This window comes from Streptomyces luteolus (assembly GCF_029968015.1).
Lineage (GTDB): Bacteria > Actinomycetota > Actinomycetes > Streptomycetales > Streptomycetaceae > Streptomyces > Streptomyces luteolus.
Window position 1 is genome coordinate 1 of sequence record NZ_JASCIS010000046.1, and the last position, 57,671, is coordinate 57,671.

Annotated in this window: 43 protein-coding genes, 1 tRNA gene and 1 pseudogene (1 of these 45 running past the window's edge); 34 read left to right on the plus strand and 11 right to left on the minus strand. The window is 71.3% G+C overall.

Going from position 1 to position 57,671, the window contains the following annotated elements; translation table 11 throughout:
- Nucleotides 1-68 precede the first annotated feature (68 nt).
- Nucleotides 69-3,881: an ABC transporter ATP-binding protein gene (locus QIT00_RS31385; RefSeq protein WP_282538851.1), complete on the plus strand. Its 3,813-nt coding sequence runs from the start codon at nt 69-71 to the stop codon at nt 3,879-3,881.
- Here the strand turns inward: QIT00_RS31385 and QIT00_RS31390 are convergent.
- Entirely contained in the window at nt 3,865-4,389 is a 525-nt protein-coding gene (locus QIT00_RS31390; RefSeq protein WP_282538852.1) for a hypothetical protein, read from the minus strand. The two genes, QIT00_RS31385 and QIT00_RS31390, sit on opposite strands and share 17 nt — an antisense overlap.
- 133 nt (nt 4,390-4,522) lie before the next feature.
- Between QIT00_RS31390 and QIT00_RS31395 the strand changes: the two genes are divergently transcribed.
- Both QIT00_RS31395 and QIT00_RS31400 read left to right on the plus strand, forming a co-directional pair.
- Nucleotides 4,523-5,038 (plus strand): hypothetical protein, encoded by a 516-nt coding sequence (locus QIT00_RS31395; protein WP_282538853.1) that lies wholly within the window; start codon nt 4,523-4,525, stop codon nt 5,036-5,038.
- 154 nt (nt 5,039-5,192) lie between these two features.
- Nucleotides 5,193-6,650 (plus strand): S28 family serine protease, encoded by a 1,458-nt coding sequence (locus QIT00_RS31400; protein WP_282538854.1) that lies wholly within the window; start codon nt 5,193-5,195, stop codon nt 6,648-6,650.
- A 102-nt stretch (nt 6,651-6,752) separates the two neighbouring features.
- Here the strand turns inward: QIT00_RS31400 and QIT00_RS31405 are convergent, their stop codons facing one another.
- The 3 genes from QIT00_RS31405 to QIT00_RS31415 form a co-directional block, all read right to left on the minus strand.
- Nucleotides 6,753-8,423 carry a thiamine pyrophosphate-binding protein gene (locus tag QIT00_RS31405; RefSeq protein WP_282538855.1) on the minus strand — a complete coding sequence of 557 codons (1,671 nt, stop codon included), beginning with the start codon at nt 8,421-8,423 and terminating at the stop codon, nt 6,753-6,755.
- On the minus strand, nt 8,420-9,406 hold the full coding sequence (gene speB / locus QIT00_RS31410; protein ID WP_282513286.1) for an agmatinase: 987 nt from the start codon (nt 9,404-9,406) through the stop codon (nt 8,420-8,422). The genes QIT00_RS31405 and speB overlap by 4 nt, the downstream gene beginning before the upstream one ends.
- A 78-nt stretch (nt 9,407-9,484) precedes the next feature.
- Nucleotides 9,485-10,960, minus strand: coding sequence for a sodium:solute symporter (locus tag QIT00_RS31415; RefSeq protein WP_282538856.1), 1,476 nt, complete (start codon nt 10,958-10,960; stop codon nt 9,485-9,487).
- 186 nt (nt 10,961-11,146) lie between these two features.
- Between QIT00_RS31415 and QIT00_RS31420 the strand changes: the two genes are divergently transcribed.
- Nucleotides 11,147-12,649 carry a PucR family transcriptional regulator gene (locus tag QIT00_RS31420; RefSeq protein ID WP_282538857.1) on the plus strand — a complete coding sequence of 501 codons (1,503 nt, stop codon included), beginning with the start codon at nt 11,147-11,149 and terminating at the stop codon, nt 12,647-12,649.
- 104 nt (nt 12,650-12,753) lie between these two features.
- Nucleotides 12,754-13,542, plus strand: a complete 789-nt coding sequence (locus QIT00_RS31425; protein ID WP_282538858.1) for a phosphatase — start codon at nt 12,754-12,756, stop codon at nt 13,540-13,542.
- 99 nt (nt 13,543-13,641) lie between these two features.
- Here QIT00_RS31425 and QIT00_RS31430 read toward each other — a convergent pair whose 3' ends face one another.
- The 3 genes from QIT00_RS31430 to QIT00_RS31440 all read right to left on the minus strand — a co-directional run bounded on the left by QIT00_RS31430 (nt 13,642) and on the right by QIT00_RS31440 (nt 16,469).
- Nucleotides 13,642-14,508, minus strand: coding sequence for an acyl-CoA thioesterase (locus QIT00_RS31430; RefSeq protein ID WP_282538859.1), 867 nt, complete (start codon nt 14,506-14,508; stop codon nt 13,642-13,644).
- Entirely contained in the window at nt 14,505-15,662 is a 1,158-nt protein-coding gene (locus QIT00_RS31435) for an acyl-CoA dehydrogenase family protein (RefSeq protein ID WP_282538860.1), read from the minus strand. The genes QIT00_RS31430 and QIT00_RS31435 overlap by 4 nt, the downstream gene beginning before the upstream one ends.
- A 195-nt stretch (nt 15,663-15,857) precedes the next feature.
- Entirely contained in the window at nt 15,858-16,469 is a 612-nt protein-coding gene (locus QIT00_RS31440; protein WP_282538861.1) for an SACE_7040 family transcriptional regulator, read from the minus strand.
- A 150-nt stretch (nt 16,470-16,619) separates the two neighbouring features.
- Between QIT00_RS31440 and QIT00_RS31445 the strand changes: the two genes are divergently transcribed.
- The 18 genes from QIT00_RS31445 to QIT00_RS31530 all read left to right on the plus strand — a co-directional run bounded on the left by QIT00_RS31445 (nt 16,620) and on the right by QIT00_RS31530 (nt 41,616).
- Nucleotides 16,620-18,251 (plus strand): carboxyl transferase domain-containing protein, encoded by a 1,632-nt coding sequence (locus tag QIT00_RS31445; protein WP_282538862.1) that lies wholly within the window; start codon nt 16,620-16,622, stop codon nt 18,249-18,251.
- 119 nt (nt 18,252-18,370) lie between these two features.
- Nucleotides 18,371-20,434: an acetyl-CoA carboxylase biotin carboxylase subunit gene (locus QIT00_RS31450; RefSeq protein ID WP_282538896.1), complete on the plus strand. Its 2,064-nt coding sequence runs from the start codon at nt 18,371-18,373 to the stop codon at nt 20,432-20,434.
- Between the two features lie 89 nt (nt 20,435-20,523).
- Nucleotides 20,524-21,531, plus strand: a complete 1,008-nt coding sequence (locus QIT00_RS31455; protein ID WP_282538897.1) for a hydroxymethylglutaryl-CoA lyase — start codon at nt 20,524-20,526, stop codon at nt 21,529-21,531.
- A 5-nt stretch (nt 21,532-21,536) separates the two neighbouring features.
- Complete coding sequence (locus tag QIT00_RS31460; RefSeq protein ID WP_282538863.1) at nt 21,537-22,697, plus strand: acyl-CoA dehydrogenase family protein; 1,161 nt, start codon at nt 21,537-21,539, stop codon at nt 22,695-22,697.
- 270 nt (nt 22,698-22,967) lie between these two features.
- On the plus strand, nt 22,968-24,023 hold the full coding sequence (locus QIT00_RS31465) for an ABC transporter substrate-binding protein (RefSeq protein ID WP_282538864.1): 1,056 nt from the start codon (nt 22,968-22,970) through the stop codon (nt 24,021-24,023).
- Nucleotides 24,020-24,877, plus strand: coding sequence for a siderophore-interacting protein (locus QIT00_RS31470; protein WP_282538865.1), 858 nt, complete (start codon nt 24,020-24,022; stop codon nt 24,875-24,877). Before QIT00_RS31465 ends, QIT00_RS31470 begins: the two co-directional genes overlap by 4 nt.
- Nucleotides 24,878-25,198: 321 nt before the next feature.
- Complete coding sequence (locus tag QIT00_RS31475) at nt 25,199-26,656, plus strand: pyridoxal phosphate-dependent decarboxylase family protein (protein WP_282538866.1); 1,458 nt, start codon at nt 25,199-25,201, stop codon at nt 26,654-26,656.
- A complete protein-coding gene (locus tag QIT00_RS31480; protein WP_282538867.1) occupies nt 26,640-27,977 on the plus strand; it encodes a lysine N(6)-hydroxylase/L-ornithine N(5)-oxygenase family protein in 1,338 nt (445 codons plus the stop codon). Before QIT00_RS31475 ends, QIT00_RS31480 begins: the two co-directional genes overlap by 17 nt.
- A complete protein-coding gene (locus QIT00_RS31485; protein ID WP_282538868.1) occupies nt 27,974-29,419 on the plus strand; it encodes a diaminobutyrate--2-oxoglutarate transaminase family protein in 1,446 nt (481 codons plus the stop codon). Before QIT00_RS31480 ends, QIT00_RS31485 begins: the two co-directional genes overlap by 4 nt.
- A complete protein-coding gene (locus QIT00_RS31490; RefSeq protein WP_282538869.1) occupies nt 29,416-30,990 on the plus strand; it encodes a pyridoxal phosphate-dependent decarboxylase family protein in 1,575 nt (524 codons plus the stop codon). Before QIT00_RS31485 ends, QIT00_RS31490 begins: the two co-directional genes overlap by 4 nt.
- Complete coding sequence (locus QIT00_RS31495) at nt 30,987-32,399, plus strand: lysine N(6)-hydroxylase/L-ornithine N(5)-oxygenase family protein (protein WP_282538870.1); 1,413 nt, start codon at nt 30,987-30,989, stop codon at nt 32,397-32,399. The genes QIT00_RS31490 and QIT00_RS31495 overlap by 4 nt, the downstream gene beginning before the upstream one ends.
- 85 nt (nt 32,400-32,484) lie before the next feature.
- Nucleotides 32,485-34,215 carry an IucA/IucC family protein gene (locus tag QIT00_RS31500; protein ID WP_282538871.1) on the plus strand — a complete coding sequence of 577 codons (1,731 nt, stop codon included), beginning with the start codon at nt 32,485-32,487 and terminating at the stop codon, nt 34,213-34,215.
- Nucleotides 34,212-34,766, plus strand: a complete 555-nt coding sequence (locus QIT00_RS31505) for a GNAT family N-acetyltransferase (RefSeq protein WP_282538872.1) — start codon at nt 34,212-34,214, stop codon at nt 34,764-34,766. Before QIT00_RS31500 ends, QIT00_RS31505 begins: the two co-directional genes overlap by 4 nt.
- On the plus strand, nt 34,763-36,007 hold the full coding sequence (locus QIT00_RS31510) for a hypothetical protein (RefSeq protein ID WP_282538873.1): 1,245 nt from the start codon (nt 34,763-34,765) through the stop codon (nt 36,005-36,007). Before QIT00_RS31505 ends, QIT00_RS31510 begins: the two co-directional genes overlap by 4 nt.
- Nucleotides 35,910-37,682, plus strand: a complete 1,773-nt coding sequence (locus QIT00_RS31515) for an IucA/IucC family protein (protein ID WP_282538898.1) — start codon at nt 35,910-35,912, stop codon at nt 37,680-37,682. Before QIT00_RS31510 ends, QIT00_RS31515 begins: the two co-directional genes overlap by 98 nt.
- A complete protein-coding gene (locus QIT00_RS31520) occupies nt 37,682-38,491 on the plus strand; it encodes an ABC transporter ATP-binding protein (protein WP_282538874.1) in 810 nt (269 codons plus the stop codon). Before QIT00_RS31515 ends, QIT00_RS31520 begins: the two co-directional genes overlap by 1 nt.
- Before the next feature lie 34 nt (nt 38,492-38,525).
- The gene (locus QIT00_RS31525; protein ID WP_282538875.1) at nt 38,526-39,527 is read left to right on the plus strand and encodes an ABC transporter substrate-binding protein; all 1,002 of its coding nucleotides are present in this window, start codon (nt 38,526-38,528) and stop codon (nt 39,525-39,527) included.
- Nucleotides 39,528-39,540: 13 nt separating this feature from the next.
- On the plus strand, nt 39,541-41,616 hold the full coding sequence (locus tag QIT00_RS31530) for an iron ABC transporter permease (RefSeq protein ID WP_282538876.1): 2,076 nt from the start codon (nt 39,541-39,543) through the stop codon (nt 41,614-41,616).
- Nucleotides 41,617-41,702: 86 nt separating this feature from the next.
- Here the strand turns inward: QIT00_RS31530 and QIT00_RS31535 are convergent, their stop codons facing one another.
- Entirely contained in the window at nt 41,703-43,310 is a 1,608-nt protein-coding gene (locus QIT00_RS31535) for a beta-N-acetylhexosaminidase (RefSeq protein ID WP_282538899.1), read from the minus strand.
- Between the two features lie 130 nt (nt 43,311-43,440).
- Here QIT00_RS31535 and QIT00_RS31540 point away from each other — a divergent pair, with 130 nt between their 5' ends.
- The 3 genes from QIT00_RS31540 to glmS all read left to right on the plus strand — a co-directional run bounded on the left by QIT00_RS31540 (nt 43,441) and on the right by glmS (nt 46,604).
- The gene (locus tag QIT00_RS31540) at nt 43,441-44,298 is read left to right on the plus strand and encodes a DUF4429 domain-containing protein (RefSeq protein WP_282538877.1); all 858 of its coding nucleotides are present in this window, start codon (nt 43,441-43,443) and stop codon (nt 44,296-44,298) included.
- A gap of 215 nt (nt 44,299-44,513) precedes the next feature.
- Nucleotides 44,514-44,771 (plus strand): hypothetical protein, encoded by a 258-nt coding sequence (locus tag QIT00_RS31545; RefSeq protein WP_282538878.1) that lies wholly within the window; start codon nt 44,514-44,516, stop codon nt 44,769-44,771.
- Between the two features lie 15 nt (nt 44,772-44,786).
- Nucleotides 44,787-46,604, plus strand: a complete 1,818-nt coding sequence (glmS, locus tag QIT00_RS31550) for a glutamine--fructose-6-phosphate transaminase (isomerizing) (RefSeq protein ID WP_282538879.1) — start codon at nt 44,787-44,789, stop codon at nt 46,602-46,604.
- Between the two features lie 251 nt (nt 46,605-46,855).
- On the opposite strand, the gene QIT00_RS31555 is transcribed toward glmS, so the two are convergent.
- The gene (locus QIT00_RS31555) at nt 46,856-47,377 is read right to left on the minus strand and encodes a universal stress protein (protein WP_282538880.1); all 522 of its coding nucleotides are present in this window, start codon (nt 47,375-47,377) and stop codon (nt 46,856-46,858) included.
- A gap of 366 nt (nt 47,378-47,743) precedes the next feature.
- On the opposite strand from QIT00_RS31555, the gene QIT00_RS31560 reads away from it, so the two are divergent.
- The 4 genes from QIT00_RS31560 (at nt 47,744) to QIT00_RS31575 (ending at nt 50,502) form a co-directional block, all read left to right on the plus strand.
- Nucleotides 47,744-48,049, plus strand: coding sequence for a hypothetical protein (locus QIT00_RS31560; RefSeq protein WP_282538881.1), 306 nt, complete (start codon nt 47,744-47,746; stop codon nt 48,047-48,049).
- A 419-nt stretch (nt 48,050-48,468) separates the two neighbouring features.
- The gene (locus QIT00_RS31565; protein ID WP_282538882.1) at nt 48,469-49,677 is read left to right on the plus strand and encodes a helix-turn-helix domain-containing protein; all 1,209 of its coding nucleotides are present in this window, start codon (nt 48,469-48,471) and stop codon (nt 49,675-49,677) included.
- 5 nt (nt 49,678-49,682) lie between these two features.
- Nucleotides 49,683-50,294, plus strand: a complete 612-nt coding sequence (orn, locus tag QIT00_RS31570; protein WP_282538883.1) for an oligoribonuclease — start codon at nt 49,683-49,685, stop codon at nt 50,292-50,294.
- A 135-nt stretch (nt 50,295-50,429) separates the two neighbouring features.
- Nucleotides 50,430-50,502: transfer RNA gene (locus tag QIT00_RS31575), tRNA-His, on the plus strand.
- 85 nt (nt 50,503-50,587) lie between these two features.
- Here QIT00_RS31575 and QIT00_RS31580 read toward each other — a convergent pair.
- Nucleotides 50,588-51,649, minus strand: a complete 1,062-nt coding sequence (locus tag QIT00_RS31580; RefSeq protein WP_282538884.1) for a LacI family DNA-binding transcriptional regulator — start codon at nt 51,647-51,649, stop codon at nt 50,588-50,590.
- Nucleotides 51,650-51,920: 271 nt separating this feature from the next.
- On the opposite strand from QIT00_RS31580, the gene QIT00_RS31585 reads away from it, so the two are divergent.
- The 4 genes from QIT00_RS31585 to QIT00_RS31600 all read left to right on the plus strand — a co-directional run bounded on the left by QIT00_RS31585 (nt 51,921) and on the right by QIT00_RS31600 (nt 56,699).
- Complete coding sequence (locus tag QIT00_RS31585) at nt 51,921-53,243, plus strand: ABC transporter substrate-binding protein (RefSeq protein ID WP_282538885.1); 1,323 nt, start codon at nt 51,921-51,923, stop codon at nt 53,241-53,243.
- A 3-nt stretch (nt 53,244-53,246) separates the two neighbouring features.
- Nucleotides 53,247-54,281 carry a carbohydrate ABC transporter permease gene (locus QIT00_RS31590; protein WP_282538886.1) on the plus strand — a complete coding sequence of 345 codons (1,035 nt, stop codon included), beginning with the start codon at nt 53,247-53,249 and terminating at the stop codon, nt 54,279-54,281.
- Complete coding sequence (locus QIT00_RS31595; protein WP_282538887.1) at nt 54,278-55,165, plus strand: carbohydrate ABC transporter permease; 888 nt, start codon at nt 54,278-54,280, stop codon at nt 55,163-55,165. Before QIT00_RS31590 ends, QIT00_RS31595 begins: the two co-directional genes overlap by 4 nt.
- Before the next feature lie 115 nt (nt 55,166-55,280).
- Nucleotides 55,281-56,699 (plus strand): GH1 family beta-glucosidase, encoded by a 1,419-nt coding sequence (locus QIT00_RS31600; protein WP_282538888.1) that lies wholly within the window; start codon nt 55,281-55,283, stop codon nt 56,697-56,699.
- A gap of 285 nt (nt 56,700-56,984) precedes the next feature.
- Here the strand turns inward: QIT00_RS31600 and QIT00_RS31605 are convergent.
- Nucleotides 56,985-57,671: pseudogene (locus tag QIT00_RS31605) on the minus strand (chitinase); its annotated part runs 216 nt beyond the window's last position; the annotation flags it as partial.

Below are 57,671 nucleotides of genomic sequence, written 5' to 3' on the forward strand. Positions count from 1 at the left end.
AGCGGGATGAAATACCGAGGCCCGGGCGTTGGTGATTCCGTCAGTGCAGAGCGGCGGGAGGCCTATACGTGACCGGGGCAGAGCAGCAGCAGGGGTGGGCTCGGCGGCTCGCGGGCTACGCCTGGCGGTACCCGAAGGACGTGGTACTCGCGCTCGGCGCCTCCCTCGCGGGCATGGCCGTGATGGCGCTCGTCCCGCTGATCACGAAGGTGGTGATCGACGACGTCATCGACACCCCCAAGCGCTCCCTGGCGGTATGGACCGGGCTCCTCATAGGCGCGGCCGTCGTGGTGTACGTACTGACGTACATCCGCCGCTATTACGGTGGCCGTCTGGCCCTGGACGTGCAGCACGACCTGCGCACGGACATGTACGACACGATCGCGAAGCTGGACGGGCGGCGGCAGGACGAGCTGTCCACCGGGCAGGTCATCGGCCGCGCCACCAGCGACCTCCAGCTGATCCAGGGCCTGCTCTTCATGCTGCCGATGACCATCGGCAACATCCTGCTGTTCCTGATCTCCCTGGTGATCATGGCCTGGCTGTCGCTGCCGCTGACCCTGGTCGCCCTGGCCGTGGCGCCCGCCCTGTGGTTCATCGCCAAGCGCAGCAAGAGCCGGCTCCACCCGGCCACCTGGTACGCCCAGGCGCAGGCCGCCGCCGTCGCGGGCGTGGTCGACGGCGCGGTGTCCGGGGTCCGGGTCGTGAAGGGCTTCGGGCAGGAGGAGCAGGAGACCGGCAAGCTGCGCGAGGTCGGCCGGAAGCTGTACGCGGGGAGGCTGCGCACGATCCGCCTGAACTCCCGGTACATCCCGGCGCTGCAGGCCGTGCCCGCGCTCGGCCAGGTCGCGATGCTGGCGCTCGGCGGCTGGCTCGCGGTGCGCGGGCAGATCACGCTCGGCACGTTCGTGGCGTTCTCGACGTATCTGGCGCAGCTGGTCGGCCCGGTCCGGATGCTCGCCATGGTGCTGACCGTGGGCCAGCAGGCGCGCGCGGGTGTGGAGCGCGTCCTGGAGCTGGTCGACACGGAGCCCGCGCTCCAGGACGGCACGAAGGAGCTCCCGGCGGACGCGCCCGCGACGGTCGAGTTCGACGACGTCTCGTTCGGGTACGAAAGCGCCTCGGAGGGCGGCTCCAGCGCCTCGGAGGGCGGTTCCTCGACCAAGCCCGTGCTCGACGGCTTCTCGCTCTCCATCCGCCCCGGCGAGACCGTGGCCGTCGTCGGCGCCTCCGGCAGCGGCAAGTCGACGGTCTCGCTGCTCCTTCCGCGCTTCTACGACGTGACGCACGGCGCGGTCCTGGTGGGCGGCCACGATGTCCGCGAGCTGACCCTGCATTCGCTGCGCGCCGCGATCGGCCTCGTCCCCGAGGACTCGTTCCTGTTCTCGGACACGGTCCGCGCCAACATCGCGTACGGCCTGCCGGACGCCACACAGGAGCAGATCGAAACCGCCGCACGCGCGGCGCAGGCCGACGGCTTCATCGCCGATCTGCCCGACGGGTACGACACGAAGGTCGGCGAGCACGGACTGACCCTCTCCGGCGGTCAGCGCCAGCGCCTCGCCCTGGCCCGCGCCATCCTCACCGACCCGCGCCTGCTCGTCCTGGACGACGCCACTTCGGCCGTCGACGCGCGCGTGGAGCACGAGATCCACGAGGCCCTGCGGGGCGTGATGGCCGGCCGTACGACGCTGCTGATCGCGCACCGCCGCTCCACGCTCGGCCTGGCCGACCGGATCGCCGTGCTCGACGACGGCCGCCTCGCCGACATCGGCACGCACGAGGAGCTTCAGGAGCGCTCCGCCCTCTACCGCCGCCTGCTCACCGACCCGGACGAGCTGGGCGGTGTCTCCCCCGGCCACATCGCGCCCGCCGCGCCCGCCACGGCCGCCGACGACGACACCTCCGTACGGGCCGAGCTGGACGCCGAGTTCGACGCCGAGCGCGGGATCACGCCGAAGCTGTGGACCGGGGACCGCGAGCCGAAGGATCCCGCTCTGGCGGGCACTCCGGCGACGCCCGAGCTGCTCGCGCAGGTGGACGCGCTGCCGCCGGCCACGGACACCCCGCGCGTGGACGAGGCGCGGGCGGTCACTCCGGAGGAGTCGTACGGACTGCGGCGGCTGCTGCGCGGATTCGGGCGGCCGCTGCTGCTCGCGCTGCTGCTCGTCGCGGTGGACGCCGGTATGGGGCTGCTGCTTCCGGTGCTGATCCGGCACGGCATCGACGAGGGCGTGGAGCAGGTCGCGCTCGGCGCGGTGTGGGCGGCGGCGGCGCTCGGGCTGCTCACGGTCCTTGTGCAGTGGACGGCGCAGATCGGCGAGACCCGGATGACGGGCCGGACCGGCGAGCGCGTGCTGTACTCGCTCCGCCTGAAGATCTTCGCGCAGTTGCAGCGGCTCGGACTCGACTACTACGAGCGGGAGTTGACCGGGCGGATCATGACCCGGATGACCACCGACGTGGACGCGCTGTCCACGTTCCTGCAGACCGGCCTGGTCACCGCGTTCGTGTCCGTCGTGACGTTCTTCGGCATCATGGTCGCCCTCGTCGTGATCGACCTGCAGCTGGCGCTCGTGGTGTTCGCGACGCTGCCGGTCCTGATCGTCGGCACATACTTCTTCCGCAAGTCCAGCGTGAAGGCGTACGAACTGGCGCGTGAGCGCATCTCGGTGGTCAACGCCGACCTCCAGGAGTCCGTCTCCGGACTGCGGATCGTGCAGGCCTTCCGCCGCGAGCGGTCCGGCGCCGCGCGGTTCCGGGAGCGCAGCAACAGCTACCGCGAGGCCCGTATCCGCGGCCAGTGGCTGATATCCGTGTACTTCCCGTTCGTGCAGCTCCTGTCGTCGGTGGCGGCGGCCGCGGTGCTGATCTTCGGCGCGCACCGGGTCGACGGGGGCACGCTGACGACGGGTGCCCTGGTGGCGTATCTGCTCTACATCGACCTGTTCTTCGCGCCGGTGCAGCAGCTGTCCCAGGTCTTCGACGGATACCAGCAGGCGACGGTCTCGCTCGGCCGCATCCAGGAGCTGCTGCGCGAGCCGACGTCCACGAAGAACGCCGGCCAGCCGCTGGACGTACCGTCCCTGCGCGGCGAAATAGCCTTCGAGGGCGTGCAGTTCGGTTACGGCGCCGAGGCGGCGGAGTCCGACGACACCGCCCTCGCCGACGTCAACCTGCGCATCCCCGCCGGCCAGACCGTCGCGTTCGTCGGCGAGACCGGCGCGGGCAAGTCCACGCTCGTCAAGCTCGTCGCCCGGTTCTACGACCCGACGGCGGGCCGCGTCACCGTCGACGGCACGGACCTGCGCGACCTCGGCCTGGCCTCGTACCGGCACCGGCTCGGGGTGGTACCGCAGGAGGCGTACCTCTTCGAGGGCACCATCCGTGACGCGATCGCGTACGGGCGTCCGGACGCGAGCGACGCCGAGGTGGAGGCGGCGGCGCGCAGCGTCGGGGCGCACGAGATGATCGCCCGGCTCGACGGCGGCTATCTGCACCAGGTGACCGAGCGCGGCCGCAACCTCTCCGCCGGACAGCGGCAGTTGATCGCCCTGGCCCGCGCCGAGCTGGTCGACCCGGACATCCTGCTGCTCGACGAGGCTACGGCCGCGCTCGATCTGGCCACCGAGTCGCAGGTCAACGCGGCCGCGGACCGGCTCGCCGGGCGCCGCACCACGCTCGTGGTGGCGCACCGCCTGACGACCGCCGCCCGCGCCGACCGCGTCGTGGTGATGGACCACGGCCGGGTGGCGGAGGACGGCACGCACGACGAACTCCTCGCCCTGGACGGCAAGTACGCCCGTCTGTGGCGCACGTTCATCGGGGAGCCGGTGGAGGGGTCGCCGGATGCGCAGGTCGAGGTCAGTACTTCGACTTGATGTCGGAGATCTTCCGGGTGGCCAGGTCCGACTGCACCGCGATGTAGGTGTACGTGCGGTCCTGGCCGCTGCCCCAGGTGAGCCGGACCGTGGACCAGGTGTGGCCCATGCCGCTGTCGCCGGGGGTGACCTTCCAGGCGCTCGGCACGTTCTGCGCCATCAGGACGCCGTCGGCCTCGTTCTGCTGCTCCCACTTGGCGAGCCGGGAGCGCAGCTCGGACGTCAGGTAGAACTTGCGGAGTTCGGTGGCCGCGGTGTCGTCCGCGAGGTCGTCGGCGGAGTAGGCGACGTCGACGTACGCGGCATAGAAGTGCGCCACGCGCTCGGCGACGTTCCGGGGGCCGCCCGAATGGGACGGGGCGGCGGCCGAGCGTTCTTCAGTCTGTACGGGTACGGGTTCCGTCTGCACCGCGGCCGCCGCGGGGACCGCTGCGAGTGCGGTGAGGGTCGCGGCGACGAGGAGTAACCGGCCGGTGCGGCCGGACGTACGCGGAGGCTTCTTCGCCATGGGGTCCGCCTTTCTCTCTGACTGTTCGACGGCGGGTGCCGCCAGGAGGTTGCCCTGCGGCCCGGTAAAGCTCCGGCCGTTCCTGCAACCGCCCCCTCTAGGGGGAGCGTCCGTACTTCAGTACGCTGCAGCAATGGGAGGGGCGACTGTGCACAGTGGGATACGGGCCTCGGGTACCGGACGCTCCGCACGCGCGCGTGCAGGCGGATTTCCCGGACGGACCGGACGGCCCGGACGGACCCAGCGGACCTGGCAGACCCGACGGCCCCGGCGGACCCGGCGGACGCTGCTCGGCTGCCTGACGCTTGCCGCCGCCCTGCTGTTCGCCCTCGTCGGCCCCGCCACCGCCCAGGCCGCCGCTGCGGGCCCCTGCCAGGGCCACAAGATCAAGACGTTCACGTTCTCGACCGGCCGGGTCACCGTCTTCAAGGGCGCCGGTTTCGTCTGCGCCCTCACGTACGCCGAGAACCCAGGCCGCGCCCGCAAGATGTCCGTCACGCTGCAGGCCCGCGGGCACCGCGCCGTGACCCGCTCCGGCACGTTCCGGAAGTACGCGGGACCGCTGTCGGTACGGGCCGCCCACCGCTGCGTGAAGGTGACCGGCTCGGTCGGCGGCGGTTCGCTGAAACCGCGCTGGATCCAGTGCTGAACTGCCACTGAGCCGCCACTGAGCGGACACGGTACTGCCACTGAACTTCCCCTGAGCTCCCACTGACCTTCCCCACGAGCTCCCAATCCCCCCTGGTGTCACAAGAGTTGCTCCGATAGGTTCCGGCGGACATCCGTGACACAGGGGAGGGTGCATGCGCAACGCACTCAGATGGCTGCTGTCGCTCGTGGTGCTCATAGGCACCGTGAGCGCGGCCGGCGCGGCCACCGCCGCACAGCCGCAGACAGCGCCGCGGGCCGACCAGCCCGCCACGAACGACGCTTCCGCCACCACCGACATCAAGGACCGGCTGCTCGCCATCGACGGCATGCGGCTGATCGAGGAGAAGCCGTACCCGGGCTACCGCTTCTTCGTCCTCGGCTACACGCAGCCGGTCGACCACCGCAGGCCCGCCAAGGGCACGTTCGAGCAGCGGCTCACCGTCCTGCACAAGGACACCGCCCGGCCGACGGTCTTCTACACGTCCGGCTACCACGTCTCCACGACCCCGCGGCGCAGCGAGCCGACGCAGATCGTGGACGGCAACCAGATCTCCCTGGAGTACCGCTACTTCAGCCCGTCGCGCCCCGACCCCGCCGACTGGTCGAAGCTCGACATCCGGCAGGCCGCCGCCGACCAGCACCGCCTCTTCAAGGCCCTCAAGCCGATCTACACCAAGAAGTGGCTGGCGACGGGCGGTTCGAAGGGCGGCATGACCGCCACGTACTACGAGCGTTTCCACCCGCGCGACATGGACGGCGTCGTCGCGTACGTCGCGCCCAACGACGTGGTGAACAAGGAGGACTCGGCGTACGACCGGTTCTTCGAGAACGTCGGGCCGAAGGAGTGCCGCGAGGCGCTGCAGGCCGTCGAGCGGGAGGCGCTGGTGCGCCGCGAGCCGATGCAGAAGCTGTACGCGGACTACCTGGCCGCGGGTGACTACACCGTGAAGACCGTGGGCACCCTCGACAAGGCCTTCGAGGCGACCGTCCTCGACACGGCGTGGGGCTTCTGGCAGTACAGCCTGGAGAAGGACTGCGCCGACGTGCCGGACGCCGCCGCGGTCAGCGACAAGGAACTCTTCGACTACATCGACACGATCGCCGGCTGGTCCGCCTACACCGACCAGAGCCTGGCCGACTACACGCCGTACTACTACCAGGCCGGAACCGAGCTGGGCGCGCCCACCATCCAGCAGCCCCACCTCAAGGGCCTGACGCGGTACGGCTACCAGCCGCCGCGCACCTTCGTGCCGCGCGACATCCCGATGTCCTTCGACCCGTCGGCGATGCGCGACGTGGACCGCTGGGTGCGGCACAACGCCGAGCGGATGCTCTTCGTCTACGGCCAGAACGACCCGTGGGGCGCCGAGCCGTTCCGCCCGGGCCGGGGCACCGAGGACTCGTACGTCGTGACCGTGCCCGGCGGCAACCACGGGGCCGACGTGGCCGGTCTCGTCGCCGACGAGAAGGCGAAGGCGACGGCCGACATCCTGGAGTGGGCCGGTGTCGCCCCGGCGTCCGTCAAGTCCGACCCGGCGAAGGCGAAGCCGCTGGCCGCGCGGGACGCGAAGCTGGATCGTCGGGATGTACGGGAGGGGTTGCGGCCCTAGTCGAACCCGCGCCGTTCCTGCACCGCACCGCAGATCGCCCTGCGGGCTCGTCCTCAAACGCCGGACGGGCTGATTTCAGCCCGTCCGGCGATTGAGGACCACTCACAGATGCGTCGGCGCGAACATCTTCAGCAGCGCCGGCAGCACGACGACCGAAGGCCCGGGCGCCGCGAGGGACTTGGCGAGGTCCTCGGCGAGGGTCTCCACCGAGGTCCGCACCGCGGGCACCCCGAAGGACTCGGCGAGTGCCACGAAGTCCGGGCGGGAAAGCTCGGTGGCCGTCGCCTCGCCGAAGGCGTCCGTCATGTACTCGCGCAGGATGCCGTACCCGCCGTCGTCCACGATCAGCCAGGTGACGTTGAGGTCGTACTGCCGGGCCGTGGCGAGCTCCGCTATGGAGTACATCGCGCCGCCGTCGCCGGAGACCGCGAGCACCGGGCGGGTGGGCTCGGCGACGGCCGCGCCGAGTGCGGCCGGGAAGCCGTATCCGAGGCCGCCCGCGCCCTGGGCGGAGTGCATCGCTCCGGGCCAGGCGGACCAGGCCCAGTAGGCGAGGATCGTCATGTCCCAGAACGACGGCGACGCGGCGGGCAGCGCCTCGCGGACCGCGCCGAGGACCTGCCGTTCGAGCGCCAGCTCCTGGCCGTCCAGGCGCTCCTTGACCTTGGCGAGCAGCTCGGCGACCCGGCCGGCCGCGTCCGCGTCGGGCCGCTCCTCGACCGTGTCGAGCAGGGCCGAGAGGGCGAGGCGGGCGTCCGCGTGGATGCCGAGCGCCGGGTGGTTGGACTCCAGCTTTCCCGCGTCCGCCTCGATCTGCACGACCCGGCCGCGCGGCGCGAACGTGTGGTAGTTCGAGGAGAGTTCGCCGAGGCCGGAGCCGACGACGAGCAGGACGTCGGCGTCCTCCAGGAGGTCGGTGGTGTGCCGGTCCTCCATCCAGGACTGCAGCGACAGCGGGTGCTCCCAGGGGAAGGCGCCCTTGCCGCCGAAGGTGGTGACCACCGGGGCGTTGATCTTCTCGGCGAGGGCGAGCAGCTTGCCCGCCGCGTCGGAACGCACCACTCCGCCGCCCGCGATGATCACCGGACGCTCCGCCTTGGAGAGCAGGTCGGCGGCGACCGCGGTCAGTTCGGGCCGGGGCACGAGCTCGCGGGGCGTGGCGTCCATCGCGGTGACGACGGGCAGCGTCGTCTCGGCGAGCAGGACGTCCTGCGGGATCTCCACCCAGACCGGTCCGTGCGGCGCGGTGAGCGCGGACTCCCAGGCCGCGGCGATCGCGGAGGGGATCTGCGACTGCGTACGGACGGTGTGGACGGACTTGACCACGTCCCGGAACGAGGCCTGCTGGTCACGGAGTTCGTGCAGATAGCCGTGTCTGCCGCCGCCGAGTCCGGCCGCCGGGACCTGGCTGCCGATGGCGAGCACGGGGGCGCTCGCGGTGGCGGCCTCCTGCAGGGCGGCGAGGGACATCAGTGCGCCGGGTCCGGTGGAGAGCAGCAGCGGGGCGGCCTCGCCGGTGACCCGTCCGTACGCGTCGGCGGCGAAGCCCGCGTTGTTCTCCACGCGCAGGCCGACATAGCTGAGGTCGGAGCGGCGCAGCGCGTCGAACATGCCGAGGGCGTGCTGCCCGGGCAGGCCGAACACGGTGGCCGCGCCGAGGCCGCGCAGGGTCTCGACGACCAGGTCTCCCCCGGTCCGCCCGGCGGGCGGGTTGAGGGCGGCCTCGGTCTGGGCGGCGGTGGGCAGCAGTTCCAGGTCGTGGTCGTGGGTCACGCGGTGGTCCCTTCCCGGCTCGCGGCGATCTGACGGGACATGATCGTGGTCAGTTCGTACGCCGTGTGGGAGGCGGCGACGGCGGTGATCTCGGCGTGGTCGTACGCCGGGGCGACCTCCACGACGTCGGCCGAGACCAGGTTGCAGGAGGACAGGCCGCGCAGGATCTCCAGGAGTTCGCGGGAGGTCATGCCGCCCGCCTCCGGGGTGCCGGTGCCCGGGGCGTGGGCCGGGTCCAGGCAGTCGATGTCGATGGAGATGTACAGCGGGCGGTCGCCGATGCGCTGGCGGAGCTGGTCCGCGACCTCGTCGGCGCCCCTGCGGTAGACGTCCGCCGAGGTGACGATGCCGAAGCCCATCTTCTCGTCGTCGGTCAGGTCCTGCTTGCCGTAGAGCGGGCCGCGGGTGCCGACGTGGGAGAGCGCCTCGGTGTCGAGGATGCCCTCCTCGACGGCGCGGCGGAACGGGGTGCCGTGGGTGTACTCGGCGCCGAAGTACGTGTCCCAGGTGTCGAGGTGGGCGTCGAAGTGGAGCAGCGCGACCGGGCCGTGCTTCTTCGCGACCGAGCGGAGCAGCGGCAGGGCGATGGTGTGGTCGCCGCCGAGGGTCATCATGCGGGCGCCGGTGCCGAGGAGGTCGTCGGCGGCGGCCTCGATGGTCTCCACCGCTTCGTTGATGTTGAAGGGGTTGGCGGCTATGTCACCCGCGTCCGCGACCTGGGCGAGCGCGAACGGCGAGGCGTCCTGCGCCGGGTTGTACGGCCGCAGCAGGCGGGAGGCCTCACGGATGGCGTTGCCGCCGAAGCGGGCGCCGGGGCGGTACGAGACGCCCGTGTCGAACGGGACGCCGACGACCGCGACGTCCGTCTTCCCGCCGACCTCGTCGAGGCGGGGCAGGCGGGCGTACGTCGCGGGGCCGGCGTAGCGCGGGACGCGGGAGGAGTCGACGGGGCCGCGGGGGGTGGGGGTCTCGGCGCTGCTCATGGTCGGTTCTTCCTCCTGCTGTGCTGGGTGCGATTCCTAGTGTTGCGCGGCCCACTGACAATCGGGCCGCGCACGGGGTCAGCTGCTGGTCACGGGGGTCGCCGGGGTCTGGTCCGGCTCCTCGGCGCGGCCCGCGAGGCGCTCGCGCCAGGCGTCGAGGACGGCGGCGTCGGTCGGCGGCGTGGCCAGGGAGACGACGACGTACACGGCGAGGGAGGCCAACAGGCCGTAGTAGATGGGCTGGTTGGCGAGGATGCCGTAGTGCCACATCAGGCCGATGACGGAGAGGCCGCCGGCGACGACGGAGGCGAGCGCTCCGGTCGCGGTGCCGCGGCGCCAGACGAGGCCTCCGAGGATCGGCACGAGCAGTCCGCCGACGAGCAGGTTGTAGGCGACGGTCAGGGCCTGCACGACGTCGTTGAGCGCGATGGAGATGACAACGACCACGGCACCCATGATCAGGATGAACAGGCGGTTGCCCTTGACCTCGTCGTGCGGCCCCTCGTCCTGCCCGGGGCTCTTCACGATGCCGCGCAGCCGCGACCAGATGTCGTTGTTGGCGACGGTGGCGCAGGCGATGAGCGCACCGGACGAGGTGGACATCACCGCGGCGAGCGCGGCGGCGAGCACCAGGCCCCGCACGCCCATGGGGAGTTCGTCCTTGACGATGGTGGCGAACGCGGCGTCGGCGCTCTCCAGGTTCGGGTACATGACCTTGGCCGCGGTGCCGATGACGGCGCCGGCGATCGCGTAGACCAGGCAGTACGTGCCGGCCGCGGCGCCGCCCATGCTGGCGACCTTGTCGCTGCGGGCGGTGAAGACGCGCTGCCAGATGTCCTGCCCGATGAGCATGCCGAACGTATAGATCAGCACGTACGTGAAGATCGTCTCGCCGCCGATGCCCAGCGGGTCGAAGTACTCGGTCGGCAGCTGGGCCTTCATCTCACTGAAGCCGCCCGCCTTGATCACGGCGATGGGCAGCAGCAGGAGCAGCACACCGATCGTCTTGACGACGAACTGCACCATGTCGGTGAGCGTGATCGCCCACATGCCGCCGAGGGTCGAGTAGGCGACGACGATGGTGCCGCCGAGGATGATCGCCACGGTGCGGTGGACGTCGAAGAGGACGTCGAAGATGGTGGCGTACGCGATGGTCGAGGTGACGGCGAGCATCAGCGTGTACGCCCACATGACGACGCCGGAGATGACGCCCGCGCGGCCCCCGTAGCGCAGGTCGAGCATCTCGGAGACGGTGTAGACCTTCAGACGCGCGATGCGCGCCGAGAAGAAGATCGACAGGGCCAGGATGCCGAGGCCGATGGTGAACACCATCCAGGCACCGGACAGGCCGTACTGGTAGCCGAGGCCCACGCCGCCGATGGTGGAGGCGCCGCCGAGGACGATCGCGGCCATCGTCCCGGAGTAGAACCACGGTCCGAGGCGGCGCCCGGCGACCAGGAACTCGCTCTTGGACTTGGCGCGGCGCATGCCCCACCAGCCCATGGCGAGCATGCCGGCGAGATAGATGACGATCACTGTGTAGTCGACGGCCATGCGGCCCTCCTTGCGCACCTCGGTGGCGTGTCGTGCAGATACGGGGTGGGGGGTGACCGGCCATGGGGACATCCGCCCGTACCCGTGGCCAGTGGTCGGCACGACTTTAAGGTGGCCTGAAAGCAACCCTGAAGTGTACGTTTCCTCCACTTCCCGCATCACGAATGGAGGGAACGTCCACCCCTCATGCCCACTTCGCCGCCTCTGCCCTCCTCCACGCCGCCAGGCCCTCCGGTGGCCCCGGTGGCGCTGTCCGCGCTGCTCGCCCTCGACTCGCTCGGCCTGCGCCAGATCGCCGGCCCCGACGCGCGCGAGGCGGGCACCGTCGTCCACTGGGCGCACACCTCCGAACTGGCCGACCCGTCCCCGTACCTGCTGGGCGGCGAACTGCTCCTGACGGCCGGCGTGCACATCGGCGAGGCGGGGGACGGCGACCTGGACGCGTATGTGGCGCGGGTCGTGGCGGCGGGCGGCGCGGCGCTCGGCTTCGGTGTGGCCCCGGTCCATGACACGGTGCCGCCCGCCCTGGTGGAGGCCTGCGACCGGCACGGCCTGCCCCTGGTCGAGGTGCCGCCGCGGACGACGTTCAGCGGGGTGGCACGCGCGGTGTGGCGGCTGATGGCGGAGGCGCGGCACGCCGAGCTGCGCCGGGTCGCCGAGGCGCAGCAGGGCCTCGCGACCGCGGCGGCGCGGCCGGATCCGGTCCCGGCGGTCCTGCGCCAGCTGGCCACCCGCCTCGGTGGGGCGGCGCTCCTGTACGGGCCGGACGGCACGGAGCTGCAGTCCGCGGGCCGGACCGGCGATGCGGCCCGTACGGCGCTGCGCGAGCTGACCGCCGTCGTGCGCCGCGCGACGCCGGGCGCGCCCACCTCGGCCGCCGACACGGCCGGTCCCGTGCACCTGACCGCGTACGCCCTGGGCGGCGGTCGCGGATTCGCGCTCGGCGTCGCGACCGAGCACCGCGCGGCGGGCGATCACACCATCACCGGGGCCGCGGTGGTGCTGCTCTCGCTGCTCGCCGGTGAGCATCAGAGCGCCTCGGAGGGTGCCCGTTCGGCGGCGCTCGTCCGGCTGCTGCTCGGTGCCGGTCCGGAGCGGGCCGGGGCACTGCTCGGGAGTGAGGCGTGGCGCGTGGTGCACGCGCGCGTGCTGCCGTCCCGCGCCGAGCGGACCCGGCCCTCCCCGTCGGCGCTCGCCGTGTCCCTCGGCACGCCCCTGGTCGACCCCGCCGAGGACGATCCCGAGACCGACGTCGTACGGCTGCTCGTCCCCGCCGACCACGCCCTGGACCCGCCGCCCGGCTGGACGCTCGGGGTTTCCGCTCCCGCCGACGTGGCGGACCTGGGCGCGGCCGACGCACGCGCGGCGCGGGCGCTGCGGCGCGCGGAGGTCACCCGGGCGCCGCTGGTGCTCGACCGGGAGTCGGGGCTCGCCGCGCTCGTCGCGCCCGCGGAGGCCGAGGCGCACGCGCGCGTGCTGCTCGAACCGGTCGCGGGAAACCCGGCACTGGTGGAGACCCTGCGCACCTGGCTCTCTCTGCACGGGAGTTGGGACCGTACGGCCGCGGCACTCGGCGTGCACCGCAACACCGTCCGGCAGCGGATCGCCCGCTGCTCCACGCTGCTTGAAACGGATCTGGACGATCCGGATGTGCGCATGGAGTTGTGGTTCGCCCTACGGAACTCCTGATTCCGCCCCATGGGTCCCTTGGGTGCGGTTTTCCGCGTACGGAGCGGGTCCAGGGTTCGGGACAGCGGGCCCGGCCGCCCGGCGGCGACGGCACAATGGGGGGCATGCCGATACCCAGCCGTGCCGCACTAGTCGACCACCTTGTCCGCACCCGTATCGCCGGTGACGTCGCCACACCCCGCGACAACAACCTCTCCCACTACCGCAAGCTCGCGAACGGCGACCGCCACTACTGGCTGGGCCTGGAGCTCGGCGACCGCTGGACCGACGAGCAGGACGTGCTCGCGGTGATGGCCGAGCGGTGCGGTGTGGTCGACGACCCCGGGCACCGTACGGGCCAGGACACGATCGACCCGGACCTGACGGTCGACGCCCTGGAGCGGATGGCGGCCCGGCTGCGCAAGGCGGCCGCGGGCAAGGAGCGCGTCCTGCTCGCGACCGGCCACCCCGGCGGCCTGCTCGACGTGCACCGCGCGACGGCGACGGCGCTGCGCGCGGCCGGCTGCGAGATCGTGGTGATCCCCGCCGGGCTCACCGCCGACGAGGGCTACGTCTTCCAGTTCGCCGACGTGGCGGTCCTGGAGCGCGGCGCCACCCTGTGGCACACCCACTCCCCCCAGCCCATGAAGGCGATCCTGGACGGCCTGGAGCGCGAGGGCCGCCCCCAGCCCGACCTGGTCGTCGCGGACCACGGCTGGGCCGGGTACGCCGGTCAGCGCGGCCTGGACTCGGTCGGGTACGCGGACTGCAACGACCCGGCGCTGTTCATCGGCGAGGCCGAGGGCACCGTGCAGGTCACGGTCCCGCTCGACGACCACGTCACCGACCCGCGCTTCTACGACCCGATGACGGCGTACCTGCTGGACTCGGCGGGGCTCACTCCGGAGGCGTGACCGCGACATCGGCCACCCCGCGCGCGTGGAGGCCGATTTCGCCGATCGCAATTCGCCGATCGCACAGGAAGCGGTTTTCGCTCAGGAAGCGGCTTTCGCTCAGGTACCGCGCGGTACCCGCACCACGCCCTCCTGGATGACGGAGATCGCGAGCCGTCCGTCCTGCGTGTAGATCCCGGCCTGACCGAGGCCGCGCCCGCCGGAGGACGACGGCGACTCCTGGTCGTAGAGCAGCCATTCGTCGGCGCGGAACGGCCGGTGGAACCACATCGCGTGGTCGAGCGAGGCGCCCACCACGTCACCGACCGCCCAGCCGCCGCGCCCGTGGGCGAGCAGTACCGAGTCGAGCAGCGTCATGTCGGAGACGTACGTGGCGAGGCAGACGTGCAGCAGGGGGTCGTCCACGAGCTTGCCGTTGGTGCGGAACCACACCTGGGAGCGCGGTGCGCGCGGGGTACCGACGCTGCCCCACGGCGGGATGTCCGCATAGCGCAGGTCGACGGCCGCGCGGGCCTCGATCAAGCGCTCGGCGACGTCGGCCGGAAGGTGCCGGGGCAGCATCTCGGCGGCCGTGGGCAGCGACTCCGGGTCGGGCGCCGCGGGCATGTCCACCTGGTGTTCCAGGCCTTCCTCGTACTCCTGGAAGGACGCGGAGAGGTGGAAGATCGGCTGTCCGTGCTGAACCGCCACCACGCGTCGCGTGGTGAAGGATCTGCCGTCGCGGATGCGGTCGACCGTGTAGACGATCGGGGCGCCCGGGTCGCCGGGGCGCAGGAAATAGGCGTGCAGGGAGTGCGCCGCGCGTCCCTCGGGGACCGTGCGGCCGGCGGCGATCAGGGCCTGGGCCGCGACCTGGCCGCCGAACACCCGGGGCACGATCGCCGAGCGCGACCGGCCACGGAAGATGTCCCGCTCGATCCGCTCCAGGTCGAGCAGATCGAGCAGGGCGTCGAGCTCTGAGGTCACAGACCCATGTCCTTCGCGATGATCATCTTCATGACCTCGTTGGTGCCGCCGTAGATGCGGTTGACGCGGTTGTCGGCGTAGAGGCGGGCGATCGGGTACTCGTTCATGAAGCCGTAGCCGCCGTGCAGCTGGAGGCAGCGGTCGATGACGCGGTGCGCGACCTCGGTGCAGAACAGCTTCGCGGAGGCGGCCTCGGCGGGGGTCAGCTCACCGGCGTCCAGAGCGTCGAGCGCGCGGTCGGCGACGGCCTCGGCGGCGTCCACCTCGGCCTGGCAGGCGGCCAGTTCGAACTTGGTGTTCTGGAACGAGGCGACGCTCTTGCCGAAGACGGAGCGGTCCTGGACGTACTGCTTGGCGAACCGCACGGCGGCCTTGGCCTGCGCGTACGCGCCGAAGGCGATGCCCCAGCGCTCGGACGGCAGGTTCTGGCCGAGGTAGTAGAAGCCCTTGTTCTCCTCGCCGAGCAGGTCCTCGACGGGCACCTGCACGTCGACGAACGCCAGCTCGGCGGTGTCGGAGGTCTTCAGGCCCAGCTTGTCCAGCTTGCGGCCGACGGAGTAGCCCTCGGACTTGGTGTCGACGGCGAACAGCGAGATGCCGAAGCGGCGGTCCTCGGCGGTCGGCGCGGAGGTGCGGGCGCAGACGATGACCTTGTCGGCGTGCACACCGCCGGTGATGAAGGTCTTGGCGCCGTTGAGGACGTAGTGCGTGCCGTCCTCGGTTAGCTTGGCGGTGGTCTTCATGCCCGCGAGGTCGGAGCCGGTGCCCGGCTCGGTCATCGCGAGGGCCCACATCTCCTCGCCGGTGACGAACTTCGGGAGGAAACGCTTCTTCTGCTCGTCGGTGGCGAGCATCTGGATGTACGGCAGGCCCAGCAGGACGTGCACACCGGAGCCGCCGAAGGAGACGCCGGCGCGGGCGGTCTCCTCGTACATGACGGCCTCGAACTTGTGCGAGTCGATGCCCGCGCCGCCGAACTCCTCGGGCACGCGGATGCCGAAGACACCCAGCTCACCGAGCTTGTAGTAGAAGTCGCGGGGCGCCTGACCGGCCTCGAACCACTCGTCGTAGACGGGGACGACCTCGGTCTCGATGAAGGCGCGCAGGGTCTCCCGGAACGCCTCGTGGTCCTCATTGAAAACGGTACGGCGCACGGTCGGCCTCCTGGTCGTCTGGCTCGGGTCGCTGTGGGCGGCGCGTCGGCACACCGGTTTCGGCACACCGCACAGCGCGCTGGCTAAGCGCTTGCTCAGACTGAAGTTACCCGGCAGTCGCCAAGGCTGTCCAGAGCGGACGATCTGCGGATCGGCTCACATTCGCCCGCGCTCGGACCGCGCGGCTCCCTCGACTCAGGCCGCGCCGTTCGAAGCGGCCGCCGCGAAGGCGCCGCGGGCCAGGCGGTGCAGCAGCGTCGCCATCACGGTACGGCCGGGCAGCGCGCCGGGGCGGCTGAGGTGCGGCGTTGAGTTGAGCAGGCCGAAGACCGCGTGCACCGTCGCCCGCGCCTCCGACTCGACCATGGCGGGATAGACCTCACGCACGACCTCGACCCACAACTCCACGTACTGCCGCTGCAGTTGGCGGACCAGCTTGCGGTCGCTGTCGCGCAGCCGGTCCAGCTCGCGGTCGTGCAGGGTGATCAGCGGGCGGTCGTCGAGCGCGAAGTCGATGTGCCCCTCGATCAGCGAGTCGAGCAGCACCTCGGCCGCGTCGCCACCGCTGCGCGCCTCGGCCGCGCGCCGCTTGCCGCCCGTCAGGAGGCGGCCGCTGATGCCGACGAGAAGTTCGGCGAGCATCGCGTCCTTGCCCGCGAAGTGGCGGTAGAGACCGGGGCCGCTGATGCCCACGGCGGCCCCTATCTCATCGACGCCGACGCCGTGGAATCCACGCTCGGCGAAGAGGCGGGCGGCCTCCTTGAGGATCTGCTCGCGGCGCGTCAGGGCCGCGCTGGTGGTGCTCATGAATTCATTCTAGACAGGGCGGTTAGCGGTCGTTAACCTGGAGGAGCGAGTTAACGGTCATTAACGTCGTGCGAGGCCGTCGCGCGGCGCAACAGGCAGTCGTCACCAGCAGTCGTAATCGGCAGTCGTACGAGCAAGGGAGCTCAGGCGATGCAGCAGGCACCGGTCCTTCACAGTGGGGCGGATCCCGCCTCGGAGGCCTGGCGGGCCAACGAGTCGGCGCACCACGCACTCGTCGAGGAGTTGCGCGGAAAGCTCGCGCGGGCCGAGGCGGGTGGCGGCGAGAAGGCCCGCGCCCGGCATGTGGCGCGCGGCAAGCTGCTGCCCCGGGAGCGTGTGGACGCCCTGCTCGACCCCGGCTCCCCCTTCCTTGAGCTGGCCCCGCTCGCGGCGGAGGGGATGTACGGCGGGGACGCACCGGCCGCCGGAGTCATCGCCGGGATCGGCCGGGTCTCGGGCCGCGAGTGCGTGATCGTGGCCAACGACGCCACGGTCAAGGGCGGCACCTACTACCCGATGACGGTCAAGAAGCACCTCCGCGCCCAGGCCGTGGCCCTGGAGAACCGCCTCCCCTGCATCTACCTGGTGGACTCGGGCGGCGCCTTCCTGCCCATGCAGGACGAGGTCTTCCCGGACCGCGAGCACTTCGGGCGGATCTTCTACAACCAGGCGCAGATGTCGGGCCAGGGCATCCCGCAGATCGCCGCCGTGCTCGGCTCCTGCACGGCGGGCGGGGCCTATGTCCCGGCGATGAGCGACGAAGCGGTGATCGTGCGGGGCCAGGGCACGATCTTCCTGGGCGGCCCGCCGCTGGTGAAGGCGGCCACGGGTGAGGTGGTCACCGCCGAGGAGCTGGGCGGCGGCGAGGTGCACTCACGAGTCTCCGGCGTGACGGACCACCTCGCGGAGGACGACGCCCACGCGCTGCGCATCGTGCGCAACATCACGGCGACGCTCCCCGCGCGCCGCCCCCTCCCCTGGACCGTGACTCCGGCCGAGGAGCCCAAGGTCGATCCGTACGGCCTGTACGGCGCGGTGCCGGTGGACTCGCGCACGCCGTACGACGTCCGTGAGGTCATCGCGCGCGTGGTGGACGGCTCCCGCTTCCAGGAGTTCAAGGCGGAGTACGGCACGACGCTGGTCACCGGCTTCGCCCGGATCCACGGCCACCCGGTCGGCATCGTCGCCAACAACGGCATCCTGTTCTCCGAATCCGCCCAGAAGGGCGCGCACTTCATCGAGCTGTGCGACCAGCGCGGCATCCCGCTGCTGTTCCTGCAGAACATCTCGGGCTTCATGGTCGGCAGGGACTACGAGGCGGGCGGCATCGCCAAGCACGGCGCCAAGATGGTCACGGCGGTGGCCACCACGCGCGTACCCAAGCTGACGGTCGTCATCGGCGGTTCGTACGGCGCGGGCAACTACTCGATGTGCGGTCGCGCCTATTCACCGCGCTTCCTGTGGATGTGGCCGAGCGCCAAGATCTCCGTGATGGGCGGCGAGCAGGCGGCCTCGGTGCTCGCGACCGTCAAGCGCGACCAGATGGAGGCGCGCGGCGAGACCTGGCCGGCCGAGGACGAGGAGTCCTTCAAGGACCCCATCCGCGCGCAGTACGAGTCCCAGGGCAACGCCTATTACGCGACGGCCCGGCTCTGGGACGACGGCGTGATCGATCCGTTGGAGACCCGCCAGGTGCTGGGGCTCGCCCTGACCGCCTGCGCCAACGCCCCCCTGCCCGAGAAGGACGACGCGGCGCCCGGCTTCGGCGTCTTCCGGATGTGAGGACCATGACTTCCACGCCCCTTTCGACGTCCACGCCCCTGACGACGTCCACAGCTTCGACCGCCGATTCCCCTGCTCCCGCCGGGGCCACGCGCTCCGGATCCGCGGCCGCGGCGCCGATGTTCGACACCGTCCTGGTCGCCAACCGAGGCGAGATCGCGGTCCGCGTCATCCGCACGCTGCGCGAGCTCGGAGTGCGCTCGGTGGCCGTGTTCAGCGACGCGGACGCCGACGCCCGGCATGTGCGCGAGGCCGACACGGCCGTGCGCATCGGACCGCCGCCCGCGGCCGAGAGCTATCTGTCCGTGGAGCGGCTCCTCGAAGCGGCCGCCCGGACCGGCGCCCAGGCGGTGCACCCCGGCTACGGCTTCCTCGCGGAGAACGCCGGGTTCGCGCGAGCCTGCACCGAGGCCGGCCTGACCTTCATCGGGCCGCCAGCCGACGCCATCTCCCTGATGGGCGACAAGATCCGCGCCAAGGAGACCGTGCGGGCCGCCGGTGTCCCCGTGGTCCCCGGCTCCTCGGGTTCCGGCCTGAGCGACGACGAACTGGCCGAGGCGGCACGGGAGATCGGCATGCCGGTGCTCCTCAAGCCCTCGGCGGGCGGCGGCGGCAAGGGCATGCGGCTGACGCGGCTCGAATCGGCGCTCCTGGAGGAGATCGCCGCCGCCCGGCGCGAGGCGCGGGCCTCCTTCGGGGACGACACGCTGCTGGTGGAGCGCTGGGTCGACCGGCCCCGGCACATCGAGATCCAGGTCCTCGCGGACGGCCATGGGAACGTGATCCACCTAGGCGAGCGCGAGTGCTCCCTGCAGCGCCGCCACCAGAAGATCATCGAAGAGGCGCCGTCGGTCCTCCTTGACGAGGCCACACGCGCGGCGATGGGCGAGGCGGCGGTCCAGGCGGCCCGCTCCTGCGGCTATGTCGGCGCGGGCACCGTGGAGTTCATCGTGCCGGGCGACGACCCCTCGGCGTACTACTTCATGGAGATGAACACCCGTCTCCAGGTGGAGCACCCGGTCACCGAGCTGATCACCGGGATCGACCTGGTGGAGTGGCAGCTGCGCGTCGCCGCCGGGGAGCAACTGCCCTACGGCCAGGAGGACATCAGACTCTCCGGGCACGCAGTGGAGGCGCGGGTCTGCGCCGAGGACCCCGCCCGCGGATTCCTCCCCTCGGGCGGCACCGTCCTCGCGCTGCACGAACCGCAGGGCGACGGAGTGCGGACGGACTCCGGGCTCACCGAAGGCACGGAGATCGGCAGCCTCTACGACCCGATGCTCTCCAAGGTGATCGCGCACGGCCCGGACCGGGCGACCGCGCTGCGCAGGCTGCGGGCCGCCCTCGCCCGCACGGTCACGCTCGGCGTGCCGACCAACGCGGGCTTCCTGCGCCGCCTGCTCGCCCACGCGGACGTGGTGGCCGGGGAGTTGGACACGGGCCTGGTCGAGCGGGTGGCGGACGAGCTGGTGGACCCTTCGGTCCCGGACGAGGTGTACGAGGCGGCGGCCGCGGTGCGCCGGGACGTCTTGGCGCCGGAGGCCGGCGGCTGGGTCGACCCGTTCTCGGTGCCGTCGGGCTGGCGCCTCGGCGGCAGGCCCGCTCCGCTCGACTTCGACCTCCGGGTGCCGGGGCTCGAACCCGTCACCCGCGCGGTGAGCGACGAGAGCGCCCGCGTCACGGAGGACCGCGTGACGGTCACCCTCGACGGCGTCACGCACACCTTCCACCGCGCGGGCGACTGGCTGGGCCGGGACGGCGACGCCTGGCAGGTGCAGTCGTACGACCGGGTCGCGGCCTCGCTGACCGGTGGGGCGCATGCAGGGGTGGACGCGATGACGGCGCCGATGCCCGGCACGGTCACGGTGGTGAAGGTGGCCGTCGGCGATCAAGTGGCGGCGGGGCAGAGCCTGTTGGTGGTCGAGGCGATGAAGATGGAGCACGTCATCTCCGCGCCGCACGCGGGCACGGTCACCGAACTCGACGTCACGCCCGGGACGACGGTCGCCATGGACCAGATCCTCGCAGTGGTCGCGCCCGACGAGGACCCGGCCGAGTCGGCGCCGGGCACCGAGTCCGCGCCGGGCACCGGGAGCGCGACGGACGCCAACACCGCGACGGCCCCCGGGACCGCGCCGGGCGCCGAGGCGGCCGCCCCGAAGGACGAGGAGGCGGCGCGATGAGCGCGGGCATCGACGGCGACACCGGCACAGGCACAGGCACAGGCGCAGGCACAGGCACCAGCACGGGAAAGGGCCCCGTAGCCCTCCCCATGACCGTCCCCGCCGCAGGGCTCCCCGCGCGTGTGCGGATCCATGAGGTGGGTGCGCGGGACGGGCTGCAGAACGAGAAGGCGACGGTGCCGACCGACGTCAAGGCGGAGTTCGTGCACCGGCTTGCGGCGGCCGGCCTGGACACGGTCGAGGCGACCAGCTTCGTCCACCCCAAGTGGGTGCCCCAACTCGCCGATGCCGAGCAGCTCTTCCCGCGGCTCGGAGACATCGAGGGCGTACACCTTCCGGTGCTCGTGCCGAACGAACGCGGGCTCGACCGGGCCCTGGACCTGGGCGCGCGCCGTATCGCGGTCTTCGGTTCCGCCACCGAGTCCTTCGCGCGGCGCAACCTCAACCGCTCGGTGGCGGAGTCCCTGGCGATGTTCGAGCCGGTCGTGGCGCGGGCGAAGGGCGCCGGGGTGCATGTGCGCGGTTACCTGTCGATGTGCTTCGGCGACCCCTGGGAAGGGCCGGTCCCGGTCGATCAAGTGGTGGGCACGGCAAAGGCGTTGATGGACCTCGGCTGTGACGAGCTGAGCCTCGGCGACACCATCGGCGTGGCCACACCGGGCCATGTCCGCGCCCTGCTGACCGGGCTCAACGACCAGGGCGTCGGCACCGAGGCGATCGGCGTGCACTTCCACGACACGTACGGCCAGGCCCTCTCCAACACCCTGGCCGCCCTGCAGCACGGCGTGACCACCGTGGACGCCTCGGCGGGCGGGCTTGGCGGCTGCCCGTACGCGAAGAGCGCCACGGGCAACCTCGCCACCGAGGACCTGGTGTGGATGCTGCGCGGCCTCGGCATCGAGACCGGGGTCGACCTCACCGCGCTCACCGCCACCAGCACCTGGCTCGCCGGGCACCTGGGCCGACCCAGCCCGTCCCGCACCGTCCGGGCCCTCGCGGGGACCGAAGCGGAACCACCGGAGACACCCCTCCGCACCGCCGGACGGCAGACGCAGAACCCCGAGGCCCACAAGGCCGTACAGAAAACCGAGGAGTGACCACGATGTCTCTGGACCACCGGCTCTCCGCCGAGCACGAGGAACTGCGGCGCACCGTCGAGGAGTTCGCGCACGACGTGGTCGCCCCCAAGATCGGGGACTTCTACGAGCGGCACGAGTTCCCGTACGAGATCGTCCGCGAGATGGGGCGGATGGGCCTGTTCGGGCTGCCGTTCCCCGAGGAGTACGGCGGCATGGGCGGGGACTATCTCGCCCTCGGCATCGCCCTGGAGGAGCTGGCGCGGGTCGACTCCTCGGTGGCGATCACCCTGGAGGCCGGGGTGTCGCTCGGTGCGATGCCGGTGTACTCCTTCGGCACCGAGGAGCAGAAGCGTGAGTGGCTGCCGCGGATGTGCTCCGGCGAGATCCTGGGCGCGTTCGGCCTGACGGAGCCGGAGTGCGGTTCGGACGCGGGCGGCACGCGCACGACGGCGGTGCGGGAAGGCGACCAATGGGTGATCAACGGCACGAAGTGCTTCATCACCAACTCCGGTACGGACATCACCGGCCTGGTGACGGTGACCGCCGTGACCGGCAGAACCGAGGACGGCAGACCGCTGATCTCGTCGATCATCGTGCCGTCGGGGACGCCCGGCTTCACGGTCGCGGAGCCCTACTCGAAGGTGGGCTGGAACGCCTCGGACACCCGGGAGTTGTCCTTCGCCGACGTGCGGGTGCCGGTGGAGAACCTGCTCGGTGAGGAGGGCCGTGGGTACGCGCAGTTCCTGCGGATCCTGGACGAGGGCCGGATCGCGATCTCGGCGCTCGCGACGGGTCTGGCGCAGGGCTGTGTCGACGAGTCACTGCGGTATGCGAAGGAGCGGCGGGCCTTCGGGCGGCCGATCGGGGACAACCAGGCGATCCAGTTCAAGCTGGCGGACATGGAGATGAAGGCGCACACGTCCCGCCTGGCCTGGCGGGACGCGGCCTCGCGCCTGGTGAGCGGGGAGCCGTTCAAGAAGGAGGCGGCGCTGGCGAAGCTGTACTCGTCGACGGTGGCGGTGGACAACGCGCGCGAGGCCACGCAGATCCATGGGGGGTACGGGTTCATGAATGAGTTCCCCGTGGCTCGGATGTGGCGGGACTCCAAGATTCTGGAGATCGGGGAGGGGACCAGTGAGGTTCAGCGGATGCTGATCGCCAGGGAGATGGGGCTCATGGGGTGAGCCCCAGCCCCCGCCGGGCTGCGCCCCCGTCGTGATTCGTCTGCCGCGCCGTCGTGGGTGCGCGCACAAGATTGCGCAGTTCCCCGCGCCCCTAGAAACCTGCGCAGTTCCCCGCGCCCCTGGAAAACATGCGCAGTTCCCCGCGCCCCTCAAAGCAGATCCGGGAAGCAGATCCGGGGCTGGACCCGTATGCCGAGTGGAGCTTAGGTTAGGTTAACCTAACGCGAGATCGCGCCAGGTTGCCGTTTCGTCCACGAAAGCAGACACGACATGTCCCAGTCCCGAGCCGCCCTCCTCTCCCGCCGCGGCCTCCTCGCCGCCGGTGGGGCAGTCTCCCTCGGCGCTCTGCTCACCGCCTGCGGCGACAAAGAGGCGAAGGGCGGCTCGGATTCGGGCAGCGGAAAGAAGGGCCCCTGGTCCTTCAAGGACGACCGCGGCAAGACCGTCAAGACGGACGCGGTGCCGAAGAACATCGTGGCGTTCACCGGCACCGCGGCCGCGCTGTACGACTACGGCATCAAGGTCAAGGGTGTCTTCGGCCCGACGAAGGGCAAGGGCGGCAAGCCCGACGTCCAGGCCGGCGACATGGACATCAGCAAGCTGGAGATCCTCGGCAACGCGTGGGGCCAGTTCAACGTCGAGAAGTACGCGGCGCTCGCGCCCGAGGTGCTGATCACGGACATGTGGCTGAAGGACGCGCTCTGGTACGTGCCGGACGAGTCCAAGGACAAGATCCTGAAGCTCGCCCCGAGCGTCGCGCTGTGGGCCGCCGAGACCACCATGCCCAAGGCGCTGCAGCGCCGCGCCGACCTCGCCGAGTCGCTCGGCGCGGACCTGAAGGCGAAGAAGGTCACCGACGCGAAGGCCCGGTTCGAGAAGGCCGCCGAGCGGCTGCGCCAGGCCGCCAAGGCCAAGCCGGAGATCAAGGTCCTGATCGGCTCGGGCAGTGCCGACCTCTTCTACGTCACGCTGGCCGAGACCGCCGCCGACACCCGCTACTTCGAAGAGCTGGGCGTGAAGTTCGTCAAGCCGAAGGTGAACGCACAGGGCTTCTTCGAGGAGCTGAGCTGGGAGAACGTCGACAAGTACGAAGCGGACGTCATCATGATGGACAACCGCACCTCGGCCCTCCAGCCCGCCGACCTCGACAAGTCCAAGCCGACCTGGAAGAAGCTCCCCGCCGTGCAGGCCGGCCAGGTCATCCCCCGCGTCACCGAGCCCATCTACTCGTACGACAAGTGCGCCCCGATCCTCGACGACCTCGCGAAGGCCATCGAGGACGCCAGGAAGGTCGCCAAGAAGGACGCCAAGAAGGTCGCCGAGTGACCGGGTCCCAGGCCCCGTTCCGGCTGTTCCGGCTTGAGGTCGAGCGGGTGGTACGGCTCTCGCCGTCGCTCGTGCGGGTCACCTTCACCGGCCCCGAGCTCGGCGAGTTCAGATCCGGCGGGCTCGACCAGAGCCTGTCGCTGTTCCTGCCGCGGCCGGGCCAGCAGGACCCGGTACTCCCTCCGACCGAGGGGACCGACCCGGCGGGCTGGTACGCGGCGTACCGGGCGATGGCGGACGACACGCGCGCGGTGATGCGCTCGTACACCGCACGCGAGCAACGCCGAAGTCCCGCCGAGGAGTTGGACATCGACTTCGCGGTGCATCCGGACGGCGGTCCGGCGTGTGCCTGGGCGGAGCGGGCCGAGCCGGGCGACCGGGTCGCGGTGCTCGGCCCTTCCGGGCCGGACAACAACGGCATACGGTTCCGGCTCCCCGAAGGCGCCGAGTGGGTGCTGATCTGGGCCGACGAGACGGCGCTTCCCGCCGCCGCGTCGATCCTGGAGAGTCTTCCGGCCGGCACCAGGGCGAAGGTCTGGCTCGAAGTGCCGTGCGCGGGCGATCAGTTGGAGCTGAAGAGCGAGGCGGACGTCGACCTCACATGGCTTGTGCGGGAGGTCACGGAGGCGTCCGGGGCGCACCGTACGGAGCGGACCGTCGAGGCTGTTCGGGCCGCCGCCCTGCCCGAGGCGCAGCCGTACGCCTGGATCGCCGGGGAGGCCGGCACCGTCAAGGCGTTGCGTCGCCATCTAGTCCGTGAGCGGGAGTTCGATCGCAGGGCGGTCACGTTCACGGGGTATTGGCGGCTGGGTGCGAGTGAGGATTCCCTCCGGGCGGAAGCGGAGATCGGCTAGGCATCTGCCCCCAACTGCCGTTGCCCGGCCGCGAGTTCGTCGTGGCTGGTCGCGCAGTTCCCCGCGCCCCTGACGGGGCACCCCCCACCCAACAGCCCCAAAAAAAGAAACCCGATGCCCCCGTACGACGGTCCGTGCGGGGGCATCGTCATGCCTCGGCGTGCCCCCGAGCGCCCCTGGCGCGCCCCCGGATGAGCGAGTGAACCTATGGGCCTGCCGTGGAGAAGGAACTTAAGGTTAGGCTAACCTAAGCCCACTGCCTCGGAGCCGTGCCCGCTGATGTGGGCAGGGCCCAACGTCCCCTTTTGGGAGGACCGTTACATGAGTCTCCTCGCGCCCAGGTCTCATCTGCTCAACGGCCTGAACGCGGAGGCCTACCGCCGCTGCATCGCCGAAGGCGCCGACCGCGTCGCCACCCGACTCGCGTCCGTCCAGGGACCGTTCACGGGAATCACCCCCGAGCGGCTCGCCCCCACCATCGACGCCGTGGACCTGGACCGTCCCCTGCACGACCCGTCCGCCGCTCTGGACGAGCTCGAAGAGACCTATCTGCGCGACGCCGTCTACTTCCACCACCCCCGCTACCTCGCCCACCTCAACTGCCCCGTCGTCATCCCCGCGGTGCTCGGCGAGGCCGTGCTCAGCGCCGTCAACTCCTCGCTCGACACCTGGGACCAGTCCGCGGGCGCCACACTGATCGAGCGCCGCCTGATCGACTGGACCGCCCAGCGCATCGGGCTCGGTCCGGCCGCCGACGGGGTGTTCACCAGCGGCGGTACGCAGTCCAACCTGGAGGCGCTGCTGCTCGCCCGGGAGGAGTGCAAGACCGAAGACCCGCTGAAACTGCGGGTCTTCGCCTCCGAGTGCAGCCACTTCAGCGTGCAGAAGTCGGTCAAGCTGCTCGGCCTGCCCGCCGACGCCGTCGTGGCCGTGCCCTGTGACCGCAACAAGCGGATGCGGACCGTCGCCCTCGCCCACGAGCTGGAGAAGTGCGCGCGCGACGGGTTCACGCCGATGGCGATCGTGGCCACCGCCGGTACGACCGACTTCGGCTCCATCGACCCGCTGCCCGAGATCGCCGAGCTGGCCGCCCAGTACGACACCTGGCTGCATGTGGACGCCGCGTACGGCTGCGGGCTGCTCGTGTCGCTGAAGAACCGGCATCTGCTCGACGGGATCGAGCGGGCCGACTCCGTGACCGTCGACTACCACAAATCGTTCTTCCAGCCTGTGAGTTCATCCGCGGTGCTGGTCCGGGACGGGGAGACGCTGCGGCACGCCACGTACCACGCGGAATATCTCAATCCGCGCCGGACCGTCGCCGAGCGGATACCGAACCAGGTGGACAAGTCGCTGCAGACCACACGCAGGTTCGACGCGCTGAAGCTGTGGATGACGCTGCGGGTACTCGGCGCCGACGGGATCGGTGAGCTCTTCGACGAGGTCTGCGAGCTGGCCGCGGACGGCTGGCGGCTGCTCGCCCTCGACCCGCGCTACGACGTGGTCGTGGAGCCGCAACTGTCCACCCTGGTCTTCCGCTACATCCCGCAGAGCATCACCGACCCGGCCGAGATCGACCGCGCCAACCTCCATGCCCGCAAAGCCCTCTTCGCCTCCGGGGACGCGATCGTCGCCGGGACCAAGGCGGGCGGGCGGCACTACCTGAAGTTCACCCTGCTCAACCCCGAGACCACCACCGCCGACATCGCCGCAGTCCTCGATCTGATCGCGGGCCACGCCGAGCAGTACCTGGGAGACTCCCTTGTCCGAGCCTCGTGAGACGCCCCGCGAGACGCCCCACGGAACGACTCGTGAGAACCGCGAGCCGTACGACCTGATCGGTATCGGCCTCGGGCCCTTCAACCTGGGCCTGGCCTGCCTGACCGAGCCGCTCGACGAGCTCGACGCGCTGTTCCTCGACTCCAAGCCGGACTTCGACTGGCACTCCGGGATGTTCCTGGAGGGCGCGCATCTGCAGACGCCGTTCATGTCGGACCTGGTCACACTCGCGGACCCGACCTCGCCGTACTCCTTCCTCAAGTACCTGAAGGAATCGGGGCGGTTGTACTCGTTCTACATCCGCGAGAACTTCTATCCGCTGCGCACCGAGTACAACGACTACTGCCGCTGGGCCGCCGCCCAGCTGACCTCCGTGCGCTTCGGCACGACGGTCACCGAGGTGTCGTACGAGGACGAGGACGCGCTGTACGCCGTACGGACCTCGGCGGGAGACACGTACCGCACCCGGCAGCTCGTGCTCGGCACCGGGACGCCGCCGCACATCCCGCAGGCCTGCGAGGGGCTCGGCGGCGACTTCATCCACAACTCCCGCTATGTGCACGCCAAGCGGGAGCTGGTGAAGAAGGAGTCGATCACGCTGGTCGGCAGCGGGCAGAGCGCCGCCGAGATCTACCTCGACCTGCTCAGCTCCATCGACGAGTACGGCTACCGGCTCAACTGGGTCACCCGCTCCCCGCGCTTCTTCCCGCTGGAGTACACCAAGCTCACCCTTGAGATGACCTCCCCGGAGTACATCGACTACTTCCGCGCGCTGCCCGAGGAGACCCGCTACCGCCTGGAGCGCGGCCAGAAGGGCCTGTTCAAGGGCATCGACGGGGACCTGGTCGACACGATCTTCGACCTGCTCTACGAGAAGAACGTCAAGGGCCCGGTGCCGACCCGTCTGATGACCAACACCGCGCTCGAATCCGCGCGGTACGAGGAGGACGGCCGGTATCTGCTCGGCCTGCGCCAGGAGGAGCAGGGCGAGGAGTTCCAGCTGCGCACCGAGGGCCTGATCCTCGCGACCGGCTACCGCTACCAGGTCCCGGAGTTCCTCGACCCGATACGGGAGCGGCTGCGCTTCGACGGCCAGGGCCGCTTCGACGTGGCCAGGAACTACAGCATCGACACCACCGGGCGCGGCGTGTTCCTGCAGAACGCCGGTGTGCACACGCACTCCATCACCAGCCCCGACCTGGGCATGGGCGCCTACCGCAACTCGTACATCATCGCCGAGCTCCTGGGCCGGGAGGCCTACCCCGTCGAGAAGGCCATCGCCTTCCAGGAGTTCGCGGCACCGAAGGGCACCGTCTCATGAGCCTCGACACCCCACCCGAGGTCACCCCTCACGAGGTAACCCGTCACGAGGTCACCCCACCCGAGGTCACCCCTCACGAGGTAACCGACCCCACCGCCGCCTCGCCCGAGCTGCTCGACCAGCTGCTCGCGCGCCAGGAGCGGCGGGAGTCCGCCGCCCGCACCTACGCCCGTACGCTTCCGGTCGCGCCGGTCCGCGCCCTGGGCGCGCAGGTCGTGGGCGCCGACGGGCGTACGTACCTCGACTGCCTGTCCGGCGCGGGCACGCTCGCGCTCGGGCACAACCACCCCGAGGTGGTGGCGGCGATCCGGGCCGACCTGGACTCCGGCGTTCCGCTGCACGCGCTCGACATGATCACGCCGCAGAAGGACGCCTTCTCCGAGGAGCTGCTCACGCGGCTGCCCGGCTCGCTGCGCGGCGAGGCCCGGCTGCACTTCTGCGGTCCGGCGGGCACCGACGCCGTGGAGGCCGCGATCAAGCTGGCGCAGGCGGCGACCGGCCGGCGCGGGGTCGTGGCGTTCAGCGGCGCTTACCACGGCATGACGGTCGGCGCCTCGGCCGTGTCCGGACCCGCGCGGATGCGGTCCACGGTGGGCGCGGACGCGCTGCCGGTGACGCGGATCCCGTTCCCGTACGCGTACCGCTGCCCGTTCGGCGTCGGCGCACCGCAGTCCGGGGAGCTGTCGGCGCGGCTCCTGGAGAACTTCCTGACCGACCCGAGCAGCGGGGCGGGCGAGCCCGCCGCGGTGATCCTGGAGGTGGTCCAAGGCGAGGGCGGCGTGATCGAGGGCCCCGACTCGTGGCTGCGGGAGGTCCGCCGGATCACCGAGGAGCGCGGCATCGTCCTGATCGTCGACGAGGTGCAGACCGGAGTGGGCCGCACCGGGCACTTCTGGGCCTGCGAGCGGGCCGGGGTCACCCCGGACGTGCTCGTCGCGTCGAAGGCGGTCGGCGGCGGTCTGCCGCTCGCGGTCCTCGCCTACCGGCCGGAGCTCGACCAGTGGCTGCCCGGCGACCACACCGGCACGTTCCGGGGCAACACCCTCGCCATGACGGCCGGCCGCGTCACCCTGCGTACGGTCGCCGAGGAGCAGCTGCCCGAGCGGGCCGCGAAGCTCGGGGAACGGCTCCGGCTCTCCTTGCGTCAACTGGCCGATGACAACGCGCGGTTGGGTGACGTACGAGGGCGTGGGCTGATGAACGGCGTGGAGCTGGTCGACCCGGACGCCGCGCCGGACCGGATCGGCTCCCGGCCCGCGGACCCGGTCTTCGCCCGGCGTCTGCGCGCGGCCTGCCTGCGGCAGGGCCTGATGCTTGAGCTGGGCGGCCGCTCGGACAGCGTGCTGAGGCTGCTTCCGCCGCTGGTCGTGACGGACACCGAGCTCGACTCGGTCCTGGAGCGCATCGCCGCGGCGCTGCGGGACGCGGAGCGTGCCGCGTGAACGAGCACACCATCGAAGCGCAGAGTCCCGTGAACCCCGCGAGCGTCGCCGGTTCCACCGAAGGACCGGCCGCGCTGCGGGAGTTGACCGAGGTCGTGCTGACCGCGCTCGCCGACGGCGCGGTCGAGCGCGGCGGACCGCTCCCGGCGGGCGGCCCGGACGCGGTCGCCGCGGACGTACGGGAGCACTGCTCGCCCGTGCTGCCGCTTGACGGCACCGGGGCCGAGGCCGCGCTGCGGGAGCTCGTGCAGGCGGTGACGCGGGGCGCCGCCGACCCGTCCGACCCGCACTGCGTGGCGCATCTGCACTGCCCGCCGCTCGCGGTGGCGGCGGCGGCCGACCTCGCGGCGTCGGCGCTCAACCCGTCGATGGACTCCTGGGACCAGGCCCCGGCGGCGGGCGTGATCGAGGCCGAGGTGACCAAGTCCCTCGCGGAGCTGGTCTATCCGGGCGCCGACGAGACCCCGGACGCGCTGGTCACCAGCGGGGGCACCGAGTCCAACCTGGTGGCGCTGCTGCTCGCCCGGGAGCGCGCGCGGGCCGCCGGGGAGCGCACCGTGCAGGTGGTGTGCGGGGCGAACGCGCACCACTCCGTGCAGCGCGCCGCCTGGATGCTCGGCCTGCCGACCCCGGCGGTCGTGGACTGCCCGGCCGGGCGGATGGACCCGCGTTCCCTGGACCGGGTGCTCGGCGCGTACGCCGGGATGCCGGTGCTCGTGGTCGCCACCGCGGGCACCACGGACGAGGGCCTGATCGACCCGCTGCCCGAGCTGGCCGACGTCACGGCCGCGCACGGCGCCGAGCTGCACGTGGACGCCGCGTACGGCGGTCCGCTGCTGTTCAGCGACGCGCTCGCGCCCCGGCTCAGCGGGATCGAGCGGGCCGTGTCGGTCACGTTCGACCTGCACAAGCTGGGCTGGCAGCCGGTCGCGGCGGGCATCCTGGCGGTACGGGACGCGGCCCAGGTCGACCATCTCTCCTTCCAGGCCGACTACTTGAACGCGGACGACGACACCGAGGCGGGCCTGCCGGACTGGCTCGGCCGGTCCATCCGCACCTCGCGCCGCCCGGACGCCCTGAAGATCGCGGTGACGCTGCGCGCGCTCGGCCGCAGGGGCCTGGGCGAGCTGGTCGAGCACTGCGTGCGGACCGCGCAGGACTTCGCCGCCGCCGTCGCCGCCCACCCGGAGCTGCGGGTGCGGGCGGGCGAGCCGGGCATCAGCACGGTCCTGTTCCGCCCGCGCGCGGCCGACGCGCTGCCCGCAGCTGAGGGGGACGCCCTGGTCGCCGCGGTCCGCAGGCGGCTGCTCGACGACGGCCGCGGCGTGGTCGGACGGGCGGTCGCCGAGGACCCCGAAACCGACTGCGGAGAGCGGAAGTTGTGGCTCAAGGCCACGCTCCTGCACCCGCGCACCGGCGCCGCCGACCTCGCGGCCCTGCTCAAGCTGGTCGCCCACTGCGCGGCCGAGGAGAGCACCGGCCCGTCCCCGAACGCCCCCTACGTCCCCGCACCGGCATCCCCCACCGAAGACCTCCGTACGAGGACCCGCAGCCAAGGAGTCCCCCAGTGAGCACCACCCCCAGCCCGGACATTTACGAAGAGACCTTCGACCTGCTCGGCGTGGGCATCGGCCCCTTCAACCTGTCGCTCGCCGCGCTCGCCGACGGCGTGCCGGGCCTGCGCACCGCCTTCCTCGAACAGCGCACGGCCTTCCACTGGCACCCGGGCCTGCTGATCGAGGGCGCCACGCTCCAAGTGCCGTTCCTCGCCGACCTGGTGAGCCTGGTGGAGCCGATCAGCCCGTGGTCGTTCCTGAACTACATCAAGACCAAGGAGCGGCTCTTCCCGTTCTACTTCGCGGAGAAGTTCCACATCCAGCGCGCCGAGTACGACGCGTACTGCCGCTGGGTCAGCGGGCAGTTGGCCTCGTGCCGGTTCGGGCACCAGGTGGACACCGTGCGCTGGGACGCGGGGCGCGGCGCGTTCGAGGTGGGCTTCACGCGGCTCGACGAGGACGGCGGCGCGGAGGGCGTGGGCCGGTACTTCGCCCGGCACCTGGCGCTCGGTGTGGGGACGGCGCCGCGCGTGCCGCAGGCCCTGCGCGCCCTTGCCGACGATCCGTCCGTACCGGTCTGGCACTCGGCCGAGTACCTGGCGCGGCGCCCGGAGTTGCTGGCCGCCGAGCACATCACGGTGGTCGGCTCGGGCCAGTCGGGCGCGGAGGTCTTCCTCGACCTCCTTCGCCACCGCCCGCAGGGCAACGAGGGGCTGACGTGGCTCGCTCGTACGGAGGCGTTCGCGCCCATGGAGTACAGCAAGCTGGGCCTGGAGCAGTTCACGCCCGACTACACGCGCTACTTCCACGGACTGACCGAGCCCGTACGGGACGAACTCCTGCCCCGCCAGTGGCAGTTGCACAAGGGCGTCAGCGGGGACACGCTCGGCGAGATCCACGACGAGCTGTATCTGCGCACCCTCGACGGCGGCTGGCCGGACGCCGCGCTCACCCCCGGGGTGGCCGTGGAGTCGGCGGAGCGCAGCGGGGGCAGGCTCCGGCTCGGCCTCAGCCACGCCCAACAGCGGTCCGAGGCGCACCTGGTGACGGACGCCGTGGTGGCCGCGACGGGGTACGCGGAGCGGCCCGTGGACGGGCTGATCGAGCCGCTGCTCCCGCATCTGTCGCGGGACGGCTCGGGCCGCCCGGACATCGACGCGCGGCACCGGCTCGTGCTCGACGAGGAGGTGGGCGGTTCGGTGTTCGTGCAGAACGCGGAGCGGCACACGCACGGCGTGGGTGCGCCCGATCTGGGGCTCGCCGCCTGGCGTTCCGCTGTGATCCTCAACTCCCTCACGGGCGATCCGGTTTACCCGCTGCCGGAGCGGACGGCGTTCACGACGTTCGGTCTGGCGCCCTCCGGTGCGCGTCCCGAGCGGCAAGCGGCGCAGGAGAACGGACATCAGGGCTTGCGCACCAGGTAAGCCTTACCTAAGTTATTCATCGGGCCGTCCGATCCGCACCGTACGCGCGGCCGTCGGAACGGTCGCAAACAGAAAGAGAACTTCCATGAGCAGCTCGCCAGCGGCCACCCCGGTCACCGCCGCCGACGCCGCCGCCACCGAGAGCCTCCTGCGCTGCTGGATCCGCGAGACCGCGGTCCCCCGCCCCGCGGGCGACCTCCTGACGGTCCCGCTGCCCGCGAGCGGCGTCACCGTCGAGGCCCCCGTCCTGTACTGGTCCCCCGTCGGCTGGCACCGCTTCGGCCCCGCCCGCGTCCAGGGCACCGGCACCCCGCTCGCCGCGCCGGCGCTCGCCGCGCTCATCGCGGTCGAGACAGCCGCCGCCGACCCGGCTCAGGTGGCCGACCTGACGGCGCGGGTCGCCGACTCCACGCGCCGTACCGCCGAGTTCGTCCGGCAGCGCGCCGAGGCACCCGAGGACCCCGAGGGCACGACCGCGTTCATCGCCGCCGAGCAGGCCCTGATCACCGGTCACCCGCTGCACCCGACGCCGAAGTCCCGCGAGGGTCTCACGGACGCCGAACTCCTCGCGTACTCACCGGAGTTGCGCGGCTCGTTCGCGCTGCACTGGTTCGCCGCCGACCCGTCGGTGATCAGCGCCGACTCGACGCTCGCGGGCCGCACCGCGCAGGGCCTGATGACCGAGCTGGCCGAGGATTCGGTACGCGCCCCCGAAGGCACCGTCCTCGTACCGGCCCACCCGTGGCAGGCCAAGGACATCGTGACCCGCCCCGGCGTGCGCGCCCTGCTCGACGCCGGGCTCCTGCACGACCTGGGCCAGGCGGGCCCGGAGTGGTCGCCGACCTCCTCGGTGCGCACCGTGTACCGCGCCGACGCCCCCGTGATGCTGAAGTTCTCCCTCGGCCTGCGCATCACCAACTCCCGCCGCGAGAACATGCGCGTGGAGCTGGAGCGCGGCGCCGCCATCGACCGGCTGCTCGCGGCCGGACTCGGGGACGCGCTGCGCGCCGAGCACCCCGGCTTCGACATCGTGCGGGACCCGGCGTGGATCGCCGTGGACGCCGCCGACGGCTCCCCGACGGGCCTGGACGTCGTGGTCCGCGACAACCCGTTCCCCGCCGACCCCGAGGCCGTACAGGCGGTGTGCGCGGCTGGACTCGTGGCACCCCGTCCGGACCTCGGCCCGGACGCGCCCTCGCAGCTCGCGACCGTGGTGCGCGGCCTCGCGGAGCGCACCGGCCGCAGCGTCACCGACGTCGCGGACGACTGGTTCGCCCGCTACCTCGACACCGTCGTCACCCCGGTCCTGTGGCTGTACGCCACATACGGCCTGGGCCTGGAGGCGCACCAGCAGAACACCCTGGTCGTCCTGGACGAGGAGGGCTGGCCCGTAGGCGGCCGCTACCGCGACAACCAGGGCTACTACTTCTCCCCCACCCGCTCGACGGCCCTCTACGGCTGGGTCGACGCCATCGGCCGGGACCTCGGCACGTACGTGGACGACGAGGTCATCGACGAGCGGCTCGCCTACTACGTCGGCATCAACAACATGCTCGGCATGGTCGGCGCCCTCGGCTCGCAGGGCCTCGCGGACGAGGACGCGCTGCTCCGCCGCGCCGCCGACGCCCTCGGCAAGCTGGCCGCCGAGCACGGCGACCGGCTGCGCCTCGCCACCACGCTGCGCACCGCCGAGACCCTGCGCTGCAAGGCCAACCTGCTCACCCGGGTGCAGGGCATGGACGAGCTGACCGGCCCGCTCGAAGCCCAGTCGGTGTACGTGGACCTCGCCAACCCCCTTGCAGGAGCGGCCCGATGACGACGGCGTCCACGATGACCGCGATGAAGGCCGACCTCGACGAGGGCGTGTTCACGCTGCGCGCCGTCGACCCGGTCGGCGACCTGGCCGACGTGCACGGCTGGATGAACGACCCGGAGGTCGCCCGCTTCTGGGAGATGCCGCTGCCCGAGCAGCAGATCGAGGCCTACCTGCGCGAACAGCGCGCCAGCGCCCACTCGACCCCGTACCTGGGCTGTATCGACGGTACGCCGATGAGCTACTGGGAGCTGTACCGCGCCGACCTCGACCCGCTCGCCGCGCACTACGCGGCCAAGCCCCGCGACGCGGGCGTCCACCTCCTCCTCGGCCCCTCGGACTTCCGCGGCCGCGGCCTCGGGGCACGGCTCCTGCGCGCGGTCTCGGACTGGCAGCTGGCGGTCCAGCCGTACGCGGAACGCGTCGTCGCCGAGCCCGACGTACGCAACGTCCGCTCGGTGCGAGCCTTCGAGCGTGCCGGGTTCCGCAAGGTCCGCGAGCTGGACCTGCCGGACAAGCGTGCCGCGTTCATGGTCCGCGAGCGCAGCGCGTGAACCGGGGGGTACTGCTGTGCGCGGCCGGCCTGCACATGGCCACGCAGTCGGCGCTCGCGCCGTTCTATCCGAAGCTGTTCCGGGAGGCCTTCGGCGTGCGTGAATTCGGCGCGACCGGCGGCTTCCTGATGGTGTGCCAGCTGGCGGCGATCGTCTCCCTGCCCCTGTGGGGCCGGGCGACCCGCCGCTACCCGCTGGCCCGTCTGGTGACGGCCGGCCAGAGCGCGGCAGTGCTCCTCGCGGCCTCCCTGGCCCTGGCCCCGAACTTCCCGACGTTCACGGTCCTCTCGGTCCTGCTGATCGCGGCGAAGTCGGTGGTGCTTCTGGCCTACCCCTCCATCGCCCGCAGCCACGCGAAGGGCCTGTTCCCAGGGGTACTCCAGTACGTGGCGGTCCTGCACGGCGCGTCCATCGCGGCGACGCTCCTGGGCACGGTGGTGGTCACGGTCCCGAACCCGAGACTGGCGCTCCCGCTCCTTGCAGTGGCGGAGCTGGCGCTCCTGCTCCTTCTGTCTGCTGTGGGCAGGCGTTCCGCAGGGCGGAACGGGTGGGCACAGCCCCCAGCGCCGGGTACGCAATCGGACAAGCTCAAGTTGGCCTACCTGGCAGCCTTCGTACTCGCCTACGCAGTAGCGGTCTACGCCGTACGCCCGTACTTCACCGAGTACGCCACGGACGGCGGCACGAGCACACAGACCGCCGCACTCCTCTTCGTACTCCCGCACGCAGCGGTACTCGCCGTGCTGCCCGCAGCCAAGCTCCTACGGGCAAAGCTGGGCAGCGCCCTGCTCCCCACCGCCCTGGCCCTCGGCGCAGCCAGCCTCGCCTGGCAGGCGGCGACCACGGACCCGGTGAGCCTGGGCGCCGCACGTGTCGTGTTCGGTGTGGCCCTGGGCCTCAGTCAGGTCGCCCTGGACCACAGAACCCTCAGCACCGCCGGCGGCAGCCAGTCGTACAGCCTCATCGCCACAGCCCAGACCGCAGGCCTCCTCCTGGCCCCCCTCGTCGCCACCCTCACCGCGAAAGCGGACCTCACCGGCCCTCTTCTCGCAGGCGCAGCCCTCCTCACACTCCTCGCCCTGCTCACCCCGACCGAAAGGCACCACCCGCATGAGCACGCACCCCGTCCCCGAACTCCACGACGTGTCGCCGGAGTCCTGGCGCGAGGCGAATCGTCGGCTGCTCGCCAAGACCCTGTCGGAGTTCGCGTTCGAGGAACTGATCAAGCCCGAAGCGCTTGAGAACGGCCGCTACCGGGTCGACCTGGACAGCGGGGTGTCGTACGTCTTCGCGGCGACGCAGGGCGCCCTCGGCGGATGGCAAGCCGACAAGGACTCCGTGACGCGCGGCGCCGCCGGTCTGCTCGGCAACGAGATATCCACCCCGGCCTGGGACGCGCAGCAGTTCCTGGTCGACTGCGCGGACACCATCGGCACGGACGCGCCGACCCTCGGCATGTACCTCACCGAGCTGTCCGCGACCCTCGCCGTGGACGCCGCCCGGATCGAGCACGGCGGTGCGAGCGCGGCCGAGCTGGCCAAGCTTGGCCACGCCGAGCTGGAGTGCCACATGACCGGCCACCCCACGCTCGCCGCGAACAAGGGCCGCATCGGCTTCTCCGCGTCCGACGTGCGCGCGTACGCCCCCGAGTCGCAGCAGCTCGTCCAGCTGCAGTGGATCGCCGTGCACCGCGGCCTCGCCGAGTTCCGTGGCACCTCGGAGCTCAGCGAACAGGGCGTCACCGCCCACGAGTTGAGCCCGGCGGAGATCCAGAGCTTCCGTGCCGTGATCGAGGCGCGCGGCTGCGACCCGGACGCGTACGTCTGGATGCCCGTGCACCCCTGGCAGTGGGACCACGCCGTGCAGGTGCTCTTCGCGGGCGAGGTCGCGCAGGACCGGATCATTCCGCTCGGCGCGTCCAAGGACGGCTACCTGCCGCAGCAGTCGGTGCGCACCATGACGAACATGGCGGCGCGCGAGCGGTACGACGTGAAGCTCCCGCTGAAGATCGTCAACACCCTGATCTGGCGCGGCATCCCGCCGCACTGCACGCAGGGCGCCCCCGTCACCACCCAGTGGCTGACCGGTCTGCTCGACAAGGACCCGGTGCTCCGCGACGACCTGCGGACCGTGTTCCTCGGCGAGATCGCCTCGGTGACCGTGCGCCACCCGTACCTGGACCGCGTACCGGACATGCCGTACCAGCACCTGGAGGCGCTCGGCTGCATCTGGCGCGACTCGGTGTCCGGACGTAAGGACGAGAACGAGCGGGTCCGCACCTTCGCCTCGCTCCTTCACGTCGACGAGCACGGCACGGCCTTCGCCGCCCAACTCGCCCGCTCCTCCGGCCTGTCGGCCGAGGACTGGCTGCGCAGGCTCTTCGAGACGGTCCTGCACCCGGTGCTGCACGTGATGTACACGTACGGCATCACGTTCAACCCGCACGGCCAGAACACCCTGATCGGGTACGACGAGAACGACGTCCCGCGGCGCCTGTTCCTCAAGGACTTCGTGGACGACGTGTCCGTCACGCACACCCCGGTCCCCGAGCGCGGCCCCGAGCCCGACGGCTACGACCATGTGCTGCCGCGCAAGAACCCGGTCGTCATCCGCCAGCACGTCGTCGACCAGCTGCTCCTCGGCCACTTCCGCTACCTCGCCCCGCTGGCGGCCGAGCAGCTGGGCGTTCCGGACGCCAAGTTCTGGCAGCTCGTGCGGGACGCGGTGGTCACGTACCACAAGCAGTTCCCCGAGAAGGCGGACCGGTTCGCGGAGTTCGACATGCTGGCCGACGACTTCCCGCGCTACCCGTTCAACACGGACCGCCTCGTCGTCACCAAGTACGTCGACCGCGCCCTGCGCCACGCCCTGCGCCCCAACGGCACCGTCCCCAACCCCCTTGCGGAGCAAGCCTGATGAGTGTCGAGATCAGCGCGAAGGGCCTCACCCTCGGGCACGGGGGTGAGCCCGTCGCCCGGGACATCGACCTGGAGCTGACGCCGGGCGAGGTGACCGCCCTGGTCGGGCCCAACGGCTCCGGCAAGTCCACGCTGCTGCGCGCCCTGGCCCGGCTGCACGCCCCGCAGTCCGGCGCGATCGTCCTGGACGGCCGCGACCTGGACGCGTACAAGCCGCGCGAACTGGCCCGCAAGCTCAGCTTCCTGACCCAGTCGCCGCTGATCCCGGCGGGCGTCACCGTGCAGGAGCTGGTCGCGTACGGCCGCCACCCGCACCAGGGCGTCCTGGCCCGCTCGACCAGCGAGGAGGACCGGGAGGCGATCAGCTGGGCGCTTGACGCGACCAGGCTGCACCCGCTCGCCGAGCGCCCCCTGGACCAGCTCTCCGGCGGCGAGCGGCAGCGCGCCTGGATCGCGATGGCGCTCGCCCAGCGCACCGGCCTCCTCCTCCTGGACGAGCCGACCACGTTCCTCGACATCCGCTATCAGATCGAAGTCCTGCGGCTGGTACGGAAGTTGGCGGACGAGCACGGCATCACCGTGGCCGTCGTGCTGCACGAGCTGAACCAGGCCGCCGCGTACGCCGACTCCATGGCGGTGCTCGCGGGCGGCCGGATCGTGGCCCGGGGCGAGCCCGCCGAGGCGCTCACCGTCGACACGATCCGTACGGCCTTCGGCATCGAGACGACCGTCTCCCTCGACCCCCACACAGGTGTCCCCACCTGTCTGCCGACGTGGCGCGAGCCCGCGCCCGCGGCTGCCTCCTGATCCGCTCACCCACTCCCGTTTAGGAACCGCATCCATGCGTAGCACCATGCGTAGAACCGTCACCGCCCTGGTGGCCGCGTCCGCCCTCGCCCTCACCGCCTCCGCCTGCGGCTCCGCCGCGGAGCAGGCCGGGGGCGGCGGCAGCGACAAGAAGGACTCGTCCGGCTCCGGCAAGGGCTCGATCACCGTCAAGGACATCAAGGGCGAGCAGAAGCTCGACGGCCCGGCGAAGAAGGTCGTCGCCCTGGAGTGGACGTACGCGGAGGACCTCCTCGCGCTCGGTGTGCAGCCCGCCGGTGTCGCCGACATCAAGCAGTACAACCAGTGGGTGACCGCAGGGCCGCGCTTCGAGAAGTCCACCAAGGACGTCGGCACCCGTCAGGCGCCCAGCCTGGAGTCCATCAAGGCGCTGAAGCCGGACCTGATCGTCACGTCGAAGATCCGCTCCGAGGCGAACTACAAGCAGCTCAACGAGATCGCGCCGACGCTGATGTTCGACCCGTACGCCACGGACAGCGAGTTCGAGGAGATGCGGACGACGCTGAAGACCCTCGGCACCGCCACAGGCAAGGAGGACGCGGCGGACAAGGCGCTGAAGGAGCTGGACGGCAAGATCGCCGCGGCCAAGAAGAAGCTGGCCGACGGCGGCAAGGCCGGCGAGAAGGTCACCGTCGCCCGCGGCTACACCACCGACGGCGCCGCCACCGTGGAGATCCTCACCGACTCGACCATCCCGGGCGCGCTGCTGCCGAAGCTCGGCCTGAAGAACGGCTGGACCGGCAAGTCCGACGCGTACGGCATGAGCAAGGTGGACGTCGAGGGCTTCAAGCCGGTCGAGAAGTCCTCGCTCGCCTATGTCGCCGCGAAGAACGACGACGTGTTCGCCAAGTCCCTGCCGAAGAACGCCCTGTGGAAGAACCTGGACTTCGTGAAGAAGGACCGGGTGCACGCCCTGGACCCCGGCACCTGGTTCTTCGGCGGCCCGTACTCGACGGCCCAGGCGGCCGACGAGATCGCCGCGGCACTCACCGACTGACCGAACAGGTTCCATGACCTCCACCACCTCCACAGCTCCCGAGAAGCCCGTGGACGTCTCCGCCCCGGTCCGGACAGCGCGCTCGCTGTCCGGGCCGGTCGCGGTCGTTCTGGGCGGTGTGCTCGCCCTGCTCCTGGTGACGGCGCTCCACCTCGGCCACGGCCGCAGCGACACCGGCCTCTTCGACCTCGTCGGGCTGCTCTTCGGCTCCGACGACGCGGACGCGCGGTCCGTGCTGCTCGGCGGCCGCCTGCCGCGCACACTCGCGGGCCTGGCGGCCGGTGCCGCCTTCGCCCTGTCGGGTGCGCTGCTCCAGTCCTCCGTACGCAATCCGCTGGCCGCGCCCGACACCCTCGGCGTGACGGCGGGCGCCTATCTCGCGGTGGCCGTGGCCGCGATCACCGGCCTGTCCCTCGGTGATCTGCCGCGCGGCGGCGTCGCGTTCATCGGCGGGCTGCTCGCGGCCGCGCTTGTGCACACGGTGGCGGGCGGCTCGCGCGGCCGGCCCGCGCACCTGGTCCTGGCGGGCGTCTCCGTCACCCTCGCCCTGTCGTCGGTGACGGCCGTACTCGTCATGCTCTTCCAGGAGGAGACGGGCGCGATCTTCTTCTGGGGCCACGGCTCCCTCGCGGTCGCCGACAGCGACCGCTCCCTGGCCGTACTCCCCCTGCTCGGCGCCGGACTGCTCGCAGGCCTGCTGCTCGCCCGCTCCCTCGACATCCTCGGCACCGGCGACGAGACGGCCCGCGCCCTCGGCGTGCACGTGGGCCGCACGCGGCTGCTCACCGTGCTGCTCTCCGTCCTCATGGCGGCGATCGCGGTCTCGGTGACCGGCCCGATCGGCTTCATCGGCCTGGCCGCCCCGCACCTGGTGCGGTTCGCGGGCGTCCGCAAGCACGCGGTGCTGCTGCCCGCGGCGATGCTGTGGGGCGCGACCCTGCTGCTCGCCGCCGACCTGCTCGCCCGCGTCACGTCCCCGACGGGCAACGAGGTCCCGGCCGGCGTCGTGACGGCCCTCTTCGGCGCCCCGGTCTTCCTGTGGCTGGCGCGCCGCCTGCCCGCCGAACCGGCCGCCCCCGGAACGGTCCTGGCCCCCGGCCGCCGCCGCCTCTCCTTCCCGGCGGTCCTCGCGGTAGGCAGCCTGGCGCTCTGTGTCCTCCTCTACGCGGGACTCGTCCTCGGCGACATCTCGGTGCCCTGGTCGCAGATCCCGCAGATCCTCACCGGCGGCGGGGACGCGCTCCTCGGACCGGTCGTCCTGGAGTACCGCCTGCCCCGCCTGCTCGTGGCCGCCCTCGCGGGCGCGCTGCTCGCCGTCGCGGGCGGCATCGTCCAGACGGTCTCCCGCAACCCGCTCGCCGACCTGACGGTGATGGGCGTCAGCGGCGGCGCGGGCTTCGGCGCGGCCCTGATCCTGGTGGCCCTGCCCGCGGTGCCGTACGCGATGCTCCCGGTCGCCGCGCTGATCGGCGGTACGGCGGCGTTCGCGCTGACGTACTCGCTGTCCCGCCAGAAGGGTTCGGTGGCCCCGGAACGCCTGGTCCTCGTCGGCATCGGCTGCTTCGCGCTGACGACGGCGGCCACCAACTACCTGGTGGCGGGCGCCCGTTTCCAGGTCGCGCAGGCCCTGACGTGGCTGTCGGGCTCGACGTACGCGCGGGACACGACGGACCTGTCGCTCCTCGCGGTGGTGGCGGTGGTGGGCATCCCGCTCCTCCTGCTCTCCTTCCGCCGCATGGACCTCCTGGCCCTCGGCGAGGACACCCCGCGCACCCTCGGCGTCCCCCTGGAACGCACCCGCCTCGCGGTCCTCACACTGGCGGTGGCGCTCGCGGCGTGCGCGGTGGCGGTGGTCGGCACGGTCGCCTTCGTCGGCCTGGTCGCCCCGCACGCGGCCCGCATCCTCACGGGCTCCCGCACCCACCGCCTCCTCCCCACGGCAGCGGTACTCGGCGCGACCCTGATGGTGGCGGCCGACGTGGTGGGCCGAGTGGCGATGGCCCCGGCGGAAATCCCGTCGGGACTGCTGGCGGCCCTGATCGGAACGCCTTACTTCGTATGGCAGTTGAGGAGAGGACGCCGTTCGTAACTGCTTGGGCAGTTCCCCGTGCCCCCGATAGGGGCGCGGGGAACTGCGCAACCAGCCACGACGAACCCGCAGCCGACAAACTCAGCTCAGGCCGCAGGCCACGGCACCTTCGGCGACCGGTAATAGTTCATCCCCAACGCGTCCCACCGGGGCCCCTGCTCCGCAAGCCGCACCTTGTAGGTGTCCCAGTCGTGCGTGGACGCAGGCGACCACCCCAGCTCGGCAATCCCCGGCAGCCGGGGAAACGCCATGTACTCGATGTGCGCGCTCTCGGACACGTTCTCGCTCCACAGCGGCGCCTCGACGCCCAGGATCGACTCCTCCGGCGCCCCGGCGAGATACGTGCCGGGATCCCAGTCGTACGACCGGTCCACCTCGACGTATCCCGCCCACGAAAGCCCGTACGGCGTCTGCGGGTTGTACTTCATGTCGATGTACGCCCGGTCCGCGGGCGAAAGCACCAGCCGCGTACCGCTCTTCGCCGCGTTCACGACCTGGTCCCGCTCGGCCTGCCCGGTCTTGTCGTACCCCCAGTACTGCGCGACGGCCCCGGGAGCGGGCTTCGCCCCGGTCAGCTGATGCCAGCCGATCACGGTCTTCCCGTACTTGGCGACGACCGGCTGGACCCGCTCCATGAACGTCACGTAGTCCTCGTGACTGGTCGAGTGCGCCTCGTCCCCGCCGATGTGGAGGTACCGCCCGGGCGTCAGCGCGGCGATCTCGCGCACCACATCGTCGACGAAGTCGTACGTGACCTCCTTCGGCACGCACAGCGAGCTGAAGCCGACCTCGGTGCCGGTGTAGAGCGGCGGCGCGACCCCGTCGCAGTTCAGCTCGGCGTACGAGGAGAGCGCGGCGTTGGTGTGGCCCGGCATGTCGATCTCCGGGATCACCTCCAGGAACCGGTCGCTCGCGTAGGCGACGATCTCCTTGTACTCCTCCTTGGTGTAGAAGCCGCCGGGCCCGCCGCCGACCTGCGTGGAGCCGCCGTGCTTGGTGAGGTTCGGCCAGGAGTCGATGGCGATGCGCCAGCCCTGGTCGTCGCTGAGGTGCAGATGCAGCTTGTTGATCTTGTACATCGCCATCTGGTCGATGTACCGCTTCACCTGCTCGACGGTGAAGAAGTGCCGGGACACGTCCAGCATCGCGCCCCGGTACTCGAAGCGCGGGGTGTCCTCGACGGTGCCGCCCGCGACCCGCCACGGACCGGTCTGCTTCGTGCGCTTCTCGACCTTCGGTGGCAGCTGCTGGCGCAGGGTCTGCACGCCGCGGAAGAGCCCGGCGTCCTTGTGCGCGGTGATGGTCACGGAGCGCGGACCGGACCGCAGCCGGTACCCCTCGCTCCCCAACTCCCTGGCCTTGCCCGAGAGTCGGAGCCGGATGCCGTCCCGCCCCTCGTCGTCGGTGACCGGAAGCCGGTGCCCGGTGGCGGGCCGCAGCAGCGCGGCCAGCTGCTCACCGACCCGCCTCGCCGCCCGCGAGTCGTCCTCGACCCGGATCCGGGTCCGCGCGTCGATCTCGTACGGGGCCCCGCCCGCCTGGACCTTCGCGGGCGCGGGCACGACCTGGCCGAGCGGGACGGGGGCGGCGGGCCGCGCCGCGCTCTGCGGGGCCGCGGCGAGGCAGGAGAACCCCGCGGCGGCGACAAGAAGGAGGGCGCCCAACAGGCGCGGAGTTGTTCTGTGCGGTCTCACGTGCGTCACAAGCGGTCCCTTCGACGGGGCTGCGCAACTGTGGGCAAGAACGGTCCCCATGGGTACCGTGCGACCCAACGGCGGTCAAGGTGTAGACCACTTGAGGCCGACCTGATGCCAGAATCGGGCCATGGCGGAAATCATCCAGCGGGACGGCACCTGGACCTTCGACGGCGACACCCTGCGCATCGTCCCGGGCCACGACAAGAGCGTCAGCCTGCTCCGCAAGACCCTGGGCGAACTGGAGGTTCCCGTACGGGCGTTGGCGGGGATCTCGTTCGAGCAGGGCAAGAAGGCGGGCCGCCTCCGGCTCCGGCTGCGGGACGGCGCGGATCCGCTGCTCCAGGTGGCGGGCGGCAAGTTCGCGGACACGGCGGACCCGTACCGCCTGACGGTGGAGCCGGACCGGTACGGCGTCGCCGAGTACCTGGTGGACGAGGTCCGCACCTCCCTCACCCTGGAGCAGGTGCCGGCCTCGGGCTGTACGGAGTACCTGCTGCCCGGCCCGTTCGTACCGCTGTCGGTCACGGCGGGCGACGGGACGGCGAGCTTCGACGGGGAGACGGTCCGCCTGGAGTGGAAGTGGAACACCGAGGAGGCCAAGTCGGCCGCGGGCGCCCGCACGCTCGCACTCGGCGACATCACGGCGGTCGACTGGCAGCCGTCGGCGGGCCTTGAGAACGGCTACCTCCGCTTCTCCGTGAAGAACGCGGCGACGAAGGCCCCGCCCAAGTACGACCCGAACGCCGTCGAGCTGTTCGGCTTCAAGAAGGACCCGCTGATGTCCCTGGTCGCGGCCGCGGTCCAGGCCCGCCTCCCACACCCGGCGGCACTCCCCGGGACCCCCTCCCTCCCCCCGGCCGACTCCACCGACGACCACGACCTCCTCCTCCGCCGCCTCCGCGAACTGGGCGATCTACACAAGTCAGGCGTACTGACGGAGGAAGAGTTCACGGCGGCGAAGCAGGCGGTGCTGCGGCGGATGTGATGCGCGATGCCGCGGCGCATGCGATGCGCCGTCGTTTCCAGCCCACACCCGCAATATCCAGCCCCTCCGGCGCTTGAGGAGCGGGGGTCCGGGGGCTGGCCCCCGAAACGGCGCCGCAGGCTTTCGGGAAGGGGCGGGGAGGGGAAAAGACACGCGGGTGCCCGAAAGCGGGCAGGATTCTTGCGTACCGAACCTCGATCCCCCAGGATCAACGGGTGCACGACGACCTCATCGACCACCTGACCCGCAGCACCCCGCTCCAGCGGGGCGAAGCACTGCGCGTGGTCCAGGACGTGCTCGCCTACTTCGACGAGACGACCGAGGAATTCGTCCGTCGCCGCCACCGCGAACTCCAGGGTCAGGGCCTGGTGAACGCGGCGATCTTCGAGCAGATCTCCACAGATCTGCGCTACCGCGCGGTCGCGCCGCCCGAGCTCTCGCTGAGGCAGCTGCGCCGCATCGTCTACGGCTAGGGGAAACACACCCAAATGTGCGGAATCGTCGGATATATCGGCAAGCGTGACGTGGCCCCCCTTCTGCTCGAAGGCCTGCAGCGCCTGGAGTACCGCGGCTACGACTCGGCCGGCGTCGTCGTCACCAGCCCCAAGGCCTCCGGCCTGAAGATGGTCAAGGCCAAGGGCCGCGTCCGCGACCTGGAGGCCCGCGTCCCCAAGCGCTTCGCCGGCACCACCGGCATCGCCCACACCCGCTGGGCCACCCACGGCGCCCCCTCCGACGAGAACGCGCACCCGCACCTGGACGCCGAGGGCAAGGTCGCCGTCGTCCACAACGGCATCATCGACAACGCCTCCGACCTGCGCGCCAAACTCACCGCCGAGGGCGTCGAGTTCCTCTCCGAGACCGACACCGAGGTCCTCACCCACCTGATCGCCCGCAGCGACGCGGACAGCCTGGAGGAGAAGGTCCGCCAGTCCCTGAAGCTGATCGAGGGCACGTACGGCGTCGCCGTCCTGCACGCCGACTTCCCGGACCGCATCGTCGTCGCCCGCAACGGCTCCCCGGTCGTCCTCGGCATCGGCGAGAAGGAGATGTTCGTCGCCTCGGACGTCGCCGCGCTCGTCTCCCACACCCGCCAGATCGTCACCCTGGACGACGGCGAGATGGCCACGATCAAGGCCGACGACTTCCGTACGTACACCACCTCGGGCACCCGCACGACCGCCGAGCCCACCACCGTGGAGTGGGAGGCCGAGTCGTACGACATGGGCGGCCATGACACGTACATGCACAAGGAGATCAGCGAGCAGCCCGACGCCGTGGACCGCGTCCTGCGCGGCCGGATCGACGACCGCTTCTCCACGGTGCACCTCGGCGGCCTCAACCTGGACGCCCGCGAGGCCCGCACCATCCGCCGCATCAAGATCCTCGGCTGCGGCACCTCGTACCACGCGGGCCTGATCGGCGCCGGCCTCATCGAGTCGCTCGCCCGCGTCCCCGCCGACGCCGAGCCCGCCTCGGAGTTCCGCTACCGCAATCCGGTCGTCGACCCCGACACCCTCTACGTCGCGGTCTCCCAGTCCGGGGAGACGTACGACGTGCTCGCCGCCGTGCAGGAGCTGAAGCGCAAGGGCGCCCGCGTCCTCGGTGTCGTCAACGTGGTCGGCTCGGCCATCGCCCGCGAGGCCGACGGCGGCATGTACGTGCACGCCGGGCCCGAGGTCTGCGTCGTCTCCACCAAGTGCTTCACCAACACCGTCGTCGCGTTCGCGCTGCTCGCCCTGCACCTGGGCCGGATCCGCGACCTGTCGGTCTCCGACGGCAAGCGGATCATCGAGGGCCTGCGCAAGCTGCCCGAGCAGATCTCCGAGATCCTGGAGTCGGAGGCCGAGATCAAGAAGCTCGCCGACCAGTACGCCGACGCCAAGTCGATGATGTTCATCGGCCGGGTGCGCGGCTACCCGGTCGCCCTTGAGGCCTCGCTCAAGCTCAAGGAGATCTCGTACATCCACGCCGAGGCGTACCCCGCCTCGGAGTTGAAGCACGGCCCGCTCGCCCTGATCGAGCCCGCCCTGCCGACCGTCGCGATCGTCCCGGACGACGACCTGCTTGAGAAGAACCGCGCCGCCCTGGAGGAGATCAAGGCCCGCAGCGGCCGCATCCTCGCCGTCGCGCACCAGGAGCAGGAGAAGGCCGACCACACCATCGTCGTCCCGAAGAACGAGCCGGAGCTGGACCCGATCCTCATGGGCATCCCGCTCCAACTCCTCGCCTACCACACGGCGTTGAGCCTTGGCCGGGACATCGACAAGCCGCGCAACCTGGCCAAGTCGGTCACCGTCGAGTAGGAGCCCGCGACGTGAACGACCCCCTGTGTGCGCCACCTTGCACACAGGGGGTCGTTCTTTCGGGTGGCCGGGGTCGCCCATTACCCCGGCCCTGGACGCTGCCTCAGCCGGCGGCCGTCACCCTCCGGCCCGGCAGCACGCTCCGTGACATACGTACCCTTCACAAAGGCACAAAGCACCTCTACGCGCGGGTAGTTTCAGCGGGTACGTAACGAACTCGCCGCCGGAAGACGGGTATTGGGGGACTCGCGTTACGGAATGACGATCACGGGGCGCTGCGCCCGGCGTGCGAGCCGGCCCGCGACCGAGCCGAAGATGCGGCCCACGAGGCCGTGCGTGGAGCCGACGACGATCGCGTCCGCCTCGTACTCCCGGCCGACCTCTTCGAGTTCGTGGCAGATGTCCCCGCCGCGCTCGACCAGGATCCACGGCACCTCGGAGAGGTACTCCGCGCAGGCCAGTTCGAGGCCGAGCACCTCGGTGCGGTGGTCCGGGACGTCGACGAAGACCGGGGGTTCGCAGCCCGCCCACACCGTGGTGGGCAGCCGGTTGGCGACGTGCACGATGATCAGGCCCGAGCCGGAGCGGCTGGCCATGCCGATGGCGTACGCGAGGGCGCGTTCACTGGACGTGGAGCCGTCGAAGCCGACGACTACGCCGTGCTTGAAGGCGGGATCGCAGGAATGGCGCGGTTGGGGCTCCGCCCGCGGCGTCGAAGGATCGGCGACCTGCCGCTTGCGGTCTGCGGGTTCGGGGAATTCGTGACCGGCCATCGGTGTCTCGGCTGAAGGAAGTCCTCGGTGAGAGGGGCGACTTTTCATCGGGTTCATCGAGCAGGAGCGGCACACGGCCTGAAGCCGTGGCCGGGAAACATCTTCCCAACCCCATACCCCCAAGGGTACGGCGACACTCCTCTCCTGCCCAGGTCCCGAGGCGGCGTCCGCCGCGTTCCCCGGGAGCATGCACGAGCCCGCCCGGTATCGCAACGGTCGCTGCCCCGTACAGGCTTCTGCCCCCAAGCCGTTACCCGCACGTCGGCGAGATATGCCACGTCCTCACCACGGGCGGTGACCACCCCAGTGACCTGGCCGCTTCGCCGCGCGTTGAAGGCGTGAACCCGAGCCCCAGGGAGCAACCCCGTGCCAAGGCCGCACCCCGCGTCCACCCCCGATCCTCCTGCCCGCACCTCCTCGGGGGACGTCGTCGCCTGGGCCGCGTTCAGCTGCGTACTCGTCCCGGTGGTGCTTGTCGTGTACGGGACGTCGATCGGCGGGGCCGTCTGGGCGGCGCTCGGGCTCGTGGCGGTCACCGGGGTCTGCCGGATACTGCTCCGTAGGTCCGAGCGGAGCGCCGCCAGTTTGCTCGCGGAACAGAACGGGACGCCGGACGAGGCCGAGAGGCCGGGCGGAGCCCACGCCCGGCAGGGCGATCGGCGGGCGGCCTGAACCGCTCGCACCGTGGACGTGAATGAGCCGGGCCCTTTCGCTTCTTTTCAGCCAAACTGGCGGCGGCGTGTCCCCCGTGGTCCACCCCTCCCCCAACACCCGTTTCAGCAGCGCCACATGCCCTCCGGAAGGCCTCTTGCCCCTACGGGGACCGGCCACCGGCCCACTGCACCCTTCCGCGGAACGCGCTTGAGTGCCACGCTTCGTGATCGAAAGCTTCACGCCACCTTGCATTGTCGACATTGAGCCTGGTGCTGAACTGGTCACGAGGACGCTACGAGACACAGTAGATTCGATCATGACCGTCTGGGCGGGGGACTCGTGCAGGACCGAGGGGCTGTGAAGTCTAGAAGCAGTGTGCAAGAGCGACAGGCCCGGCAAGTGAGGGGCGCCGCGACCACCGAGGGGGGCTTAGCACCGTGACCCACGACTCCGCAGCCGCACCGGAGGGCGCAGTGCGCAAGCTCTCCGGGCGCCGGCGCAGAGAAATCGTCGCCGTGCTGCTGTTCAGCGGCGGACCCATCTTCGAGAGCTCCATACCGCTCTCCGTCTTCGGCATCGACCGCCAGGACGCCGGAGTGCCGCGGTACCGACTTCTCGTGTGCGCGGGCGAGGACGGCCCGCTGCGCACCACGGGGGGACTCGAACTCACCGCGCCCCACGGCCTGGAGGCCATCGCGCGGGCGGGCACGGTCGTCGTGCCGGCCTGGCGCTCGATCACCTCACCACCGCCGGAGGAAGCCCTCGACGCGCTGCGCCGGGCGCACGAAGAAGGCGCGCGCATCGTCGGGTTGTGCACCGGAGCGTTCGTCCTCGCGGCCGCCGGCCTGCTCGACGGCCGCCCCGCCACCACCCACTGGATGTACGCACCGACGCTCGCCAAGCGCTACCCGTCCGTCCACGTCGACCCGCGCGAACTCTTCGTGGACGACGGGGACGTCCTCACCTCGGCGGGCACGGCCGCGGGCATCGACCTGTGCCTGCACATCGTGCGCACCGACCACGGCACGGAGGCCGCCGGGGCACTCGCCCGCAGGCTCGTCGTGCCACCCCGGCGCACCGGCGGCCAGGAGCGCTACCTCGACAGGTCTTTACCGGAGGAGATCGGCGCCGACCCGCTCGCCGAGGTCGTCGCCTGGGCCCTGGAGCACCTCCACGAGCAGTTCGACGTGGAGACGCTCGCGGCGCGCGCGTACATGAGCCGGCGGACCTTCGACCGCAGGTTCCGCTCGCTCACCGGAAGCGCCCCCCTGCAGTGGCTGATCACCCAGCGGGTACTGCAGGCCCAACGGCTCCTGGAGACCTCCGACTACTCCGTCGACGAGGTCGCCGGACGCTGCGGGTTCCGCTCGCCGGTGGCGCTGCGCGGCCACTTCCGCCGCCAGCTCGGCTCCTCGCCCGCCGCCTACCGGGCCGCGTACCGCGCCCGCAGGCCGCAGAACGAGAAGCCGGCCGACGTGGTGGAGGGCCCAGGACCGCTGCCCTCGCAGTCCCGGCGCGCGGCCGCGGCCGGCTCGTTCGGGCTGCCGGGCGCCACGGCCGCGGCCGACACCGGCAGACACGCCTCCGATCTGTATGCCGCCGCTCGCGCGACGCTCCCCGGTCAGCGGGAACGCCCCGTAGGGTGAGACGCATGAACGATCGCATGGTGTGGATCGACTGCGAGATGACCGGGCTCTCGCTGACGGACGACGCACTTATCGAGGTGGCCGCGCTGGTCACCGACTCGGAGCTCAACGTGCTCGGCGAAGGCGTGGACATCGTGATCCGCCCGCCGGACGCGGCCCTCGGGACGATGCCCGAGGTGGTGCGCACCATGCACACCGCCTCGGGCCTCCTCGACGAGCTGGCGTCCGGCACCACCCTCGCCGACGCCGAGGAGCAGGTGCTCGCGTACGTACGTGAGCACGTCAAGGAGCCCGGCAAGGCGCCGCTCTGCGGGAACTCGGTCGGCACCGACCGCGGCTTCCTGCTGCGGGACATGCCGACCCTGGAGGACTACCTGCACTACCGCATCGTGGACGTCTCCTCCATCAAGGAGCTGTCCCGGCGCTGGTACCCGCGGGCGTACTTCAACAGCCCGGAGAAGAACGGCAACCACCGGGCCCTCTCCGACATCCGCGAGTCCATCGCGGAGCTGCGGTACTACCGCGAGGCGGTCTTCGTCCCGCAGCCCGGCCCGGACTCGGACACGGCCAAGGCCATCGCGGCGAAGTACGTGCTGCCCGCCGAGCCCGCCGAGTAGCGGTTCCGCTCGCCCGGAAGCCGGTGATCGGGGTGCCTGCGGGCCCCGATCCCGGCCCCCGGAAAAGGCGGGCGCGAGCACCCCTTCGGACCCTGTACACTTTTTCTCGGCCGGTCGGAAAAACGACCGGTCATGGTGGGTGTAGCTCAGTTGGTAGAGCACCTGGTTGTGGTCCAGGTGGCCGCGGGTTCAAGTCCCGTCACTCACCCTCAAGGATCAAGGTCCGGCCGAAAGGCCGGACCTTGATGCGTTTCCGGCCCTCACGCGCGACGAGGGCGACGAGGGCCCAGGGCTCACGACGAGTCCCGCACGACCAGTTCCGTGGCCAGCACCAGCTGGCGCCGCTCCCCCGTCGCCGAGGCCGGGCGGTCAGCCGAGCGGTGGGCGATCTCGTCCAGGAGCAGCCGCGTCATCTCCCGGCCCATCTCCGCGATCGGCTGCCGCACGCTCGTCAGGGTCGGCTCCATATGGCGGGCGATCACCGAGTCGTCGTACCCGACGAGGGCCACGTCCTGAGGTATTCGGCGGCCCGCCTCCCGCAGCACCAGCCGGGCTCCGCCCGCCATCACGTCGGAGCCCGCGAAGACCGCGTCCAGGTCCGGGCGGCGGGCGAGCAGCTCGGCCATCGCGCGGCGGCCGCCCTCCTCCGTGAAGTCGCCCGCCGCGACCAACTCCGGGTCGGCCGCGCGGCCCGCCGCCTCCAGGGCCGCGAGGCAGCCCTCGTGGCGGCGGCGCGCTCCGTACACGTCGAGCGGCCCGGTGATTAGGGCGATCGTGCGGCGGCCGCGCTCGACGAGGTGCTCCACGGCCGCCCGGCCGCCGCCGAAGTTGTCCGAGTCCACCGACGGCAGCCGCTCGTCGGCGCTGCGTCGGCCGCTGATCACCGCCGGGACGCCCAGCTGGTCCACCAGGTCGGGCAGCGGATCGCCCGCGTGCACCGAGACGAGGAGCACGCCGTCCACGCGCTGCGCGCCGAGGTACTGGGCGAGGCGCCTGCGCTCCTTGTGGCCGCCCGCGAACGTGAGCAGCAGCTGCACCTCGGTCTCGGCGAGGGCCTGGCCGACGCCCTGGATGATCTCGGAGAAGTACGGCTCGGCGAAGAAGCGCCGCTCCGGCTCGGGTACGACCAGGGCGATGGCGTCGGTACGGTCGGCGGCCAGGGCGCGGGCCGCCGTGTTCGGTACGTATCCCAGCTCCGCCACGGCCGCCTCGACCAGGGCCCTGGTCCGGTCGCTCACCCGGGGCGAGCCGTTGATCACGCGGGACACCGTGCCGCGGCCCACCCCCGCGCGCTCCGCCACCTGCTCCAGGGTGGGCCGCCGCCCGCCCCTGCCACGCGGCTCTCGCACCGCCATGCCTGCCTCCCCACCGAAACCGACCGCCCGGGAACCCGCACCGGGATGACCGGAACCTAACAGCCGGGTAACCGAACGAACTCCCGACGTCGGTCGCCTTGACACCCCCCTGGGGAGCCGCAACGCTTCAACACATCACGGTGGGAGCGCTCCCACCGTACCGGACGCATACACAACCCGCACGTTCCCCGCCCGAGCCGGCGCTCCAACGACCTTGCTGCTGACAGAAGTTGGACGTTTCCCGGCACCTCTGGGCACATTGGAGGACGCAATGCGCACCACGACCCGTACGCGGGCGGTGGCCCTGGCTGCCGTCGTCACCCTCGGCGTCTCGCTGCTCGGCGGCTGCGCCGAGGACCCCGGTGAATCCGGTGCCTCGTCCGGCGGTGGCGACGGCGCCGGGAAGACCACGCTGACCGTCGGGGTCTTCGGGGTGTTCGGCCTGAAGGAGGCCGGGCTCTACGACGAGTACATGGAGCAGAACCCGGACGTCGTCATCAAGCAGACCTCCATCGAGCGCAACGAGAACTACTACCCGCAGCTGCTCACCCACCTCGGCTCAGGCAGCGGGCTCGCCGACATCCAGGCCGTCGAGGTCAACAACATCGCGGAGATCGTCGCGACCCAGTCCGACAAGCTCGTCGACCTCGGCAAGGCGCCCGGCGTCTCGAAGGACGCGTATCTGGACTGGAAGTGGCAGCAGGGGACGACGAAGGACGGCGCCACCGTCGGGCTCGGCACCGACATCGGGCCGCAGGGGATCTGCTACCGCAAGGACCTGTTCGAGAAGGCCGGGCTGCCCACCGACCGCGAGGCCGTCGGCAAGCTGTGGGCGGGCGACTGGGAGAAGTACCTGGAGGTCGGCAAGGAGTTCAAGAAGAAGGCGCCCGAGGGCAAGGCGTTCGTCGACTCCGCCGCCGGCGTGATGGCCGCCGTCACGGGCAGCTACGAGGAACGCTTCTACGACAAGTCCGGCGAGGTCGTCTACAAGTCCAACCCGCGCGTCAAAGAGGCCTGGGACCTCGCCGCCGAGTTCGCCACCGAGGGCCTGACCGCCAAACTCCAGCAGTTCCAGCCGACTTGGGACCAGGGGTACGCGAACGGCACCTTCGCCACCGTGTCCTGCCCCGCCTGGATGCTCGGCTACATCAAGTCCAAGGCGGGCGAGAAGGGCGCCGACCAGTGGGACGTCGCGCAGGCGCCGAAGCCCGGCAACTGGGGCGGGTCGTTCCTCACCGTGCCGAAGGCCGGGAAGAACACCGAGGAGGCGGCCGAGCTCGCCGCCTGGCTGACCGCGCCCGAGCAGCAGGCCAAGCTCTTCGACCAGCAGGGCAGCTTCCCGAGCGCCTCGGCCGCGTACGACCTGCCGGTGGTGGCCGGCTCGAAGAGCGCGTACTTCGACGACGCCCCCATCGGCAAGATCTTCGCCAAGGCCGCCGAGGGCGCGCCCGTGCAGATCCTCGGCCCGAAGGACCTGATCATCGCCCAGAACCTGGCGGACGTCGGCATGCTCCAGGTCGACCAGAAGGGCACCTCGCCCGAGGACGGCTGGAAGGCCGCCGTGAAGGCGATCGACAACGCGCTGGACCAGTGACCGATGGCCAGTGAATCCCAGGCAGCCGCGCCCGCCCGGGGGGAGGAGGGCGCGGCCCCGGCCGATGCCGTACCGGTCGCGTACCAAGCCGGGCACGCCGCCGAGTCGGAGGCACGCGAGCGGCGCAGCCGGCGCTACCGGCGGGACGTGCGGTGGAGTCCGTACGCGTTCATCGCGCCGTTCTTCGTCTTCTTCGCCGCGTTCGGGCTCTTCCCGCTGCTCTACACCGGCTGGGCCTCGCTGCACCGGGTGGAGCTGACCGCGCCGACGGACATGGAGTGGGTGGGGCTGCGGAACTTCTCGCGGCTGCTCGACGACGACTTCTTCTGGAACGCGCTGCTCAATACGGTCACCATCGGCCTGCTCTCCACGGTTCCGCAGCTGCTCATGGCGCTCGGCATCGCGCATCTCCTCAACTACCGGCTGCGCGGCTCGATGTTCTTCCGGGTCGCGGCACTCACCCCGTACGCGACGTCGGTGGCCGCCGCGACGCTGGTGTTCGTGCTGCTCTTCGGGCGCGACTACGGAATGATCAACTGGGCGCTCGGCCTGGTCGGCTTCGACGGCGTCGACTGGCAGAACGGGGACTGGACGTCCAAGCTCGCGGTCTCCACGATCGTCATCTGGCGCTGGACGGGCTACAACGCGCTGATCTACCTGGCCGCGATGCAGTCCATCCCGGCCGATCTGTACGAGTCGGCGGCGCTCGACGGCGCCTCGCGCTGGCAGCAGTTCCTGCATGTCACCCTGCCCTCGCTGCGGCCGACGATCCTCTTCACCTGCGTGGTGTCGACGATCGGCGCGATCCAGCTCTTCGGTGAGCCTCTGCTGTTCAACGGCAGCGCGGGCGCAAGCGGCGGCCCGAGCCATCAGTTCCAGACCCTCGGCCTCTATCTGTACGAGCAGGGCTGGGTGAATCTGCACCTCGGCCGGGCCTCGGCCATCGCCTGGACGATGTTCCTGATCCTGCTGCTCATCGGCGCGGTCAACTGGCTGATCGTCCACCGGCTGCGCAAGAACGAGAGGGGCGCCGCATGAGTGCCGTCGTGAAGTCCCTTGCCGACAGGGGCCGTTCGGCGGGGCGGGGGCCACGGGCCGGACGGCAGCTGCACGGCGGGCGGTGGACGTACGCGGTCCTGATCGTGTTCACCGCGGTCTCGCTCTTCCCGCTGGTGTGGACGGCGATCGCCGCGTCGCGCAACAACACGCGCCTTGCGCAGACGCCGCCGCCGTTCTGGTTCGGGAGCAATCTCTTCAAGAACCTGGAGATCGCCTGGACCGACGCCAACATGGGCACGGCCCTGCTGAACACCACGGTGGTGGCCGGTTCGATCGCCGCCGGCACGGTGCTGTTCTCCACGCTCGCCGGCTTCGCCTTCGCCAAGCTGCGCTTCCGCTTCAAGAACCTTCTGATGCTTCTGGTGATCGGCACGATGATGGTGCCGCCCCAACTCGGCGTCGTACCACTCTACATGCTGATCGCCGAGCTGCGGTGGACGGACCATCTGCAGGCCGTGATCCTGCCGACGCTGGTCAGCGCTTTCGGGGTGTTCTTCATGCGGCAGTACCTGCTGCAGGCGCTGCCGAGCGAGCTGATCGAGGCGGCGCGGGTGGACGGGGCGAACAGTCTGCGGGTGGTCTGGCACATCGTGTTTCCGGCTGCGCGGCCCGCGATGGCCGTGCTCGCGATGCTCACCTTCGTCCAGGCGTGGAACGACTTCTTCTGGCCGATCATCGCCCTGACACAGAACGGCAGTCCGACCGTGCAGGTCGCCCTGACCGGGCTCGGCCGCGGCTACATCCCCGACCAGTCGGTGATCATGGCGGGCGCCCTGCTCGGCACGCTGCCGCTGCTCGTCGCCTTCGTGATCTTCGGCAAGCAGATCGTCGGGGGGATCATGCAGGGCGCGGTCAAGGGCTGACGCCTCCTTCCCTCTCCTTCCCTTCAGTGTCCGTACGACGTTTGGGAGCGCTCCCGTGACCTCAGTAGCAGTCTCTGCCTCTGCCTCCACCTCAGCTTCCGCCTCCGCCTCCGCCGTGGCGACCCGGTTTCCGCCCGGCTTTCTGTGGGGCGCCGCGACCGCCGCGTACCAGATCGAGGGGGCCGTCCAGGAGGGCGGCCGGACGCCGTCGATCTGGGACACCTTCAGCCGTACGCCGGGAAAGGTGCTCGGCGGCGACACCGGGGACGTGGCCTGCGACCACTTCCACCGCTGGCGCGAGGACGTCCGGCTGATGGCCGAACTCGGCCTGGGCGCCTACCGGTTCTCGGTGTCCTGGCCGCGCGTGCAGCCCACCGGCCGAGGCCCCGCCGTGCAGCGCGGCCTCGACTTCTACCGCGAGCTCGTCGACGAGCTGCTCGCCCACGGCATCCAGCCGATGGCCACCCTCTACCACTGGGACCTGCCGCAGGACCTGGAGACGTCCTTCCCCAGCGGCTCGGCCGCGGGCGGCGGCTGGCCGGAGCGGGACACGGCGTACCGCTTCGCCGAGTACGCGGGGATCGTGGCCGAGGCGCTCGGCGACCGGGTCGAGCGGTGGACGACGCTCAACGAGCCGTGGTGCAGCGCGTTTCTGGGGTACGGCTCCGGGGTGCACGCGCCGGGGCGCACCGACCCGGTCGCCGCGCTGCGGGCGGCGCACCACCTGAACCTCGCGCACGGGCTCGGCGCGCAGGCGCTGCGCGCGGCGCTGCCCGCGCGGGCGCAGGTCGGGATCTGCCTCAACCCGAGCGCGGTGCGCGCGCGGACGGACGCGCCGGAGGACCTGGACGCGCGCCGGCGCATCGACGCGCTCGCCAACCGGGTGTTCACGGGGCCGCTCCTGAAGGGCGCGTACCCCTCCGATCTGCTCGCGGACACCGCGGGCCTGACGGACTGGTCCTTCGTACGGCCCAGGGACCTCGCGGCCATCAGGCAGCCGCTCGACTTCCTCGGCATCAACTACTACACGCCCGCCGTGGTCTCCGCCGCCACCGATCCGGCCGCCCCGCGCCACGACGGGCACAACGCCGGCGAGCACTCGCCCTGGCCGGGCGCGGACGGGGTGGCCTTCCACCGCGTGCCGGGTGAACTCACCGCCATGGACTGGGCGGTGGACCCGAGCGGCCTGGTCGACCTGCTCACCCGGTACACCGCGGAGGCCCCCGGGGTCCCGCTGTACGTCACCGAGAACGGCGCGGCGTACGAGGACTCCGTGGACGCCGAGGGCCGCGTCCACGATCCCGACCGCATCCGCTATCTGCACGCCCACCTGGCGGCGGTGCACGAGGCCCTTCGGGCGGGCGCGGACGTGCGCGGCTATTTCCTGTGGTCGCTGCTCGACAATTTCGAGTGGGCGTACGGCTACAGCAAGCGGTTCGGGGCGGTGTACGTGGACTACGGGACGCAGGAGCGGACGGTGAAGTCGAGTGGGCGGTGGTATGCGGGGGTGGCGGCCACCGGAAAGCTTCCATAACCGGGGCTCCGCCCCGGACCCCGTTCTCGGCTGTCTTTCGGCTGTCGCGCCGTCGTGGCTGGTCGCGCCCCGCGGCGTAGCCGCTAATGTCACAGCCCCGCGCCCCTTAAAAACCCGCCCCTCCGGGGCAAAATCAGCCCCTCCGGCGTTTGAGGAGCGGGGGTCCGGGGGCGGAGCCCCTGAAGCTGTCCGCAGGACTTTCGGGAAGGGGCGGGGTGGGGAACAAAGAGACGCGCGCCCCGGCCGGGGGGGGGGGAAGACCGGCCGGGGCGCGCCCGTGGGGGGCTACTTGTACGCGCCGAGTGTCTCCGTGAAGTCCAGCGGCTGCTGGTCGATGGAGGAGCAGGTCGGGGAGACCTCCGTCGAGCCGCCCTCGCAGGCCTTGTCACGGGTCGCGGACCACATCGACAGCCACCCGAGCTTCTTCTCCCGCGCGAACTCGACGAGCTGCTCCGCGTCGTCCTGCTTGAAGATCTCCGTCGTGACGTCGTTGACGCCGATCATCGGGGTGACGGCGACCGCCTGCCAGGCCTCCGCGTCCGAGAGCCCGAGCGCGGACTTGATCTGCCCCTGGGTCGCGGTGGCGGCCTGGATCGCGTACTCGCCCATGTCGCCGCTGTAGGCGGGCCCGTAGTCCATCGCCATGATGTTGACGGCGTCCACCCGCACGCCGTTCTTCTTCGCGTCCTCGACCAGCGCGACGCCCGCCTCGGTCAGGCCCTCGGGCATCACGGGCAGCGTGAAGGAGACGTCCAGGTCGGGGTGTTCCTTCTGCAGCGCGGCGATCGCCTGGGCGCGGCGGGTGTTGGCCTCGGTGTCGGGCAGGGCCGCGCCCTCGATGTCGAAGTCGACCTTCTTCAGGTCATACGCCTCGACGACCTTGCCGTACGCCGCCGCCAGCTCCTCGGCGGAGGAGCAGTTGAGGGCCAGCTCGGAGCCGGCCGCGCCGCCGAAGGAGACCCGGACGTCGCC

Bases quoted from the DNA above. Each gene is read 5' to 3' on its own strand.
- QIT00_RS31460 (WP_282538863.1), top strand. From the start codon at position 21,537: ATGTCTCTGGACCACCGGCTCTCCGCCGAGCACGAGGAACTGCGGCGC.
- QIT00_RS31475 (WP_282538866.1), top strand. From the start codon at position 25,199: ATGAGTCTCCTCGCGCCCAGGTCTCATCTGCTCAACGGCCTGAACGCG.
- QIT00_RS31450 (WP_282538896.1), top strand. From the start codon at position 18,371: ATGTTCGACACCGTCCTGGTCGCCAACCGAGGCGAGATCGCGGTCCGC.
- QIT00_RS31445 (WP_282538862.1), top strand. From the start codon at position 16,620: ATGCAGCAGGCACCGGTCCTTCACAGTGGGGCGGATCCCGCCTCGGAG.
- QIT00_RS31390 (WP_282538852.1), bottom strand. From the start codon at position 4,389: ATGGCGAAGAAGCCTCCGCGTACGTCCGGCCGCACCGGCCGGTTACTC.
- QIT00_RS31595 (WP_282538887.1), top strand. From the start codon at position 54,278: ATGAGTGCCGTCGTGAAGTCCCTTGCCGACAGGGGCCGTTCGGCGGGG.
- QIT00_RS31580 (WP_282538884.1), bottom strand. From the start codon at position 51,649: ATGGCGGTGCGAGAGCCGCGTGGCAGGGGCGGGCGGCGGCCCACCCTG.
- QIT00_RS31400 (WP_282538854.1), top strand. From the start codon at position 5,193: ATGCGCAACGCACTCAGATGGCTGCTGTCGCTCGTGGTGCTCATAGGC.
- QIT00_RS31395 (WP_282538853.1), top strand. From the start codon at position 4,523: ATGGGAGGGGCGACTGTGCACAGTGGGATACGGGCCTCGGGTACCGGA.
- QIT00_RS31420 (WP_282538857.1), top strand. From the start codon at position 11,147: ATGCCCACTTCGCCGCCTCTGCCCTCCTCCACGCCGCCAGGCCCTCCG.
- QIT00_RS31555 (WP_282538880.1), bottom strand. From the start codon at position 47,377: ATGGCCGGTCACGAATTCCCCGAACCCGCAGACCGCAAGCGGCAGGTC.
- orn (WP_282538883.1), top strand. From the start codon at position 49,683: ATGAACGATCGCATGGTGTGGATCGACTGCGAGATGACCGGGCTCTCG.
- QIT00_RS31425 (WP_282538858.1), top strand. From the start codon at position 12,754: ATGCCGATACCCAGCCGTGCCGCACTAGTCGACCACCTTGTCCGCACC.
- QIT00_RS31500 (WP_282538871.1), top strand. From the start codon at position 32,485: ATGAGCAGCTCGCCAGCGGCCACCCCGGTCACCGCCGCCGACGCCGCC.
- QIT00_RS31465 (WP_282538864.1), top strand. From the start codon at position 22,968: ATGTCCCAGTCCCGAGCCGCCCTCCTCTCCCGCCGCGGCCTCCTCGCC.
- QIT00_RS31540 (WP_282538877.1), top strand. From the start codon at position 43,441: ATGGCGGAAATCATCCAGCGGGACGGCACCTGGACCTTCGACGGCGAC.
- QIT00_RS31590 (WP_282538886.1), top strand. From the start codon at position 53,247: ATGGCCAGTGAATCCCAGGCAGCCGCGCCCGCCCGGGGGGAGGAGGGC.
- QIT00_RS31440 (WP_282538861.1), bottom strand. From the start codon at position 16,469: ATGAGCACCACCAGCGCGGCCCTGACGCGCCGCGAGCAGATCCTCAAG.
- speB (WP_282513286.1), bottom strand. From the start codon at position 9,406: ATGAGCAGCGCCGAGACCCCCACCCCCCGCGGCCCCGTCGACTCCTCC.
- QIT00_RS31455 (WP_282538897.1), top strand. From the start codon at position 20,524: ATGACCGTCCCCGCCGCAGGGCTCCCCGCGCGTGTGCGGATCCATGAG.
- glmS (WP_282538879.1), top strand. From the start codon at position 44,787: ATGTGCGGAATCGTCGGATATATCGGCAAGCGTGACGTGGCCCCCCTT.
- QIT00_RS31525 (WP_282538875.1), top strand. From the start codon at position 38,526: ATGCGTAGCACCATGCGTAGAACCGTCACCGCCCTGGTGGCCGCGTCC.
- QIT00_RS31530 (WP_282538876.1), top strand. From the start codon at position 39,541: ATGACCTCCACCACCTCCACAGCTCCCGAGAAGCCCGTGGACGTCTCC.
- QIT00_RS31520 (WP_282538874.1), top strand. From the start codon at position 37,682: ATGAGTGTCGAGATCAGCGCGAAGGGCCTCACCCTCGGGCACGGGGGT.
- QIT00_RS31415 (WP_282538856.1), bottom strand. From the start codon at position 10,960: ATGGCCGTCGACTACACAGTGATCGTCATCTATCTCGCCGGCATGCTC.
- QIT00_RS31505 (WP_282538872.1), top strand. From the start codon at position 34,212: ATGACGACGGCGTCCACGATGACCGCGATGAAGGCCGACCTCGACGAG.
- QIT00_RS31585 (WP_282538885.1), top strand. From the start codon at position 51,921: ATGCGCACCACGACCCGTACGCGGGCGGTGGCCCTGGCTGCCGTCGTC.
- QIT00_RS31485 (WP_282538868.1), top strand. From the start codon at position 27,974: ATGAGCCTCGACACCCCACCCGAGGTCACCCCTCACGAGGTAACCCGT.